The following is a 57,671-nucleotide window of genomic DNA, read 5'->3' as shown; positions in this document are numbered from 1 at the left end:
CCGTCCCCGGCAGCAGGACCTGCCCGTGGATCGCGTGGCCGGCCAGCCAGGCGTGCGTCGCCAGCGACAACCTGCCGGTCAGCACCGCTCCGCCGTCACCGGCCAGCACCACCGCCGCGCCCAACAGCGGATGCCCGGAAGCGGCGAGGCCCACCGCGCCCACGTCTCCGGCGCCGACGGCGGGCTCCACCCAGTAGCGCTCCCGCTGGAAGGCGTAGCTCGGCAGCCGCACCCGGCGGCCGTCGTGGACGGCCGCCCAGTCCACTTCGGCGCCGTCGGTCCACAGGCGGCCCAGGGCTCCCAGGGCCGTCTCGGCCTCGTCGCGGTCGCGGCGCATCAGCGGGGCGAAGACCCCGTCGACCGACTGCTGGGCCAGCCCGGACAGCACGCCGTCGGGGCCCAGCTCCACGAACCGGGACACGCCCTGGTCGCGGAGGAAGGTGACGCCGTCGGCGAACCGGACCATCTCCCGCACCTGGCGGATCCAGTAGCCGGGTTCGTCGATCTTGCCGGGCCGGCCGGTGAGGTTGGAGATCACCGGGATCCGGGGTTCGGCGAAGGTGAGCGTGTCCAGTACCTGGGCGAACTCGGCGAGCATCGGTTCCATGAGCCGGGAGTGGAAGGCGTGGGAGACCGTCAACCGGCTCGTCTTACGTCCGTGCACCGCCCACCGGGCGGCGAGTTCGTCGATCACCTGGGCGTCGCCGGAGACGACGACCGACGTCGGCCCGTTGACGGCCGCGATGTCGACCAGGCCCGCGACGGTCTCCCGGACCTCGGCCTCGTCGGCCTGGACGGCCAGCATCGCGCCGCCCGCCGGGAGCCGCTGCATCAACCGGCCCCGGGCCGCGACCAGCGTGCACGCGTCCTCCAGGGACAGGACCCCGGCGCAGTGCGCGGCGGCGATCTCACCGATCGAGTGCCCGAGCAGGTAGTCGGGAGTCACCCGAAGCGACTCCAGCAGCCGGAACGCGGCCACCTCCACGGCGAACAGCCCCGCCTGCGCGTGGACCGTCTGATCCAGGTCGACGCCGTCGAGTTCCAGGCCCAGTCCGTCCCGCACCGCGTCGTAGGCCTGGGCGAACACGGGGAACCGGGCGTAGAGCCCGCGTCCCATCCCGGCCCGCTGCGACCCCTGGCCGGTGAACAGGAACGCGGTCCTGCCCTCACCGGCGACGCCCGACACCACTCCGGCGGAGGGGTCGCCCGCCGCGAGCGCGTCGAGCCCGCGGAGCAGCACGGCGCGGTCGGCGCCGACGATCACCGCCCGGTGGGCCAGCGCCGCCCTGGTCGTGGCGAGCGACCAGGCGACGTCGTTCACGTCCACATCGGAAGCGGTGAACTCACTCAAGCGCCGCGCCTGAGCGCGCAGCCCGTCGGCGGTCTTGGCCGAGACGACCCATCCCGAGGCCGCCGGTTCGGCGGGGACCGAGGCCGCAGCCGGGTCGACGCCTTCGAGGATGACGTGGGCGTTGGTGCCGCTGATCCCGAACGACGACACGCCCGCTCGGCGGGGGCGGCCGGTCGCGGGCCACGGCTGGGCCTCGGTCAGCAGTTCCACGCCGCCGGTCGACCAGTCGACGTGCGGGGTCGGCTCGTCCGCGTGCAGGGTCGCGGGCAGCACGCCGTGGCGCATCGCCTGCACCATCTTGATGACTCCGGCGACACCGGCGGCGGCCTGGGTGTGGCCGATGTTCGATTTGATCGACCCCAGCCACAGGGGCTGTTCCCGCTCTTGTCCGTACGTCGCCAGCAGGGCCTGCGCCTCGATCGGGTCACCGAGCTTCGTCCCGGTGCCGTGTGCCTCCACCGCGTCCACCTCGGAAGAGGTGAGACCCGCGTTGGCCAGCGCCTGCCGGATCACCCGCTGCTGAGAAGGCCCGTTGGGGGCCGTCAGGCCGTTGGACGCGCCGTCCTGGTTGACCGCGCTGCCCCTGATCACCGCCAGCACTTCGTGGCCGTTGCGGCGGGCGTCCGACAGCCGCTCCAGCACCAGTACGCCGACGCCCTCCGACCAGACCGTGCCGTCGGCTCCGGCGCCGAACGCCTTGCAGCGGCCGTCCGAGGCGAGACCGTCCTGCTTGTCGAACTCGGCGAACAGGCTCGGGCTGCCCAGCACCGCGACGCCGCCGGCCAGCGCCAGCTCGCACTCACCGCGTTCGAGGGCCTGCCCGGCGAGGTGCATGGCCACGAGCGAGGCGGAGCAGGCGGTGTCGACCGTGACCGCCGGGCCCTCCAGCCCGAAGGTGTAGGCGACCCGGCCGGAGACCACGCTCATCGCCGTCCCGGTCAGCAGGTGCCCCTCGGTGCCGGCCGGCATCTGGGCGCCCATGCCGTAGTTCGACGGGTAGGCCCCGATGAACACCCCGGTCGGGGTGCCCCGCAGGTCCGCCGCCACCACACCGGCGGATTCGAAGGCCTCCCAGGCCGCTTCGAGCAGCAGCCGCTGCTGCGGGTCCATCGCGAGGGCCTCGCGGGGCGAGATGCCGAACAGGTCCGCGTCGAAGTCGGGGGCGTCGTGCAGGAATCCGCCTCGGGGGGTGTACGTCGCGTCCGCGATCTGCCAGCCGCGGTCGGCGGGGAAGTCGGTGACGCCGTCGAAGCCGTCGGCCAGCAGTCGCCACAGCCGCTCGGGGTCGTCGGCGCCGCCGGGGTAGCGGCAGCTCATCCCCACGATGACGATCGGATCGCTGGTGTCCCGGGCGGCGGCCACCGGCTTCGGCGCCGGCGCCGCCCGCTCGAACAGCTCCTCCACGAGATATTCGGCGAGCACCGCCGGGGTGGGGTAGTCGAAGATCAATGTGACCGGCAGGCGCAGCCCGGTCGCGGCGTTCAGCCCGTTGCGCAGTTCGACCGCCGTCAGCGAGTCGAAGCCCAGCTCCCGGAACGCCTCTCTCGCCCCGACCGCGTCGGCTCCGGCGTGGCCCAGCACGGTCGCGGCCTGAGCCCGGACCACTTCCAGAAGGTGCGCCCGCCGCTCCTCGACGCCCAGGCCTGCCAGCCTGGCGGGCAGGGCCGACACCGTCTTGGCGGTTCTGCGCACCCGCGAGCGCACCAGTGCCCGCAGCAACGGCGGCACCTCACCGCGCACCGCACCGAGGTCGAGCCTCGTCGGCAGCAGATGCGGGGCCGGCGATGCCAGCGCGCGGTCGAACAGTTCCAGCGCCACCGAGGTCGGCAGCGCGGTTCCGGCCCGCGCCGTGCCCAGGTGCTCGGTCAGCGCGCTGGCCTGCTCCCACAGGCCCCATGCCAGCGACAGTCCGGGGAGACCCTGCGCGCGGCGGTTGACGGCCAGCGCGTCCATGAAGGCGTTCGCCGCCGCGTAGTTGGCCTGGCCGCCGGTGCCGAAGGTCGCCGACACCGACGAGTAGAGCACGAACATCGACAGGTCCAGGTGGGCGGTCAGTTCGTGCAGATGCGTCGCCGCGTCCACCTTCGGCCGCAGCACTCCGCTCAGCCTCTGCGCGTCGAGGGCGGTGAAGACGCCGTCGTCCAGGACGCCCGCCGTGTGCACCACACCGGTCAGCCGGGCGCCGACGCGCTCGATCACCCCGGCCAGCGCCTCGCGATCGGCCGCGTCACAGGCCACGACCTCGGCGACCGCGCCCAAGGCGGCCAGGTCGGCCACCAGTTCCACCGCGTCCGGGGCATCCGGTCCCCGGCGGCTGAGGAGCAGCAGGTGCCGCACGCCATACCCGGTCACCAGGTGCCGGGCGAGCAGACCACCCAGCGTCCCCGTTCCACCGGTGATCAGCACCGTGCCGTCGAGCGTCACCGGCGGCTCGGACGACGACGCTCGAACCAGCCTCGGCACCCACACTCCACCATCCCGGACCGCGACCTGCGGCTCGTCCCCATCGAGAACCGCCGGCCACGCGTCACCGTCGGAGTCCACCAGCACGATCCGGCCGGGATTCTCGGTCTGTGCCGACCGCACCAGTCCCCAGACCGCCGCGTGCGCGGGGTCGACCTCACCCGCGCCCACCGGCATCGCACCTCGGGTCAGCACCACCAGCCGGGAGTCGGCGAACCGCTCTTCGGCCAGCCATTCCTGCACCGCTTCCAGCACCCACGCGGTCAGCCCATGCACTTCGCCCGGCCCGCCGGACACCGGCAACACCATCACCGGCCCGACCGCGCCGTCCCCGACGACCACCCAGTCCGACGTGTCCACGACCGCGGCGCCCATGGCCAGCGGCATCCACTCGACCGCGAACAGCGCGTCCTCCGCGAGCCGCAGCGCCTCGGCGGAGACCACGCGCATCACCAGGGAGTCGACCGACGCGACCGGCGCACCCGTCGCGTCGGCGGTCTGGATCGCGACTCCGTCACCGACGGGCGTCATGGCCACGCGCAGCGTCGAGGCCCCGGTGGCGTGCAGCCGCACTCCCGTCCACGCGAACGGCAGCCGCGTCCCCTCGCCACCGGTGACGAGCCCGCTGACGTGCAGGGCCGCGTCCAGCAGGGCCGGGTGCACCCCGAACCCGCCGGTCTCCGCTTCCTCGGGCAGCGCCACCTCGGCGTAGACCCGCTCGCCGTCGCGCCAGGCCGCCTTCAGCCCCTGGAACGTCGGCCCGTAGCCGTAGCCGCTCTCCTCCAGTGCCTCGTAGAACCCGTCGAGTGGCACCGCCGTCGCGTCCTGCGGCGGCCACGCGGTCAGATCCCACGCTGTCTGTACGTCATCAGGCGCCAGCCCACCGGCCGCATGGCAGACCCAGGGGGCGTCGTCGCCCGCGTCCGGCCTGGAGTGGATCTCCACCCGGCGCTCGCCGTCGTCGCCCGGGGCGGCCACGTGCACCTGGACCTGGACACCACCGAGCGGCGGGAGCACCAGGGGCGCCTGCACCACGAGCTCCCGCAGCGTCAGGCAGCCGACCTCTTCGCCGGCCCGCAACGCCATCTCGACGAACGCCGTCCCGGGCACCAGGACCTGCCCGAGCACCACGTGATCGGCCAGCCAGGGCTGGGTCGCCAGCGACAGCCTGCCGGTCAGCACGACTCCGCCGTCACCGGCCAGCGCCACCGTCGCGCCCAGCAGCGGATGCCCGGCCGCGGCCAGGCCCGCCGTGCCCACGTCACCCATCGCCGCCGCGGGGGCCGGCCAGTAGCGTTCCCGCTGGAAGGCGTAGGTCGGCAGTTCGACGCGACGACCGCCCGGCAGGACCGACGTCCAGTCGATCTCGGCTCCCGCCGTCCAGAGCCTGGCCAGCGCGGTGAGGGCCGCTTCGGCGTCGTCGCGGCGCATCAACGGCGCGAACACGCCGTCGTCGATGGACTGCTGGGCCAGCGCGCACAGCACGCCGTCCGGACCGAGTTCCACGAACCGGGACACGCCCTGGTCGCGGAGGTGGGTGACGCCGTCGGCGAACCGGACCGTTTCCCGCACCTGGCGCACCCAGTAGCCCGGGGTGGTCATCGCGCTACCCACGATGGGGATCTGCGGTTCTGCGAAGGTCAGGGTGGCCAGGACCTGCGCGAATTCGTCCAGCATCGGTTCCATGAGCCGGGAGTGGAAGGCGTGGGAGACCTTCAGCCGGTTGTGCTTGAAATCACGCGTGGTCCACTCGTCGATGACGTCGGCGTCGCCGGAGATCACGATCGAGTGGGGGCCGTTGACGGCGGCGATGTCGATCCGGTCGTCGTCGATGTCGGCCTCGGTGGCCTGGAGGGCGAGCATCGCGCCGCCCGCCGGGAGTGCCTGCATCAGGCGGCCTCGCGCGGCGACCAGCGTGCACGCGTCTTCGAGGGACAGGATCCCGGCGCAGTGCGCGGCCGCGATCTCGCCGATCGAGTGCCCCAGCAGGAAGTCCGGGGTCACGCCCCACGATTCGAGGAGCCGGTAGGCGGCCACCTCCACCGCGAACAGGGCGGCCTGGGCGTGCACCGTCTGGTCCAGATCGACCGCGTCGACGTCCAGGCTCAGCAGCCCGCACACCTCGTCGAAGACCTGGGCGTACACCGGGAACCGGGCATACAGCTCACGTCCCATTCCGGCGCGCTGCGAGCCCTGGCCGGTGAACAGGAACGCGGTCCTGCCCTCAGCGGCCACGCCCGTGACCACGCTCGTGGCGGGCTCACCCGCGGCCAGTGCGGTCAGCCCCGTGCGGTCGCCGCCGACGACCACCGCCCGGTGAGCCAGTTCCGCGCGGGTCGTGGCCAGCGACCAGGCCGGGTCGTCGCCGGGCCGCGTGTCCAGGTGGTCGGCCAGCCGGAGGGCCTGCGCCCGCAATGCGGCGGGGGTCTTGGCGGACAGCGGCCAGAGCACCGGCCCGGCTCCGCCGTCGGAGACCGCCGGCACTGGGTCGCCCTGTTCGAGGATGATGTGGGCGTTGGTGCCGCTGATCCCGAACGACGACACCCCCGCCCTGCGCGGCCTCTCCGTGAGAGGCCAGGGGCGGGCCTCGGTCAGCAGCTCCACCGAGCCCGCCGACCAGTCGACCTGCGGCGTCGGCTCGTCCACGTGCAGTGTCGCGGGGAGCACGCCGTGGCGCATCGCCTGCACCATTTTGATCACCCCGGCGACACCGGCCGCCGACTGGGTGTGCCCGATGTTCGACTTGATCGAGCCCAGCCAGAGGGGCCGGTCGCGTTCCTGTCCGTAGGTGGCCAGCAGGGCCTGGGCCTCGATGGGGTCGCCGAGCCGGGTGCCCGTGCCGTGCGCCTCGACGACGTCCACCTCGGTGGGCTGAAGACGGGCGTTGGCGAGGGCCTGGCGGATGACGCGCTGCTGGGAGGGGCCGTTGGGGGCGGTCAGGCCGTTGGACGCGCCGTCCTGGTTGACCGCGCTGCCCCTGATCACCGCGAGCACCTGGTGGCCCTTGCGCCGGGCGTCCGACAACCGCTCCAGCACGAGCAGGCCGACGCCTTCGGACCAGACGGTGCCATCGGCTCCGGCGCCGAAGGCCTTGCAGCGGCCGTCCGAGGCGAGGCCGTCCTGCCGGTCGAACTCGGCGAACACCCCGGGCGTGGACATCACGGTCACGCCGCCGCTCAGCGCCAGTTCGCACTCGCCCCGCTGGAGCGCCTGGATCGCCCAGTGCATCGCCACCAGCGACGACGAACACGCGGTGTCGACCGTGACCGCCGGGCCTTCCAGCCCGAACACGTAGGAGACGCGTCCGGACAGGATGCTGATCGCGGCACCGGTCATCAGGTGCCCCTCCGCGCTGGCGGGCAGGTCCATCCCGGCGCCGTAACCGAAGGCCGAGGCCCCGACCAGCACGCCGGTCGCCGAGCGGCTCAGCGACAGCGGGTCGATGCCGGCGGACTCGAAGGCCTCCCACGCCGCTTCCAGCAGCAGCCGCTGCTGCGGGTCCATCGCGAGGGCCTCGCGCGGTGAGATGCCGAACAGCCCGGCGTCGAAATCGGGGGCGTCGTGCAGGAAACCACCACGGGGCGAATACGTCGCATCGGCGATCCGCCAGCCGCGGTCGGCGGGGAAGTCGGTGACGCCGTCGAACCCGTCGGCCAGCAGTTGCCACAGCCGCTCGGGGCTGTCGGCGCCGCCGGGGAACCGGCAGCTCATCCCCACGATCGCGATCGGGTCGGCCCCGTCGACGGCGGCCGCGACCACCGGCGCCGGCGCGGCCGTCTCGAAGAGCGCCTCGGTCAGGTGCTCGGCGAGCACCGCCGGAGTGGGGTAGTCGAAGATCAACGTGACCGGCAGCCGCAGCCCGGTCGCGGCGCTCAGCCCGTTGCGCAACTCGACCGCCGTCAGCGAGTCGAAGCCGAGCTCCCGGAACGCCTCCCTGGCCCCGACCGCATCAGCGGCGGCATGGCCCAGCACGGTCGCGGCCTGGGTGCGGACCACGTCCAGCAGGTGCGCCCGCCGCTCTTCGGCGCTCAGCCCGGCCAGCCTCGCCGGAAGCGCGGACGACGTTCCGGCGGCCCTGCGCAGCTGGGGACGCACGAGCGCCCGCAGCAGCGGCGGCACCTCAGCCCGCGCCGTGCCGAGATCGAGCACGGTCAGCAGCAGATGCGCGGCGGACGATGCCAGCGCACGGTCGAACAGTTCCAGCGCGACCACTGTCGGCAACGCGTTCCGGACCGTGCCCAGGTGTTCGGTCAGCGCACTCGCCTGCTCCCACAGGCCCCAACCCAGCGACAGCCCGACCCGCCCCTGCGCGCGGCGGTTGGTCGCCAGAGCGTCCAGGAACGCGTTGGCCGCCGCGTAGTTCGCCTGGCCACCGGTGCCGAACGTCGCCGACACCGACGAATAGAGCACGAACATCGACAGGTCCAGGTGAGCGGTCAGTTCGTGCAGGTTGACCGCAGCGTCCGCCTTGGGCCGCAGCACCGCGCTAAGGCGGTGCGCGTCCAGCGAGGTGAAGACTCCGTCGTCCAGCACTCCCGCCGCGTGCACCACACCGGTCAGCCGGGTGCCGACGCGGTCGATCACCTCGGCCAGGGCGTCCCGATCGGCCGCGTCGCAGGCCACGACCTCGGCGACCGCGCCCAAAGCGGCCAGATCGACCACCAGGTCCGCCGCGCCCGCGCTGTCCTGGCCCTGCCGGCTGAGGAGCACGAGGTTCGTGACCCCATGCCGGACCACGAGATGCCGGGCGAGCAGACCGCCGAGCGTCCCGGTGCCACCGGTGATCAGCACGGTGCCGTCCAGCGTCACGGGGGTCTCGGGGAAAGCCGCCCGCACCAGCCTCGGCGCCCACACGCCACCGTCCCGCACCGCGACCTGCGGCTCGTCAATGCCGAGAACGGCCGACCACGCGGCCCACGCATCGCCGTCGGAGTCCACCAGCACGATCCGGCCGGGGTGCTCCGTCTGCGCCGACCGCAGCAGACCCCACACCGCCGCCTGCGCGGGATCGACCGCGCCCTCGCCCACCGGCATCGCGTTCCGCGTCACCACAACCAGCCGGGAGTCGGCGAACCGCTCCTCGGCCAGCCACTCCTGCACTTCACCCAGCACCCACGCGGTCAGGCCGTGCACGTCACCCGGCCGGCCGGTCACCGGCAGCACCATCACCGGGCCGGCCACGCCGTCCCCGGCGACGACCCAGTCCGAGGTGTCGGTAACCGCGGGACCCGTCGCCAGCGGCACCCACTCGACCGCGAACAGCGGCGCGTCGGGAGCCGCTGCGCCGAGCGCCTCCGGTGAGATCTCCCGCATCACCAGGGATTCGACCGACGCGACCGGCGCACCCGTCGCGTCGGCGGTCTGGATCGCGAACCCGTCGCCCACCGGGGTGACGGCCACGCGCAGCATCGAGGCCCCGGCGGCGTGCAGGCGCACGCCGGTCCACGCGAACGGCAACCTCGTCCCGTGGCCGTCGGCGGCCATGAGGCCGTTGACGTGCAGGGCGGCGTCCAGCAGGGCCGGATGCACGCCGAACTCGGCCGCCTCCGCGTCCTGCGGCAGCGCCACCTCGGCGAACATCCGCTCGCCGTCGCGCCAGGCCGCCCGCAGCCCCTGGAACGTCGGCCCGTAGCCGTAGCCGCCCTCTTCGAGCGCCTCGTAGAACCCGTCCAGCGGGACCGCGACCGCACCCGGCGGGGGCCACGCCGTCAGATCGACGCCGTTCGGTATGACATCGTCGGCCAGCAGCCCCGCCGCATGGCAGACCCACGACGCGTCGTCCCGGCCCTCGGGCCGGGCGTACACCTCGACGGGACGTTCGCCGTCGTCGGCCGCGCCCACGCTCACCTGGACCTGGACCGCGCCGTGCTCCGGCAGCACCAGCGGAGCCCGCAGCACGAGCTCACGCACCACCGGGCAGCCGATCCGCCCGCCGGCGGCCCACACCATCTCCACCAGCGCGGTTCCCGGCACCACGACCTGGCCGAGGATCAGGTGATCGGCCAGCCACGGATGCGTGGCCACCGACAGGCGACCGGTCATCAGGACGGCGCCGTCACCGGCCCCGGTGATCGCGGCCCCGAGCAGCGGGTGCCCCACCGGTTCCATCCCGGCCGCGCCCAGGTCTCCCGGCGCCGCCACGCCCGGTCCGGGCCAGTAGCGCTCCCGCTGGAAGGCGTAAGTCGGCAGTTCCACCCGGCGGCCACCCGGCAGGACCGAGGGCCAGTCGACGTCGGCGCCGGCCGTCCAGAGCCGGGCGAGCGCGGTGAACGCCGTTTCGGCGTCGTCGCGGTCGCGGCGCATCAGCGGCGCGAACACCGCGTCGTCGACCGACTGCTGGGCCAGCGCGCACAGCACGCCGTCAGGGCCCAGCTCCACGAACCGGGACACGCCCTGCTCGGTTAGGCTCCTGACCCCGTCGGCGAACTGGACCGTCTCGCGCACCTGCCGGACCCAGTAGTCCCGCGAGTTCATCGCGCCGGGCACGTTGGAGATCACCGGAATGCGCGGCTCGGCGAAGGTCAGCGTCGCCAGGACCTGAGCGAATTCGTCCAGCATCGGTTCCATGAGCCGCGAGTGGAACGCGTGCGAGACGTTCAACCGGCGGGTCTTGAGGTCGCTCGCGGCCCACTCCTCGATCACCTCGGCGTCGCCGGAGATCACGATCGACTGAGGGCCGTTGATCGCGGCGATGTCCACGCGGTCGTCGGAGAAGTCGGCGGTCTGGACGGCCAGCATCGCGCCACCGGGCGGAAGCGCCTGCATCAGCCGGCCCCGCGCCGCCACCAAAGCGCACGCGTCGTCGAGGGACAGGATCCCGGCGCAGTGCGCGGCGGCGATCTCACCGATCGAGTGGCCGAGCAGGAAGTCCGGAACCACGCCGAACGACTCCAGCAGCCGGAAGGACGCCACCTCAACGGCGAACAGCCCGGCCTGGGCCCACATGGTCTGGTCGAGGTCGATCCCGTCGAACACCACATCGCGCACCGGCCGGTCCAGCCGCAGGTCCAGCTCCGCGCAGACCGCGTCGAAGGCGTCGGCGAACACCGGGAACGCCTCGTAGAGACCGCGTCCCATCCCGGCCCGCTGGGCGCCCTGGCCGGTGAACAGGAACGCGGTCCTGCCCGCGTCGGCGACGCCCGAGATCACCTCGCCCGTGGTGAGAGCGTTCAGGAGGGCGTCCCGATCGGCGCCCAGCGCGACCGCGCGGTGCGGCAGCGCGGCCCTGGCGAACAGGGAGTGGCCGACGTCCACCGGGGACTCGGCGCCCACGAACCCGGCCAGCCGCTCCGCCTGGGCCCGCAGCCCCGGCTCGCTCCGGGCCGAGACCAGCCACGGAGTCAGCGGCGAGGTGGAAACGCCCCGCTCGACCGGTGCCGCCGGTGCGGGTGCCTCGATGATGACGTGGGCGTTGGTGCCGCTGATCCCGAACGAGGACACGCCCGCGCGATGGGGCCGCTCCACGTCAGGCCACGGCCTGGCCTCGGTCAAGAGTTCCACCGCGCCGACCGACCAGTCGACCTGCCGGGACGGCTCGTCCACGTGCAACGTCGCGGGCACCACGCCGTGCCGCATCGCCATGACCATCTTGATCACACCGGCCACACCGGCCGCCGCCTGCGTGTGCCCGATGTTCGACTTGATCGAGCCCAGCCACAGGGGCCGCTCTCGTTCTTGTCCGTACGTCGCCAGCAGGGCCTGCGCCTCGATCGGGTCACCCAGGCGGGTGCCGGTGCCGTGCGCCTCCACCACGTCGACGTCGGCCGCGGTCAGCCGCGCGTTCGCCAGCGCCTGCCGGATCACTCGCTGCTGCGAGGGCCCGTTGGGCGCGGTGAGCCCGTTGGACGCGCCGTCCTGGTTGACCGAGCTCCCCCGGACCACCGCGAGGATCTCGTGCCCGAGCCGCTCGGCGTCGGAGAGCCGCTCCACCAGCAGGACACCGACGCCCTCGCCCCACCCGGTGCCGTCGGCGGCGTCGGCGAACGCCTTGCACCGCCCGTTGGACGACAGGCCGCCCTGCCGGTCGAACTCGCCGAAGGTCGCCGGTGACACCATCACCGTCACACCGCCGGCCAGCGCCAGCTCACACTCGCCCCGCTGCAGCGCCTGCACGGCCAGGTGCAGCGCCACCAGCGACGACGAACACGCCGTGTCGACGGTGACCGCGGGTCCTTCCAGGCCGAACGAGTACGCGACCCGCCCGGAGATCACGCTGTTGGCGGTGCCGGAGAGCAGATGGCCCTCGACACCCTCGAACCCACGGCCGCCCCCGCCTCCGTAGCCGGAGGACGACGCGCCGGCGAACACGCCGATCTGGGCGCCGCGTACCGAACGGGGGTCGATCCCGGCCGACTCGAAGGCCTCCCATGAGGCCTCCAGCAGCAGACGCTGCTGCGGGTCCATCGCCAGCGCCTCGCGCGGCGAGATCCCGAACAGACCCGCGTCGAACTCGGTCGCGCCGTCGACGAACCCGCCCAGCCGGGCGTAGTCGCCGCCTTCCGGCCAGCCGCGATCGGCCGGGAAGACGCCGATCCCGTCGCCGCCGGAGACGACCAGCTCCCACAGTTCGCGCGGGGAGGTGATGCCGCCGGGGTAGCGGCAGCTCATGCCCACGATCACGATCGGCTCGTCGACGCCGCCGCCAGTGGCGACCACGGTTCCGGCGACCGGCGCGAGGTCGTCGAGCAGTTCGCCGAGCAGGTGCTCGGCCAGCGCCGTGGGGGTCGGGTGGTCGAAGACCAATGTCGCCGGGAGGAGCAGGCCGGTCTCGCCGTTGAGCAGGTTGCGCAGTTCCACGGCGGTCAGCGAGTCGAAGCCGATCTCGCGGAACGCGCGCTCCGGCTCGACGGCGTCCGCGGAGCCGTGCCCCAGCACGGTGGCCGCCCGCTCCCTGATCACGTCCACCAGCAGGCGGATCCGCTGCGCGGCCGGTGCCGCCGCGAGCCGCCGCCGCAGCGGCGTGCCCAGGTCGACGGTGTCCTCGGCCTCGATCGCCTGAGCCGCTTCCGGCAGTTCGGCCAGCAGCGGGCTGGGCCGCCCGGAGGTGAACGCGGGCGCGAACCGCGCCCAGTCGACGTCGGCCACGGTCACACACGTCTCGCCCCGGTCCACGGCCTGCGCCAGGGCGGCGACGGCCAGCCGGGGATCCATCGGGGCGAGTCCGCGACGGCGGAGGAAGTCTTCGGCCTCGCCGTCGACGACCATGCCCACTTCGGCCCACGGACCCCACGCCACGGAGAGCCCGGCCAGGCCACGGGCGTGCCGCCGCTGGACGAGCGCGTCGAGATAGGCGTTGGCGGCGGCGTAGAGCCCCTGGTTGCCGCTGCCCCAGACGCCCGCGATGGACGCGAAGGCGACGAACAGCTCCAGTCCCGCGTCCTCGGTCAGCGCGTCGAGGTGCGCCGCGCCGGACACCTTGCCGTCGATGGAGGGCGCGATCTCTGCGGGGTCGACCCAGTCGAGCGGGCCCGACGGCGCGACTCCGGCGGCGTGCACGACACCGGTCAGCGGCAGTTCGGCGGGGATCGCGGCCAGCACTCCGGCCAGCGCCTCGCGGTCCGCCACGTCGCAGGCCTCGACCGTCACCCGGGTGCCGAGTGCGGTGAGTTCCTCGACGAGTTCGCCGACGCCCGGGGCGTCGGTGCCCCGGCGGCTGGTCAGCACCAGGTGGGGAACGCCCCGCCCGGCCAGCCAGCGGGCCACGGCCGCGCCCAGCCCGCCCGTGCCGCCGGTGATCAGGATCGTGCCCGACGGCGTCCAGGAAGGAGCCGGGTCCGGCGACAGCGGCGCGTGCGCCAGCCGCCTGCCGTAGACCCCGGCGGCGCGGATCGCGACCTGGTCCTCACCCGTGGCACCTGACAGGACGGCCGCCAGCCGGGCTCCGGCCCGGTGGTCGACGACGGCCGGGACGTCGATCAGACCGCCCCAGCGCTCGGGGTGCTCCAGGGCCGCGACCCGACCCAGGCCCCAGACCTGCGCCTGGTCCGGTGTGCGCAGCGGATCGGAGCCGCCGACCGACACGGCGCCGTTGGTGATGACCCACAGCGGCGCTTCGATCCCCGCGTCGCCCAGGGCTTGGAGCAGCGTCAGCGACGCGGTCAGCCCGTCCGGGCCCGCGACGACGCCGGTGAAGCCGGTGCCGAGATCCTGCAGACGCCCGGCCAGCGCCGACCTGCTCTCGCCTGCCGGGCCATCCGCGATCTCGACGACCTCGGCCCCTGCCGTCTGAAGGGCGGTGGCCAGGTCGGGGTCGGGTGCGACGAGGAGCCATCGGCCGGTGAGGGCGCCGGTGACAGCGACGGGCTTCCAGGTGACCTGGTAGCGCCACGAGTTGAGGACGGAGTCCTGCCGGCGCCGCCTGCGCCACGACGACAGCACGGGCAGCAGCGGTTCCAGCTCCTGTGCCGCCTCGATCTCCAGGGTGCCGGCCAGCGCGTCCAGGTCGGCCCGCTCGACGGCGTCCCAGAACCGGGCGTCCTCGGAGTCGCCGGGAACCGGTGCCGCGACGTCCACCTTGGGCCAGTAGCGCTCGCGCTGGAAGGCGTAGGTCGGCAGGTCGACGCGTCTGCCGCCGCCGATGACGGCGGGCCAGTCGAGGGTGAGCCCGGCGACCCAGAGCCGGGCGACGGCGGCGGTGACCGTCTCGGTGTCGTCGCGTCCCCTGCGCTGCATCGGGACGAAGACCCCGTCGGTGACGGTCTGCTGGGCGAGGCCGCAGAGGACACCGTCCGGGCCGAGCTCCACGAAGGTCCTGATGCCCCGGTCCCGCAGGTGGGCGACCCCGTCGGCGAACCGGACCGCCTCGCGCACCTGGCGGACCCAGTAGTCGGGTGAGTTCATCGCGCCGGTCGTGGTGGAGACCACCGGGATGCGCGGTTCGGTGAAGGTCAGCGTGGTCAGCACCTGGGCGAACTCGGCCAGCATCGGCTCCATGAGCCGGGAGTGGAAGGCGTGGGAGACCTTGAGGCGGTTGCTCTTGAAGCCGCGCGCGGCCCACTCGTCGATCACCTGAGCGTCGCCGGAGATCACGATCGACTGAGGGCCGTTGACGGCGGCGATGTCGACGCGGTCGTCGTCGATGTCGGCCTCGGTGGCCTGGAGGGCGAGCATCGCGCCACCCGAGGGCAGCGCCTGCATCAGGCGGCCTCGGGCGGCGACCAACGTACAGGCGTCTTCGAGAGAGAACACACCCGCGCAGTGCGCGGCCGCGATCTCACCGATCGAGTGCCCCAGCAGGTAGTCCGGGGTCACGCCCCACGATTCGAGGAGCCGGAACAGCGCCACCTCGACGGCGAACAGGCCCGCCTGGGCGTAGACCGTCTGGTCCAGGTCGGCTCCGTCGGCGACGACCTCCTTGAGCGGCCGGTCCAGCCGCAGGTCCAGCTCGGCGCAGACCGCGTCGAACGCGTCCGCGAACGCGGGGAAGGAGGCGTGGAGCGCCTGGCCCATTCCGGCGCGCTGCGAGCCCTGGCCGGTGAACAGGAAGGCGGTGCCGCCGGTGCCCGCGACCCCGGAGACGACGGTGGCGTGGGGGGTTCCGGCGCTGAGGGCGGCGAGCCCGTCGAGCAGGTCCGTGCCGTTGTCCGCGACGACCGCGGCCCGGTGGTCCAGGGCGGCGCGGGTGGTGGCGAGCGCGAGCGCGACGTCGTGGACGTCGGCGTCGAGGGCCCGCAGCCGGTCGGCCTGGTCGCGCAGGGCGGCGGGGGTGTGCCCGGAGAGCGGCCACAGCAGGAGCCCCGGCGCCGGGACGTCGTCTTCGGGGAGGCCTTCCGGCGCTTCGATGATGACGTGGGCGTTGGTGCCGCTGATCCCGAACGAGGAGACACCCGCACGGTGCGGGCGGTCCACGTCAGGCCACGGCTGGGCCTCGGTCAGCAGCTCCACCGCGCCGGCCGACCAGTCGACCTGGCTGGTGGGCTCGTCCACGTGCAGCGTCGCGGGCACCATCCCGTGCCGCATCGCCATGACCATCTTGATCACACCGGCCACCCCGGCGGCGGCCTGGGTGTGCCCGATGTTCGATTTGATCGAGCCGAGCCACAGGGGCCGCTCTCGTTCCTGTCCGTACGTCGCCAGCAGTGCCTGCGCCTCGATCGGGTCGCCCAGCGTCGTGCCGGTGCCGTGCCCCTCGACGACGTCCACGTCGGCCGCCGTCAGCCCGCCGTTGGCCAGCGCCTGGCGGATCACCCGCTGCTGCGACGGCCCGTTGGGCGCGGTGAGCCCGTTGGACGCGCCGTCCTGGTTGACCGCGCTGCCCCTGATCACCGCGAGGACCCGGTGTCCCCGGCGGCGTGCCTCGGACAGCCGCTCGACCAGCAGCAGGCCGACCCCCTCACCCCAGCCGGTGCCGTCCGCGCCGTCGGCGTAGGCCTTGCAGCGCCCGTTGGACGACAGGCCGCCCTGCCGGTCGAACTCGCCGAAGGCGGCCGGTGACACCATCACCGTCACACCGCCGGCCAGCGCGAGGTCGCATTCGCCCCGCTGGAGCGCCTGCACCGCCAGATGCAGCGCCACCAGCGACGACGAACACGCGGTGTCCACCGTCACGGCCGGGCCCTCCAGCCCGAAGGTGTAGGCGACCCGGCCGGAGATCACGCTGTTGGCCGTACCGGAGAGCAGGTGGCCCTCGACGCCCTCCAGGCCGTAACCGCCGGAGCCGTAGCCGGACGACGACGCGCCGGCGAAGACGCCGATCTGGGTGCCGCGCACCGAACGGGGGTCGATCCCGGCCGACTCGAAGGCCTCCCATGAGGCCTCCAGCAGCAGACGCTGCTGCGGATCCATCGCCAGCGCCTCGCGCGGCGAGATCCCGAACAGACCCGCGTCGAACTCGGTCGCGCTGTCGACGAACCCGCCCAGCCGGGTGTATCCGGCGCTCTCCGGCCAGCCGCGATCGGCCGGGAAGGCGGTGATCCCGTCGGCGCCGGTGGACACCAGCCGCCACAGGTCGTCGGGTGAGGCGATGCCGCCGGGGTAGCGGCAGCTCATCCCCACGAGCACGATCGGCTCGTCGTCGGCCGCCACCCGGTTCGCCGCCGGTGCCGCCTCGGGGGCGTCGAACATCTCTCCCAGCAGGTGGGCGGCCAGCACGGTCGGCGTCGGGTGGTCGAAGACCAGCGTGGCCGGCAGCAGCAGGCCGGTCTCCGCGTTGAGCACGTTGCGCAGTTCGACGGCGGTCAGCGAGTCGAACCCGAGGTCGCGGAAGGCCCGGCCGGGCTCGATGGCGTCCGCGCCGCGATGTCCCAGCACGGCCGCCGCGCGGTCTCTGATCAGGTCCAGCAGGACGTGGTGGCGCTGGCTCGCGGGCACCGCGGCGATGCGCTGCCGCAGCACCGCGCCCAGTTCGAAGCCCGCCGGTTCGCCCGCGACCGCCTGGGCCGCTTCGGGCAGTTCGGCCAGCAGCGGGCTGGGCCGGCCGGAGGTGAACGCGGGGGCGAACAGGCCCCAGTCGACGTCGGCCACGGTCACGCAGGTCTCGCCGCCGTCCACCGCCCTGGCCATGGCCAGCATGGCGGGTTCGGTGTCCAGGGCGTTCAGCCCGCGCCGCCGCAGGAACTCCGCGGCCTCCCCCTGGACGGCCATGCCCGCCTCGGCCCACGGGCCCCAGGCGATGGAGGTGCCGGCCAGTCCCTGGTCGCGGCGCAGTTCCACCAGGGCGTCGAGGAACGCGTTGCCCGCCGCATAAAGGCTCTGGCCGCCGCTGCCCCAGGTCGCGGCGATCGAGGAGAACGTGAGGAACAGGTCCAGCCGCAGGTGGCGGGTCAGTTCGTGCAGGTGGGCCGCGCCGACCGCCTTGCCGTTGAGCACGGCGGCCGTCTCGGCGGGGCCGATGTCGGCCAGTGCGCCGGTCGCGGAGATTCCGGCGGCGTGCACGACACCGGTCAGCGGCAGGTCGGCGGGGATCGCCGCCAGCACCCCGGCCAGCGCCTCGCGGTCGGCGGCGTCGCAGGCTTCGACCGTCACCCGCGTGCCGAGCGCGGTGAGTTCCTCGACCAGTTCATCGACGCCCGGGGCGTCGATGCCCCGACGGCTGGTCAGCACCAGGTGCGGGGCACCGCGTCCGGCCAGCCAGCGGGCGGTCTCCGCGCCCAGTGCGCCGGTCCCTCCGGTGATCAGCACCGTGCCCGACGGCGTCCAGGGCTCGCCGCCGGTCTCTCCGGCCGCGGCCCGCACGAGCCGCCTGCCGTAGACGCCCGCGCCTCGGACCGCCACCTGGTCTTCACCCGTGGCACCCGCCAGGACCGCGGCCAGCCGGGCACCCGCGCGCTCGTCCATCCGCGCCGGGACGTCGACCAGACCGCCCCAGCGGTCCGGGTGCTCCAGGGCGGCGACCCGGCCCAATCCCCACGCCCGCGCCTGGTCCGGCGCGCGCAGCGGGTCGGAGCGGCCCACCGAGACCGCGCCTGACGTGATCAGCCACAGCGGTGCGGTGATCTCGGCCTCGCCCAGGCTCCGGATCGTCGTCACGGCGTCGTCGAGGTCGCCGTCGAGCACGGCGACCACGCCCGCCACCTGGTACTCCTGAGGCCATCGGCCGGTGGTGCAGCGGACGACAGTGGCGCCCGCGTCGTTCAAGGCCCTCTCGACGGCTACGGCACGATCGTCTTCGCCGGTCAGCAGCCAGATTCCGGTGAGTGCGGCGGCGTCGCGCAGGCCGGGGAGCGGCTTCCACTCGACCCGGTAACGCCAGGAGCCGACGATCGACGCCTGCTGCCTCGACCGTCGCCACGACGACAGCGCGGGCACGACATCGCTCAGCACGCCGGGCGCGTCCTCCAGCCCGAGGGTGGCGGCCAGCTCCGCGAGGTCCGCGCGTTCCACGGCGGCCCAGAACCGTTCGTCCTCGTCGTTCGGCGTCCCGTTGACCGGCGCCTCGTCGATCGGCGCCACGGTCTCCGGCCAGAAGCGCTCGCGCTGGAACGCGTAGGGGGGCAGCTCGACCCGGCGTCCGCCCGGCAGGACCGACGACCAGTCGAGGTCGACGCCGGCCGTCCACAGGCGGGCCAGCGCGGTCTGCGCGGTCTCCGCCTCGTCGCGGTCGCGGCGCATCAGCGGTGCGAAGACCCCGTCGGCGGACTGCTGCGCGAGGCCGGACAGGACTCCGTCCGGGCCCAGTTCCACGAACCGGCGCACGCCCTGGTCGCGGAGGTAGGTGACGCCGTCGGCGAACCGGACCGCCTCGCGCACCTGCCGCACCCAGTAGTCCGGGTCGGTCATCTCGCCGGGGCGGCCGGTCAGGTTGGAGATCACCGGGATGCGGGGCGGGTTGAAGGTCAGTGTGGCCAGGACCTCGGCGAACTCGGCCAGCATCGGCTCCATGAGCCGGGAGTGGAAGGCGTGGGAGACCTTGAGACGGTTGCTCTTGAAGCCCCGCGTGGCCCACTCGTCGATGACAGCGGCGGAGCCGGAGATCACCACAGACTGAGGGCCGTTGACGGCCGCGATGTCGACGCGGTCGTCGTCGATGTCTGCCTCGGTAGCGCGCAGAGCGAGCATCGCGCCCCCGGCCGGGAGCGCCTGCATCAGGCGGCCTCGCGCGGCGACCAACGTACAGGCGTCTTCGAGGGACAGGACGCCCGCGCAGTGCGCGGCCGCGATCTCACCGATCGAGTGCCCGAGCAGGAAGTCCGGGGTCACCTGGAGCGACTCCAGCAGCCGGAACGACGCGACCTCCACGGCGAAGAGGGCAGCCTGAGCGTGCACCGTCTGGTCCAGGTCGACGGCGTCGATGTCCAGTCCGAGCCGCGCGCACACCTCGTCGTAGGCCGCGGCGAACACGGGGAACCGGGCGTGGAGTCCGCGCCCCATCCCGGCCCGCTGCGATCCCTGGCCGGTGAACAGGAAGGCCGTCCGGCCCTCGCCGGTCGCGCCCGACACCACCTGGGCGGAGGACTCGCCGGAGGCCAGCGCGTCGAGCCCGGCGAGCAGGTCCGCGCCCAGCACGACGGCGCGGTGGTCGAGCGACGCCCGGGTCGTGGCGAGCGACCAGGCGACGTCGCGGGGGTCCGGGCCGGGCTCGGCGACGAACCCGCGCAGCCGCTCGGCCTGGGCCCGCAGGCCGTCGGCCGTCTTGGCGGAGACCACCCACGACAGGGGGCCCGCGTCACCCGGCTCGGCAGGTTCCGCCGGAGCCGGTTCCACGCTCTCGAGGATGATGTGCGCGTTGGTGCCGCTCATCCCGAACGACGACACGCCCGCCCGGCGCGGCCTCTCCGTGAGAGGCCACTCCCGGGACTCGGTCAGCAGCTCCAGCGAGCCCGCCGACCAGTCGACGTGAGGGGTGGGCTCGTCGACGTGCAGCGTCGGCGGGAGCACGCCGTGCCGCAGCGCCTCGACCATCTTGATCACACCGGCCACCCCGGCGGCGGCCTGCGTGTGGCCGAAGTTCGACTTGACCGAGCCCAGCCACAGGGGCTGTTCCCGCTCCTGCCCGTACGTCGCCAGCAACGCCTGCGCCTCGATCGGGTCACCCAGCCGGGTGCCCGTGCCGTGCGCCTCCACGACGTCGACCTCGGACGGCTCAAGCCGCGCGTTGGCCAGCGCCTGGCGGATCACCCGCTCCTGCGAGGGCCCGTTCGGCGCGGTGAGGCCGTTGGACGCGCCGTCCTGGTTGACCGCGCTCCCCCGCACCACCGCGAGCACGTCGTGCCCGAGCCGCTGCGCGTCCGACAGCCGCTCCACCAGCAGCAGCCCGACGCCCTCGCCCCAGCCGGTGCCGTCGGCCGCCGCCGCGAACGCCTTGCAGCGCCCGTCGGTGGAGAGCCCGTCGAGGCGGTTGAACTCGGTGTAGACAGTCGGCGTGGACGTCACCGCGACGCCGCCGGCCAGCGCCAGGTCACACTCGCCCGCGCGCAGGGCGTGCACCGCCAGGTGCAGCGCCACCAGCGACGACGAGCAGGCCGTGTCCACGGTGATCGCCGGACCTTCCAGGCCCAGCACATAGGCGACCCGGCCGGAGACGATGCTCGGCGCGGTGCCGGTGGCCAGATGGGCGGAGGCGGCTTCGGGGAAGTACTGCCCGGCCGCCCCGTACGCCGACGGGGACGAGCCGATGAACACGCCGGTCTGGCTGCCGCCGAGCGAGCGCGGGTCGATGCCCGCCCGCTCCAGCACCTCCCACGCGGCCTCCAGCAGGATGCGCTGCTGGGGGTCCATCGCCAGCGCCTCACGCGGCGAGATCCCGAACAGCCCGGCGTCGAAGTCGGTTGCGTCCGGCACGAACCCGCCCTCGCGCGCGATGCCGGACCCGAGTTCCTCCGGCCAGCCGCGATCGTTGGGGAACGGGGTCATCGCGTCGCGGCCGTCGGCCACGAGTTCCCACAGGTCGGCGGACGAATTCACGCCGCCCGGATATCGGCAGCTCATCGCGACGATGGCAATGGGCTCGCGTTCGCGTAATTCGGCGGCCTGAAGCTGTCGGCGGGTACGCCGCAGATCAGCCGTCACTCGCTTCAGGTATTCGAGATATTTCTGCTCATCTCCCACGCGAATTCACCCCATGCCCATTCAGCGAATAACGGCAGCTGACACCGAAAGCAGAGAGATCAGCTCATGGCATCGTAAAGAGATGGAGCCCATGGGCGACAACCCCTAACCTGGCCCCGGACCTGCACATTCATTGCGCTTTAGTAGGGGGGACGGAGCGCTTCGCGCTGCGCGGCGCCGAGGCGGTCGGGCCTCGGGGCGACGGCGTAGGCACCGTTCTCCAGTCGCTCGACGGCGAGCGGGTCGGCGAGGATCGGGCGGCGGCCGATCGCGTCGAGGGCGGCGGCCGCCCGCCGGGCCGGCCAGTCCAGCGCCGTGGCGAGGGCGCCCTCGGTGAGGGGGCGGGCGGCGTGCACCAGCGCGGCCACGACCGTCAGCGCGTCGCGCGCGGCGGCGTCGGTGAGGCCGCTGTCTTTCATCTGGTCGCTGATCCAGGAGAAGAACTGAGCCATCCGGCCCAGCCGGGTGCCCGCGGGCGTGCCGGCGCCGAAGATCTCGATCCCGTCCCGCGCCGCCGCCGCGACCTCGGCGTGGGCCCCGGTGTCGGATTCGAAGGCGCGGAGCCAGACGTCGTCGTCGATCACGTAGCGCTCGCGGCGGCCCTCTTGGGTGCGCCTGACCAGCTCGGTCGCCTCCAGGTAGCCGATGGCCTTGGACACCGACGCCGGACTGACCCGTAGCGCCCGGACCAGTTCGGCGGACGTCAGGCTCCCGGACTCGGCGGTGAGCAGGCCGACGAACACGTGCGCGGGCATCCTCGGAAAGCCGGTCGCGACCAGCAGCGTCGCGAACCGCTCGACGAACCCTGGCACGGCCCCGTCTACCGGTGGCTCCGTGGCCTGAACCGGTCTGCGGCGGCGGGCGCGCTGCCCGGCGGTCTGCTGGGCACGGTCGGCCAGGTAGCCGCCGTGGACGCTGTTGCGCGCCACCTCGCGGCTGATCGTGGACGTGGGCCGGCCCAGCCGCCGGGCGATCTCGGCGTATCCCAGCCCCTCGTCCAGCCAGACCGCGATCTGCCGGCGGTTCTCATGGGTCAGCCTGCCTCCGGGCATCGGCGCGCCCTCCTTCCCGGGGTGCGTTCACCGGCACCACATCGCAACGGCGGTCAACCTGCAATTGCATTCATCACCAATGTTGTTGCAACGATTGACGAGAAAGCCCAGTATTTCCGGTTTTCATCGTTGATGATACGCGAAACGCAACGTAGCCTTCACTCGCCCCGAAAGGATGAGAATGGATGTGAACCGGATTCGAGCACGCGTCGCCGAGCTGCTCGCGGACTACCGGATCCCGAGCGCCGCGATCGGCGTGCTCCACGACGGAGAGATCACCGACTTCGCCGTCGGCGTCAAGAACATCGCCACGCGGGACCCCGCGATGCCCGGCACCGTCTACCAGTGCGGCTCCGTCTCCAAGACCTGGACCGCCCTGGCCTTCATGCGGTTGGTGGACGAAGGGAAGGTCGCCTTGGACGAGCCGGTGCGGACCTACCTCCCCGATTTCCGGGTCGCCGACCCGAACGTCGGCGCCAGGGTCACGCCCCGCCACCTCCTCAACCACACCAGCGGCATCGAGGAGGACTTCGGAGATCCGGGCGAGGGCGACGACGTCTACGAACGCATGGTGGCGAACATCGCCGACGCCCGCCAGGTCCACCCCTTGGGCCACACCCACGGCTACAGCACGGCCCTCGGCTACGCGATCCTCGCCCGCGTCATGGAGGTGATCGACGGCAGGCGGTGGGACGACATCGTCAAGGACCGCCTGTTCGACCCGTTGGGGCTGACCTCGACGACCAGCAGGCGCGAGCACGTCGACCCGGATCGGGCCGCGACCGGCTACCTGATCCGATCCCTCGAAGAGGGCCCCTTCCTCTCCCCGCTGGATCACCTGCCGCGTTCCTTCGGCCCGGCGGGCAACGTCAACACGACGGCCCGCGACCTGCTCACCATGGCGTCCGTCTTCCTCAACGAGGGAACGGCGCCCAACGGGACCAGGATCGTCTCCCCCGGCATCATCCGCGAGATGACGCGGTCGCGGGTCCCGATTCCCGACCCGTACATGTTCGGCGCGGAATGGGCGCTCGGCCTCATCGTGGGCGACTGGCACGGCCAGACCGTCTACGCCCACGACGGCAGCGCGATCAGCCAGAGCGCCCGCCTGCGGATCCTGCCGGAATCGAACATCGCCGTCGCGATGCTGGCCAACGCCGGTCCACGCGACAGCTTCTACCGCGAGGTGTTCAACGAGATCCTGACCGACCTCGGCGCGCCCACGATCCCCGGCCTGCCGGCGCCCGACCCGGCCCTGGCCCTCGATTTATCCAGGTACGAGGGCTCCTACGAGCGCCCCGGCACCCGCTACGACGTGACGGCCGAACACGGGAAACTGCGCCTGCGATTCACCCTGAACCCCATGGAGGCGCAGCTCCTCGACAAACCGGAACAGCTCGACTACGAACTACTCCCGATCAGCGAGACCCATTTCCTGATGCCCTCGGACGATCCGCTGGAAGACCCTCAGACCGTCGCGATCTACGACTTCAAGAATGGCGCCGCGCAGTATCTCCACATCAATTGCCGGGTGAATCCCAGAGCCGATGAGAAGGATGCCACGATGCACGTGATGGCCGTTTCCACGATTTCCGAGAACGACGCTTTCTGGGATTCCCTGAAGCAGGCGTACGGCCGGCTTCCGAAGGGCGCCACCTGGACGATGGCGGTGGCGAGCACCGACGGGACCAAGGCGGTGAACGTGATCGTCCACGACTCGGTCGACGGCGTGCGGACCTTCTTCGAGGGCCACGTCGGCCCCTTCGCCACGACGGAGTACTTCGAGGCCGACGCGGCCAACGCCGTCGGCCTCCCCCAGAAATAGGGCGCGTCTCAGGCGGCGTAGGGGCGGGCGGTCCTGCCCTCGCGCAGGGTCCTGGCCCACCAGGTGAGCTGGTCGAGCATGGTCTTGGCGGCGCCGTTGCAGCCCTCGGGGCTGATCGGGACGCCGTCGCCGTCGAACTGGCGCCAGGCGCCGTGGAAGCTGACAGTGTCGCGGATGCCGACCGCGTGGAGTTCGGCGAAGACCAGGCGCAGGTGCTCGACCGCCCGCAGGCCGCCGGACAGGCCGCCGTAGGAGACGAAGCCGACGGGTTTGACGTGCCACTGCGGGCCGTGCCAGTCGATGACGTTCTTCAGGGCCGCCGGGAAGCTGTGGTTGTACTCCGGGGTCACGATGACGAACGCGTCGGCCGCGTCCAGCCGGGGGGTCAGCGACGCCAGCGCCCGCGCCGCCTCCGGGGCCGGCGCGGTCCCGAACGCCGGCATCACCATCGGCAGGTGGACCTCGGCCAGGTCGATGACGTCGACGTCCAGGTCCTCGCGCGGGCGGGCCTGGTCGGCGAACCATCGGGCGACGGTCGGGCCGAAACGGCCCTCCCGGACGCTGCCGACGATGACTGCGAGCCGGATCGGTTCCGCGGGCATGATGAAGCCTCCATGAGTGTCAGGGTTCCGGTGCTGGTCGCGCCGTGTGCCCAGCCTCATACCTCAACCGAGGTTCATGTCAAGCTAGGGTCGTCCCATGCCGGAACCCGCGAAGATCGCCAAGGAACTGACCATCGGCGAACTGTCCGAGCGCAGCGGGGTGCCCGCCTCGGCGCTGCGCTTCTACGAGCGGCAGGGGCTCATCGCCAGCCGCCGGACGACCGGCAACCAGCGCCGCTACCACCGCACCACGCTGCGCCGGGTGGCGTTCATCCGCGCCTCGCAGAGCGTCGGCATGCCGCTGTCGGTGATCGGCGGAGTGCTGGGATTCCTGCCGGAGGGTGTCCCGCCCACCCGGGAGTTCTGGGTCAGGGCGTCGGCGTGCTGGAGCGAGGAGATCGACGCCCGCATTGAGAAGATGGAGCGCATGCGCGACCGCTTCACCGAGTGCATCGGCTGCGGCTGCCTGTCGTTCGAGCAGTGCGCGCTGGTCAACCCCGGAGACACCCTGGCGGAACGGGGGCCGGGCCCCCGCCGCCTGCTGGAACCGTGACCGTCAGAGGTTGCGCAGGACCGACACCACGATGCCCAGCACCGCGGCGTCGTCGCCGTCGATGACCTCGAAGGCGGGGTTGCGCGGCTCCAGGAACACGTGCCCGTCGCGCCGCCGGAACACCTTGACGGTCGCCTCACCGTCGATCATCGCGGCGACGATCTGACCCGAGTGCGCCTCGGGCTGCTGCCGGACCACGACGATGTCACCGTCGCAGATCGCCGCGTCGACCATCGAGTCGCCCCGCACCCGCAGCCCGAACACGGTCCCCCGGCCGGTGAGGTCGCGCGGCAGGGTCAGCGAGTCGTCCATGTATTGCTCGGCCGGGATGGGGACGCCCGCCGCGATGTCGCCGACCATGGGCACGCTCACCATGTCGGCGACGGGCCGCGGCGCGGGCTCGCGCAGGAACTCCCGCACGTCGATCGGCCTGGTCATCGCCGTGCCCCGGCGGAGGAAGCCCTGATCCTCCAGGACCTTCAGGTGCCTCGACACCGACGAGGACGACCGCAGCCCGACCGCGTCACCGATCTCCCGGGTGCTCGGCGAGTATCCGTGCCTGACCACCCAGTCTCGGATCGTGACGAGGATCCGCTGCTGCCGCGGCGACAGAGCCGAGGAATCGAGGTATTCGTACACGTCAGCGTCGTCGTAGGCGGTCACCTGCGTCATGCTAGAGGTCACCACCGACAGTTCCGCCCCCGGCCGAGGAAGATCCTTCCTCAAGGAAAACTCGCGGCACCCAAGGTGAGCGCCACCGTCGTGCCGGACGAGGCGCTCATGAACAGGTCCAGTGTGCCGCCCGCCTCGGCGACGTTGCGGCGCAGTGACGGGAGCCCGTGGCCGGACGAGCCGAAGTCGCGATGGGCGCGCGCGTCGAGCCCGACGCCGTCGTCGGTCACCTGGAGGCGGATGAGGCCGGGTTCCGGGGCGTCGAGCAGGACCTCGATCGTGCACGGGCCGGCGTGTTTGGCCGCGTTGACGACCAGTTCCCTGGTCGCGGCCACGAGCAGGTCCTGGGTCTCGGCGGTGGCGACGGAGTCGACGGCGTCCGTGCGGACGGTGGAGCGGATGTCGGCGCGGAAGGCGCGGCGGACCTCCTCCAGGACCGCCTCGATGCGGTTGGCCAGGAGCTGGCTGGACTGCTGCGGGAGTTCGGAGATGACCCGGCGCAGCGTGGCGTCGCCTCTGGCCAGCAGGGAACTGGCCAGGCCCAGGCGGTCGACGGCCTCGTCGGGGATCTCGTCGAGTTCGAGGACCTCGTCGAGCTGGATCTGGGCGGCGAACATGAACTGGGCCACCTCGTCGTGGAGCTGGCCGGCGAAGCGGTGGCGTTCCTCCAGACGGGCCAGGGCCGTGCGCTGGCGGAGGAAGGCGGCGCTGGCGATCGACAGCGCGATCACGTGGGCCAGGCGGGCGAAGCCGCGGCGTTCCGGACGGCCGACGGTCCCGGCCGACAGCCAGACCGCGACGAGGGTGCCGACCCGCTGGTCGCCGATGGTCACCGGGGTGACCAGGACACCGCGCGGTGTTCCCGGGTGCTCGGCCAGGGCGCAGACGCGCCGTCTGGACGTCTCGTCGAGGTCGTCGCGCCAGGCGTTCTGGCGGAGGGCCGACTCGGGGGTGTAGGCGACGAGGTCGGCGTCGATGGCCTTGCGCATCGCGGCCAGGACCCCCGGGAGCTGGGCGGCGAAGTCGTCGCCGTCGCGCATGTCGGCGGCGGCGTCGGACAGGACGGCCTCGATCTCGCTGCGGACGCGCAGGCGGCGCACGTTGGCGGTCAGCTCGACGGAGACCGCGATGGGGCGGGCCAGGAGCTGGGCGTCGTGCAGGTCGGTCATGGTGAAGCCGCGCGGCTTGTCGACGATCTCCAGGACGCCGGTCGCCCGGCCCGAGACGAACATCGGCGTGGTGAGCAGCGAGGACGCCGGGGCGTTCGTCAGGTCGGCCCGTCCGGTCGCGAAGACGCGGGCCACCCGGTGGCGCATGTCGTGGGGGTCGACCGGTTCGGCTCCGGGCGGGAACGTGCCGTCGGGTTCCGGCAGGGGTTCCAGCAGGCCCGAGTCCTCGTTGAACAGGTAGACGCGGACGCGGACCAGGCCGATGACGTTGCGGACCGCCGCCGCCACCCGGCCGACCAGGTTCTCGAAGCCGACCCAGGAGATCGCCGCCGCCAGGTCCAGGATCGCCTCCGACTGGGCGATGCGGCGTTCGACCTGCATGCCGCTGCCCCGGCGCAGGCGGCGGCTGGCCATGGCCATGGCGGCGTGGCCACCGAAATCCGCCGCCAGGGTCTCGGCGTGCGGCGTGCCGGTGGCGCACACCAGGTGGAGGCCGCCCATCCGCTTGCCGCTCACGAACAGGGCCAGGCGGCGGATCTGCTCGCCCTCGTTCAGCGGGACGGCGGGCAGGGAGTGGACGTGCGGCATCCCGGGGTGCGGGGGCAGCCAGTCGTCGTCGGCGCGGTCGGCGCGCAGGAACGCGGGCCAGTCGCGCTGGACGTCGTCGGGGGTCAGGCCCGACATGCCGACGATGGTGGTCCTGCCGCCGGAGTCGCGGCCGGTGATCAGGACGGCGCGGCAGCCCAGGGCGTCCCTGGCCCGGTCGGCCAGGACGGTCAGGTCCTCTGAGTCGAGGCGTGCGGTCGCTACCGGTGGGGTGGTGCCATGTTCCATCTAGCCCGCCTGCGCCGCGATCTCTCCGTCTTCGGGCGCCGGCGGGATCGTCCCGTCCTGCATCGCCTTCACGACCAGCGCGGTGCGGCTGGAGACCGCCAGTGTGCGCTTGAGCTTCTGGATGTGGAAGCGGACCGTCGACTCGGAGATGCAGAGCCGGTCGCCGATCTGGCCGTTGGTCAGCCCGGCGGCGACCAGCTCCAGGACTCTGCGCTGGTGGGGGGTGACGACCTGGTGTTCGGTACGGCGGTTCATCACGCCGTCGAGGCGGTGCACGATCGAGGAGGCGCTCTGGTCGGCCAGGCGGATGCGCCGGTCGGCGGCGACCTGGAGCAGCGTCTCCTTGAGACGGGCGATGCCGGCGGCCTTGGTGACGTAGGCCGCCGCGCCCGCCGCCTGCGCCGAGCGGACGGTGTCGTCGCTGAGATAGGTGGTCAGCATCACGACGGCGATCTCAGGGGAGTCCTCGATGAGTCTGCGGCACACGGTCTGGCCGGTCATGTCGGGGAGCCGCAGGTCGACGATCGCCGCGTCGGGGTGGGTGCGGCGGCCCAGGGCGATCGCGTCCTCCCCCGTTCCGGCCACGCCGACCACACGGAACTGGGTCATCGCGGAGAGCGAGGCGACGACACCGTTCCGCACCACTTCGTGGTCGTCGACTACCAATATCCTCATTGATCCTCCCATCGAGCTGCCACCGTCCTACATCCCGGGCCGGGGACCGGTCCACTATCTGGCTGAAGATTGCTGCCAGGCCTCACGCAGCCTGCGGGCGTGCCGGTCGATCGCGGAGATGACCGTCGCCAGGTTCCCCTCCCGGTAGCCGGCGACGATGGCGGCGTGGTCGCCGTCGTCGTGCGCCTCCTCGATGCCGGGGCCCGCGCCGGCCGCCACCGTGGACAGCTCGCGGTAGTGGTTGAGCAGCCGGGCGTTGCCCGCCAGCGCGACCAGGCGTTCGTGGAAGTCGGGGCCGTCGCCCGCGTCCGGGCCGCCGGCCGGCCGGGGGTAGGCCTGGCAGGGCCGGCCGACCAGGCGGGCCAGTCCCTCGACGTCGGAGTCGTCGACCCAGCCGACGGTCAGTTCGGCCACGCCGACCTCGATCGTGCGGGAGGCGGAGATCATGTCGAGGGCGGTGCGCAGGTCGAGGCCGCCCACGACGTAGCCGCCCTCCGGGTCGCGGGCGACCCGCTTCTCGGCGCCGAGCCGCTTGAGCGCCGCGAGCACCGCCGACGGCTCGGCCGACAGGGTCTCGGCCAGGTCGCGCACCGACAGGGGGCTGCCGGGCGGCAGGCCGTCGACCAGGATCATCGCCCGGATCGCGCCGTAGACGGCGGCGTCGTCGCCGACCAGGAAGTGGCCGAAGTTCCCGGCGAAGTAGGCCAGCGGCCTGCCGTCGTAGCGGACCGCGCTGTGCACGCTTCCCAGGAACACGGTGTGGGTGCCGCCCTTGACCGCCTCCGACACCCGGCACTCGACGTGGGCCAGGGCGTTCTCGATCAGCGGTACACCGATCTCGCCGTACCGGAAGTCGACAGTCGCGAAGCGGTTGGGATGGCGGGAGGCGAAGCACTCGGCGACCGCGCCCTGGTCGTCGCGCAGGATGCTGATGCCGAACCGGCCGGTGCGGCGGATCGCCTCCTCGGTGGCCGCGCCGCGGAACAGGCAGGCCAGCACCATCGGCGGGTCGAGCGACAGCGACGTGAACGCGCTGGCGGTGGCGCCGAAGTCGCGGCCTCCGTCACGGGTGGAGACGATCGTCACGCCGCTGGCGAACTGGCCCATGACGCGGCGGAAGTCGTTGGCGACCAGACGGGCGCGGGGACCGCCCGACAGTGAATCCGACAGTGAATCCGACAGTGACTCGGTCATCGCGTTCATCCCATGATCTCCGGTGGTCTGGTCGTCACCTTTGTGCTGTTCACGGATCCCCTCCACTTGGCGTGAACTTTGTCACTATCCGTTGACATTTGTCTATTTGACTTCGTGAGCCGAGTCACGTCATCGCGGGCCGGACTGTCGCTGACGCCAGCGGTGACGGCCACCTCCTGACGGCACGGTGGCGGCTGCTGTTGATTGGTCACCATGACCGTTCACACCATGCGGCACTCGATCGTGCCCTTCGCGGAGGCGGTGCGGCGGCCGCGGCGGCTCGCGCTCGGGGTCTTCGACGGCGTCCACCTCGGGCACGCCGAGGTGATCCGGGGGGCCGACAGCGTCGTGACGTTCGACCCGCCGCCCGCGCTGCTGTTCGGGCGGGCCGATCCGTGCCACCTGCTCACCACGCTCGACCAGCGCGCCCGCGCGGTGGCCGCGCTGGGGATGGCCGAGCTGATCGTGGTGGACTTCACCCGGGAGGTGGCCGCCATCGGGGCGGCCGAGTTCATCGACCGGTGGCTGGTGGAGCGGCTCGGCGCGGAGCGCGTCTCCGTCGGCGCGAGCTTCCGGTTCGGCCACCGCGCGCAGGGCACGCCCGAGCGGCTGGCCGCCTGCCCCGCCTTCGAGACCCGGGTGGTGCCGCCGATCTCCCGGGACGGGACCACGATCTCCTCCTCGTGGATCCGGGACCTGGTCCGGGCCGGTGACCTGCCGGGGGCCGCGTCGCTGCTCGGCCGGGACTTCGCGCTGGCCGGGACGCTCGACGCGTCGGTGTTCACGCCCGACCCCTGCCAGGTGCGGCCGGCGCCGGGGTCGTACACGGGATTTCTGCAGGTCAGGGATGAGGCGGTCCCGGTGGAGGCGGTCTCCGGTCCGGCCGGGTGGCTCGTCGGGCGCTCCCTGCCGGGAGCGCCCGCCACCTTGCGCCTCGTCCGCCGGACCGGCCCCTGATCAGAGCTCGCGGGACAGGCGGGCGACGTCGTCGGGATTGGTGAAGTTGGGGATCTTCCAGCCGTCGAGGTCGTATTCGGCCATGGCCGACTCGGCGTAGCCGGTGAGGGACTCGCCCAGGCCGGTCGCCTCGGCCATCCAGATCGTCTGCACGCGGGCGTCCTCCTCGCTGCCGGTGTAGCTGCGCTCGTAGAGCTCGTTGCGGCCGGCGAACTCGCTGCCGACGATCTCCCAGAGCATCTTGAGCGTCTTGACCCGGGTCTCCGCGTCGTTGCCGTTGGAGCCGCGCAGGTAGCGGTCGAGCAGCGGGCGCAGTTCGGGCGTCTTGAAGTCCTTGGCGTGGCCGTTGAGGTAGATCAGCGCGCTGCCGAGGGAGGCTTCGACCAGGTTGCGGATCTGCGGCATCGCCTGGGAGGAGAAGATGCGGTAGGCGACGGAGGCCTGGAAGTCGGGCAGCACGTGGCCGTCGAGCCAGGGGTTGGGCTTGCGGGCCATGGCGTCCGACAGGCCCCAGAACAGGTTGCGCCAGCCGATGATCTCGCCGACCCGGGCCTGGACGCCCCGGAAGTTGTCGGTGCCGTTGATCCTGATGGCCTTCATCATCAGCCCGGCGATGAGGTCGATCTTGACGGCGAGGCGGGTCGCGCCGTGGAACCAGATGCGGTTGGCCTGGCCGGAGTTGCCGCCGGCCCACTGGCCCGCCTTCTCGGTGTCGCCGTAGACCAGGACGTTCTCCCACGGGATCACGGCGTGGTCGAGGATGAAGATCGCGTCGTTCTCGTCGAGGCGGCTGGCCAGCGGGTAGTCGAACGGGCTGCCGTGGCTGGCGGCGGCCTGCTCGTAGGAGGCCCGCGCGATCACCTTCACGCCCGGGGCGTCCATCGGCACCGTGAAGACGACCGCGAACTCGCGCTTCTTCAGCGGGGCCCCGACATAGCCGACGAAGCAGTAGTTGGTCAGCGGGACGTTGGTGGCCACCACCTTCGCGCCGGACACCACCAGGCCGTTGTCGGTCTCGTTCTCGACGTGGACGAACACGTCGCCGACCTCGTCGGCGGGCAGGTTGCGGTCGACCGGCGGGTTGACGATCGCGTGGGCGACGTAGGGGATGCGTTCCTGCATCAGGCGGTGCCAGGCGCGGGCGTTGTCCTCGAAGGGGGCGAAGAAGTCGGCGTTGATCTCCATGCCGCCGTACAGACCGGCCTTGTAGTCGGGGGTGCGGCCCATGAAACCGTGCATCATCCTGGCCCAGTGGGCGATCGCCTTCTGGTCGGCGATCATGTCGTCCACGCTTCTGGCGGGGCGGAAGAAGGGGTGGGTGAAGCCGCCGTTTCCGGTCGTGGTCGGCACCCGGAGCACGTCGGCGTTGGCGTCGTCCCACAGGGCGTCGTACAGGCGGGCGATGGAGCGCGCGGAGTTGCGGAACGCGGGATGCAGCGTGACGTCCTTGACGCGCTCGCCGTTGAGCCACACCTCCCGCCCGTCCCGCAGGCTCTCCAGATACTCGTCGCCCTTCATCGGCCGGCGCGAGTTCGGCGCCGTCGGGGTCACCGGACCGGCCGGGTTCTCATTGGTGGTCACTGCGATCTCGCTCCTCACACGACGTTCCTGTATGGGGTGACACAACCACCCAGGCCAGCGCGGCCGGAGCGGCTTTCGCCGACAACTAGCGACTACGTCAGTCGGGTCTTCTCAGGGCGCGCCGAAGCGGCTCACCGGCGCGGATGAGCCGTTCGGCGGACTTTCCGTCAGTGCGCCAGCAGCCACGCGGTGATCCGGTCGAGCTCGGGAGCCGCGCCGGGGATCACGCCGGGGATGTTGAGGAACACGTGGTCGGCCCCGGCGACGACGGAGGCCGTGACCTCCGCGCCCGCCGAGGCCAGCGCCCCGGTCATGGCCAGGGTGAGGCCGAGCGCCTGGTCCTGCGCGCCGCAGGAGAGATAGGTGGGCGGGAAGTCCTTCAGGGCGGCCTGCAGCGGGCTCACCCTCGGGTCGGCCACCTTGTCGCGCCAGTCGTCACCCAGGTAGGCCTCGAAGACGGGGTTCGGGCCGGGGAAGGCCGCGATGGGACCTAGATCGTAGATGCCGTACAAGAGCACCAGCGCGCTGACCTGCGGATGGCCGGGTTCTGAGCACAGCACGCCGGCCGCCGCCGCCGCGAGGTTGGCCCCGGCCGAAGCCCCGGCCAGCGCGAGACGGCCGGGCTCGCCGCCGTAACGGGCGACGTTGGCGGCGATCCAGTGCGCGGCCTGGACGACGTCGTCCAGGCCCGCGGGGAAGGGGTGCTCCGGGGCGAGCGCGTAGTCGAGGTTCACCACGACCAGGCCCTTCTCGGCGATCTGCATGCCGAGTTTGCGTTCGTCCTCGGCGCTGCCCTTGAACCAGGCGCCGCCGTGGTTGAACAGCACGACGGGCAGGCCCGTGGCGCCTCGGGGCGCGTAGATCTCGGCGGTCGCTCCCCCGACCTGCACGCCGACGTGCAGGTCGACGGACTCGGGCAGGTCGACGTTGAGGTGCAGGAAGCGGTTCCGGCCACGGTCGTGGAGCAGGTCTTCGGTGGACGTCGGGAAGGGCACGTCCACGGGGTGGCCCATGACCTGGGAGACCCATACCGACATGGGGTTGTTCACGATGCGGTCTCCTTCTCGGAAGGCTTCCTGGGCGGGCTGAACAGGCCGTCGGCCAGGCCGAGCCGGACCAGGCTCATCCGCGACCAGTAGCTCTCCCGTTGCGACGACTGGTGGCCCCGGTACATGGCGGTGTCGCGGAAGTAGCGGGCCAGTCTGCTGGCGGGGACCGACGCGGAGGTGCCCGCGCCCCGGTACATGATCTCCACGGCCTCGGCCGCGAGGGCGCCGGCCTGCTGGGCCATCGCGTACAGGGCGATGGCTTTGGGCATGTCGAAGGGCTCGCCGGTGGCGGCCCACCGTTCGGCGTGCTCGTGGTAGCGGTCGCAGACGGCGTGGATGACCGCCTCGGCGGAGTCGACCATGGCCGCCGCCTGGCCGTGGATCCGCTGGGCGGCCGGGTCCTCGTACCGGAACAGGGGTGAGGGCACCACGGTGCGGCGCGAGAGCATCTGCTCCTCGAACTCGTCCAGGGCCGCCTTCGCGGCTCCGACCTGCACCGACGCGATGGAGGTGTGGTAGGTCGCGTGGGCGCGGCCCAGGTACATCGGGTTGCCGTGCAGGGTCGCCCCGGGGGTGGGGACGGCCGGGTCCCAGCCCTCGTGCCAGGTGCCGGCCACGACGTGGCGGGCGGGCAGGAACACCTCGTCCAGGACGAAGCCGTTGGAGCCGCTGGCGCGCATGCCGAGTGTGCGGTCGCCGCCCCAGTTGGGCAGCACGGTCACCCGGTCGCGCGGCACCGCGAAGTTGATCATCTCGGGTGGCTGGTCGGCGCCCCTGTCGATCAGGCCCATGGCCAGCACCCAGTTCGAATACGGGATGCCCGAGCCGTACTCCAGCCGCCCGGACGCTCGGTATCCCTCTTCCACCTCCCGCAGCCGGATGCCCGGCCCGACCCCGGTGTGCGGGGCGCAGAACGTGCCGTCGGCGAACAGCTCCGCCTGGGCCTCCTCGGCGAAGAAGCTCCCGGCCACCAGGGAATGGCTGGAACCCAGCGTCAGGCACCAGCCGGTGCCCGGGTCGCCCCGGGACACCTCGATCATGACCCGGTAGTAGGTCGTCAGGTCCAGTTCGAGCCCGCCGTAGCGGCGGGGCACGAGGATCGAGTAGAAGCCCGCCCGGGTGAACAGCTCGTGCACCTCGGGCGAGTAGGTGCCGCGTTTCTCCGCGTCCTCCTGCTGCTCGCGCAACAGCGGCCGCATCGCCGCCGCGCGCGCGACGAGTTCGCCGGCGGTGACGGCCGGCTGACTGATGACCTCTGACATGACAGTTGACCTCTTGATCGCTCTAGAACCGCTCGCCCGGACGTTAACCCTGGGTGGACGCGACCGTCCGGTGGATCGCGCGCGGGCTGTCGACCCCGCCAGTCACCGCTTGCGGGGGATGAAGACCCCGATCGCGATGGCCAGGACCCCGGACAGGGCGGCGACGAGGAAGGCGGTGGAGAAGCCGCTCTCGGACGGCAGCCCGCCCGCCGGGGTCCGCGCCGCGAGGATGGTGCCGGCCACCGCGCTGCCCGCCGCGGCCCCCGCGTTGCGCATGATCGTGTTGACGCCGCTCGCCTCGCTGGTCTCGTGTTTCGCGACGGCGTCGAGGATGAGGTTGGGCATGGCCGGATAGCTCAGCCCGACCCCGACGGCCAGCACGCAGCTCCACGCCACCAGCTGCCACGCGCCGCCGTGGGCCACGCTGAGCAGCACGAACGCGACCACCGCGATGGCGCAGCCGACCAGCAGCGGGGCGCGGGCCCCCCACCGGCCGATGACCTGACCGGACATCGCGGAGGTGGCCGCGTTCACCACGGCGTTCGGCACGAACAGCAGGCCTGCCGTGGACGCGGCCAGGCCCAGGCCGTATCCGGAACTCACCGGGATCTGGGCGAGCTGGGGCAGCAGGAAGAAGGTCCCGAACAGGCCGAAGCCCGCGACGGCCGTGGTCAGGTTGGTGAGCAGCACCGGACGCCGCACGAAGGTGTGGATGTTGACCAGCGGGTCGGTGGTGCGCAGTTCCAGCCAGGCCCACCCGGCCAGCAGCGCCGCGCCCGCCACGAGACAACTCAGGGTGACGGGTGAGCCCCAGCCCCAGGTGCCGCCCCGGGAGACCGCCAGCAGCGGCAGCCCGAACCCGGCGGTGAACACCACCGCGCCGACCACGTCGACCCGGCCGGGAGAGCGATCCCCCGGCGCGGGCAGCGTCAGCCAGGCCGCGACGAGAGCGCCGGCCGCCAGCGCGCTCTGCACCACGAAGATGATCGCGACCGGCGCGTGCTCGGCGATGAACCCGCCCAGCGGCAGGCCGAGCGCGCCGCCCACGGCGGGCGTGGCGGCCAGGAACCCGATCGCGTTGGGCACCCGCTCCCTGGGGAACTCGTCGCGCACCACGCCGTACGCGAGGGGGAACACCGCCCCGCCGAAGCCCTGGAGCGCCCGCCCGGCGATCTGCAGCGGCAGGTTCGGCGCGACCGCGCAGAGCAGCGAACCGGCCAGGAACAGCCCGAGCGTGCCGATCAGCACCGGGCGTTTGCCCCGCATGTCGCCCAGCCGCCCGAGGATCGGCGTGGCCGTCGAGGCGACCAGGAAATAGGCGGTGACCAGCCAGGCGGTGTCCCCCGCGGTCACCCCGAACTGTCTCTGGAGGACGGCCAGCACCGGCACGACCGTGGTCGCCGCGATCGAGACGGTGAACGTGCCGAGCCCGAGGGTCAGCAGCAGCGGGCGGGGAGCGCGGGTGTCCATTGTCGGAATTGTCGGCGTCAGCACTCACAAGCGCGGGTTCCGGCGGGTGCAACCGTCGAGATCGACAGTTCTCGTTCTGGAAACAACCGATCCGTCCCGGATTGATGGATGGTCGCGTTCACGGGGGGTCGCAACGCAGTCAGGTCACCATCTCCGCTCCTCACCGGCGCGGCACAACCCTGCATTTCGAACTCGCGAGAGGAGCGAGGATGGATTCCACCAGTTCCCCGAGGCTCAACGACGAAGGTCTCGAGGAGATCATCGACCCGTCGACCCGGGTCGACCAGGTCACCGTCGACCCGGTCCAGCAGGCCAGGATCGCCGAGCTGCAGGGCAGGAAGAGCGGCTTCTGGATCGCCGTGGTCCTGTCGCTGGTGCTGCTCAGCGAGCAGTCGGCGCTGTCCATCACGGTCTTCGCGCCGATCCTCCCCCAGTTCGCGGGCGAGTACCAGACGGCGCAGATCGTGTGGATCCTGTCGGTCTTCACACTCTCCGGGGCGGTGCTCACCCCGCTGCTGGCGAAGGCCGGCGACATCTACGGCAAGAAGCGCGCGCTGATGATCACCGGTGTGATCGCCACGATCGGCGCGGTCATCGGCATCCTCGCCACCGACTTCGTCGTGCTGCTGATCGGGCGGGCGTTCATGGGCGCCGCCATCGCGTTCGCGCCGCTCACGTTCGCCCTGATGCGGGACACCTTCCCGCCGAGGTGGCGGTCGCTGGGCATCTCCATCGCGACCAACGGCATCGGCGTGGTCGTCATCGCCGGGCCGCTGCTGGCCTCGGTCATCGTGGACTCCTTCGGCAGCACCCGGGCCGTGTTCGTGCTGATGGCGGCCATCTCCGTGATCGGGCTGGTGCTCGTCGCGATGCTCGTGCCGGAGTCGCCGCTGCGGTCGAAGGGCTCCATCGACTACGTCGGCGGCGTCGTGCTCGCGATCGGTGTGCTCTCGGTGCAGCTGGCCCTCACCCAGGCCAGGGGCTGGGGGTACGGCGACGCCCGCACGCTGGGCCTGTTCTTCGGCGGCCTGATCGTGCTGGCCCTGTGGATCCGCCAGCAGAGGGCGGCCAAGGAACCGCTCATCAACATCAAGCTGCTGACCCGCCGGCCGATCTGGGCGCCGATGCTCTCGTGTGGGCTCGTCACCTCGGCGACGGCCATGGGCAGCTATGTGGTGCCGCAGATGCTCGCCACCCCGGCCGAGGCCGCCCCCGGCTACGGCCAGGGCCTGACCTCGACGGCCATCGCGCTGGTGTTCGCGCCGGCCGGTCTCCTGGTCATCGTCGGCGGCGTGTTCGTCGGCCTGACCGCCAGGTCGATCGGGTTCCGCACGCACGTCTTCATCGGCGCGACGCTGGTGACGGCCCACGTCATCCTGCTCGTGTTCCTGCACACCGAGATCTGGCACTACGTGCTCGGCTACGGACTGGGCGGGGCCGGCCTGCTGGTGCTGGCGGCCCGGCCCAACCTGATCCTGCTCGCGGTTCCCGAGGACCAGCGGGCGGTCGCCAACGGCATCGTCGGCACGGGTGACGGCATCCTGTCGGGGCTGATGCAGCAGATCTCCTACGTCGTGCTCGCGGGAGCCGTGGCGATGGAGCTCGCACCGGGCGTCAACCTCTACCAGGAGAGCGGCTTCGTCACCGCGCTGCTGGTCGGGGCCGGTGTCTCGGCCGTGGGCGGCCTGATCGCCCTGGCCATCCCGCAGGGCCGTCCCGTGCGCCAGACCGTCTCGTCGTGACCCGGACCCGGATGCTGATCGGCGGCCTCGACGTCGAGGCCGCCGATGGGCGATGGCTTCCCGTGTACGCGCCCGCCACCGGTGAGCTCCTCGCGGAGGTCCCCCGCGCCGGCCGGGCCGACGTCGCGGCGGCGGCTGAGGCGGCGGCAGCGGCCTTCGACGGCTGGCGCCGCACCCCTCCGGCGGCACGCGGCGGCCTGCTGACCCGCGTCGGCGACGACCTGGCCGCCTGCCGTGAGGAGATCGCGGTCCTGCTGGCGAGGGAGACCGGCAACGCGATCCGGCTGCAGTCGCGGCCGGAGGTGCGGAGCGCGATCGACCTGCTGCGTTACTTCGGCGGCACCGCGACGGAGCTGAAGGGCGAGACCGTCCCGCTGGGGGACGGCCTGCTCAACTTCACCACCCGCGAACCCCTCGGGGTGGTGGGCGCGATGACCCCGTGGAACGCCCCGGTCCAGCTGTCGACGGTCAAGGTGGCGGCGGCGCTGGCGACCGGGAACACCGTCGTCATCAAGGTCTCCGAGGAGGCCCCGCTGGCCGTGCTCGCGGTCGCCGCGATCTTCAACCGGCATCTCCCGCCGGGCGTGCTCAACGTCGTCACCGGCCTGGGCGGCGAGGCCGGGGCGGCGCTCCTGGCCGAACCCCGCATCGCCAAGCTGTCGTTCACCGGGTCCACCGTGATCGGCCGGATGGTGATGGCGGCCGCGGCCGACCGGGTGGTGCCGGTGTCGCTGGAACTCGGTGGCAAGAGCCCGTCGATCGTCTTCCCGGACGCCGACGACGACGTGACCGCCGACGGCGTGATCGCGAGCATGCGCTTCCCCCGCCAGGGCCAGTCGTGCACGGCGGGGTCGCGCCTGTTCGTCCACGAATCGATCTTCGAGTCCTTCCTCGCCCGGGTGGCGGAGAAGGCCGGCCGCCTGGTCGTCGGCGACCCCCTCGACGAGAGGACCGACATCGGGTCGATCATCAACGAACGCCAGTTCGGCCGGGTCGACCGCTACGTGCGGGAAGCTGTGGACCTGGGCGCGGAGGCGCTGACCGGCGGAGGCCGCTGGACCGGCTCTGACCAGGGCTTCTTCTACACCCCCACAGTCCTCACCGGCGTTCGCCACGACTGGGCCGCCGCCCGCGAGGAGATCTTCGGCCCGGTCCAGGTCGCCATCCCCTGGCGCACCGAGGACGAAGTCGTCGCGATGGCCAACGACTCCGACTACGGCCTGGCCGGGTACGTCTGGAGCCACGACATCGACGCCGCCCTGCGCACCGCCGCCCGCCTCGACGCCGGCTGGGTGCAGGTCAACCGGGGTCTGGGCCAGCTCCCCGGCCTCAGTTACGGCGGCGTCAAGGCCAGCGGCATCGGCCGCGAGTTCTCCATCGAGGGCGCGATCGACGCCTTCACCCACCGCAAGACCACCACGATCGCTCTTAGAGAGAGGAACCTCCATGTCGGATGACATCCCGGCAGGCCCCGTCGACATCTCGGGCATGACCGATGAGGAGGTCGCGGCGCTCAACCTCAAAGTGGTCGAGGCGCACTTCCACAACGAGACCCCCGACTCGATCGACAAGGCCATCGCGCTCTACACCGACGACGTCGTCTGGGAGGCCCCCAACCGCGGCCTGGTCTACACCGACGCCGAGGAGGTCAAGAAGGGCTATCTGGGCATCTTCGAGACCGTCCACTTCAACCGCACCCTGTCGCTGCGCCGCTACGCCACCCGCGACTACGTCTTCGACGACCAGATCGCCGACCTGTCGGTCGTCGGCGACAAGATGCCGAACCTGGGCTTCAAGGTCGGCGACCGCATCAGCATGCGCCTGATCCACATCTTCGAGATGCGTAACGGCCAGATCGCCCGCGAGATCGCCTACGAGATGTCCCGGCCCTGGGGCGGCCCGACCGACCACGACTGGATCCGCCCGGACGCCTTCGTCGTCGACTACCCGGACGGACCGCACTTCGGACAGTGGGAGAGGTAGATCCATGAAACTCACCGGATTCGTGCTCGACGGCGTGCGCCACATCGGCCGCGTCGAGGGTGACGCCGTCGTCGACCTCGGCACCGCCGACGCCTTCTACGCCGGTTCACCCCGTGAGGACGGCGAGCGCCTGGCCCTGGCCGAGGTGACGCAGGCCCCGCCGGTGCCGCTCACCTCGCGCGTCTTCTGCGTCGGCATCAACTACCGCAGCCACGCCGGGGAGGCCAAGGACCTGGCCGGCCTGAACGAGCCGAAACTCCCGATGATCTTCGGCCGCTGGCAGCAGACCCTGATCGCCGACGGCGAGTGGGCGCCGGTCCCGCCGAACGAGAAGGGCCTGGACTGGGAGGTGGAACTGGCCGTCGTGATCGGCTCGCAGGTGTGGGGCGCGACCCGCGAGAACGCCCTGGACCACGTGCTCGGCTATGCCGCCTTCAACGACCTCAGCGCCCGCGCCAAGCAACTGGCCACCCCGCAGTTCACCCTGGGCAAGAACGCCGACCGGTCGGGCCCGATCAGCCCCATCGTGACCAAGGACGAGGTCGGCGACCCGGCCGACGGCCTCCAGGTCCGCACCTGGGTCAACGGCGACCTGATGCAGGACGGCGACACCCGGGACCTGATCCACGACGTCCCGGCGATCATCGCCTACATCACCGACACCATCACCCTGCTCCCCGGCGACATCATCGCCACCGGCACCCCCGGCGGAGTGGGCGCGGGCCGCACTCCCCCGGTCTTCCTCACCCCCGGCGACGAGGTGACCATCGAGGTGGAGAAGGTCGGCCGGGTGACCACCCCGATCGTCGCCCATGGCTGACAGGCCGCCTAGGATCCGCCTATGTTCTCGACGGCGGGACGAGTCGGCGGGGCCGGGGCTGCTCGGCGGTGTCCTGGGCGTCGCCACCTCCCTGATCATGGACGCGGCGGCGAACGCCGGGCAGCGCGAGTGCCGGGGCACGGGAACCCTCTGCATCGGCATGGGGCCCGTGGTCGGGCTGGTGGCGGGTGTGGTGGTCGTCATCGCAGGCTGTCTGGCCGGGTTCGCGGTGCTCCGCATGCGTCCCCTGCGGGTGATGGTTCCGGTCGGGACCGTGGCCATGGTCATGACGGTGTACGTCTACCTGGCGGCGGTCCCCGGCGGCCGATTGCACCCGCTGCCCGTCTTCGCACTGGTCGCCGCGATCGTTTTCGCGCTGCTGGCGATGACCGCGCTACCGCCGACGCGGGTCGCGGGTTCGCTCGGCCTGCTGGGGGTCCTCCTGGCTTCCTTCCTTTTCGGCGGGTTCGTCCATCAGGCCGTCCAACGACACCGGGATGTGGCCGCGCTGGCCGGGCTGCCGGTGCCGTTGCTGATCCCCGACCTGTCGCGATACGGGCTGCAGTCGGCATACCCGGGACCCCGCAGCCTCTCGCTGAGCCTGATCGCCCTCTCCGGCTCCACCCCGCGAATCGAGGTTCTCATCACCCCCGTCCCTCAGGGGTTCGATCCGCCGGAGCGCTGCCTCGACGTCCAGCCGTCACCGACCATCCAGGGCTTCGACGGCGACGCCGCCTGCCGCCCCGCCGGGCCCGGCCGCTGGCAGCGCGCCGACCCTGACACCGTCCAGCTCGTCGAACGCCGGAACGACGCCCTGGTGATCCTCGCGGGTTCGACTCCCGACATCGACCTGGCCGACCTGGGTGCCGCAGCCGACTCGCTGCGGCCGACGACCGCCGAAGATCTCCGCGCGGAGGTAGAACATCGGGCGTGACGCGATATGTGGCGCTGCTGCGCGCGGTGAACCTCGGCAGCCATAAGAAGATCTCCATGCCCGACCTGCGTGCGGTGTGCACCGACCTGGGGCACACCGACGTCCAGACCTACCTGCAGAGCGGCAACATCGTCTTCACCGCCGAGGAGCCGCGCGCCGGTGCCGTCGCGGCGCGGCTTGAGGAACGGATCGCCGGTGAGCTCGGGCTGACGACGGAGGTCATCCTGCGGACCGCCGACGAACTGCGGGCCGTGGTCGGCGACAGCCCGATGAGCGCCGCCGATCCGACCAGGCATTCGGTGCTGTTCCTGCTCGATCCCCTGGAGGCGGACTGGCTCGACGGCTTCGACGCCGGGTCGTTCGCGCCAGAAGAGATGTGGACGGCAAGTCGCGAGATCTATCTCAGCCTGCCGAACGGCACCGGCCGCGCGAAGCTTCCACCCGCGCTCGGCCGGCGTCTGAGCACCCCGGCCACGATGCGCAACTGGAGAACCGTCACCAACCTCGTGGAACTGGCCGAAGGCTGAGCCGACGTGGTCAGCAGTCGCAGAGGAAGGTGGTGGCGATGGAGACGATGACGGAGACCGCCGCGGAGAGCTCGGGGCTTTCGACGTCGGACGCGGCGGCGACCTCGGCGAGCGAGGTGTAGGCGTCGGCGCCTTCCATCAGGAGTTCAGAGGACATGTGGTTTTCCCTTCGGATTTCATGGTGAGCGATCTTCGGATCCCGCTGTGCGGCGATCGCCGTCCTTGATGAGGATCTTTCCGCGGCGACCTTGGGCCCTACTTGTGGAGTAGTGCCGACGCGTTGGCAGCCCACTGTCATGTCACTGGCAGAACACCCGGCCGCGGCCTCTCCTCTGGACGATCGTCGACGAGTCCGTCTGCCGCGCCGGCTGGGGTGCCGTCGTCGGCGCGGAGCCCACCGGCTTCCTGCTGGGCGGCGTCGTCGCGCCGGCGCGGTCCCTGGCATGCGGGGCTGCGGCTCAGGTAGCGGGGCATTGTGGCCCGATGGTGGGGCTTGGGTGTCCGGGAGGGCAGGGGATCATCGATAGACACTCTCAGTAGTTATTCGGATACTGAAAGTGACATCGTCTCTCGGTGAAAGGATCCTCCTCCATGCCGACCGCACGCATCGCAGCAGGTAACACCGTCTCCGGGCAGGGCTGGCAGGCCTACGGGCCCAACGGCATCTACATCGACGTCGACACCACCTCGGGCCGCTTCACCGGCACGCCCGTCTACGTCACCTCCATCACCGGGCCGGGCGGCAACCAGTGGTCACTGGTCGGGCCCAGCGCGATCTACTCCCCCACCGCCACCGGCTTCCGCGTCTATGTGCAGTGGCGCGACGCCTCCGCGCTGACCCCCGCCCAGGCACAGGGCTACGGCTGGCAGATCAACTGGATCGGCTACGACAACCCCTGACAACCGCCCCGACCGGGATGAATGACAGGGAGCCCGCGGCGCGGACCGCTCGCCGGGGGCACTGAGAACAACGAGGGCGAGGGCCATCCGGTGGCCCCCGCCCTCACCTATGCTCCGCCCCGGTCCGCACGTCGAAACGTTCGATGATTGACAGTTAGAACGCAAACAGTTAGCTTTCTTAGCATGGACGCACCGAACCTCACCAGCAGCCTCGACCTGGTCCGATGGATCATGTGGGCGCAGCGGAAGGCCGCCGAAGACTGGATCCGGGCCCGCGAGCTCAGCCACGAGCAGAGCTTCGCGCTCGGCTACCTCGTGCAGAACCCCGGTGCGATCCAGCGCGACATCGCGCAGATCACCCGCACGAGCGCCGCCAGCGTGTCGAGCCTGCTGCAGGGACTCGAACGACGCGGGCTCGTCGAGCGCCGCACCGAACCCGGTGACGAGCGCAGCAAGCGCGTCTACGCGACCCCCGCGGGCAGCGAGCTCATCGCCGGGTTCGAAACCGCGATGACCGACGCCAACGAGACGATCCTCGCTCCGCTGGACGAGACCGAGCGGGCTACCCTCCACACCCTGCTCGCGAAGATCACCGCAGAACTGCCACAACCCACGCGGTAGCACCCCCGCACATCCCTCGCCGTGCCGGCGTTCGCCGGTGCGCGCTTCAACCTGCCCGGAAAGAGGCGGTCATGACCACTCACAGTCTCGAATCCCCGGAGGCCGCCGGCTCCAACCGCTGGTACCTCGCGTCCGCACCCATCGTCACCGCCCTCCTGCACCTGTGTGTGCCGATGGCCGCCGCGATGATCGTCGGCGCCGTCTACAACCTCATCAACGCCGGCTTCATCGGCTCGCTGCACGACACCGCGCTGCTCGCCGCCATCACCTTCGGCGCGCCGGTACTCGGACTGGTCATGGCCGTCGGCGGCGTGTTCGGCGTCGGCGGCGGCGCGCTGATCTCGCGACTGCTCGGCGCGGCCGAACACGCGCCCGCCAAGGCCGCCGAGATCAAACACGTCTCGTCGTTCGCCGTCTGGGGCTCGGTCATCGCCGGTGCCGTGTTCGGCGGCGCCGGACTGCTCCTGCTGGATCCACTCGTGACCCTGCTCGGCGCCGACGCCGCCGCCGTGCCCGCCACCAGCGCCTTCGTCGGCGTCATGCTCGCGTTCGTACCGGTGCTCGCCGCCGCGTTCTGCCTGGAGCAGCTGGTACGAGCCGAGGGCGCCGCCCGCCAGGTGATGATCGGGATCATCGCGTCCACGGTCGCGAACGTCGTGTTCGACGTCCTGTTCATCCTGGTGCTCCACTGGGGCGTCGCCGGTGCGGCACTGGCGATGGGCCTGTCCAATCTGGGCATCGTCGCCTACTTCGCCCTCTGGCTGCGGCGGCACAGCGAACACGTGAGCCTCGCGCCACGCTGGTTCACCCTCTCCCCCACCGTGCTGAAGCCGGTCTTCGGCGTGGGCGTCGGCGAACTGTTCCAGGCCGGCTTCCTGATCGTCACCACCCTGGTGCTCAACAACCTCGCGGTCGTGTACGGCGACCACGCGCTGGCCGCCATGGGTGTCGCGGTCCGCATCGCGCAGGTGCCGGAGTTCCTGGTCATGGGGGTCACACTCGGGGTGCTGCCGCTCCTCGCCTACTCGTACGGCAAGGGCGACCGGAACCGCCTCATGTCGGCGCTACGCGCCTCCGCGCTCACGGTGGGCGGCGTCGTGCTGCTCTTCTCGACGGCGGTGTTCGTCTTCCGCGAGCAGGTCTTCGGCGCGTTCTCAGCCGACCGCTCGGTCCTCGCGATCGGCGTCACGATCCTCACAGCACAGCTCGTCGCGATGATCGTGAACGGCTTCGCCGGACTCATCACGTCCCTGTTCCAGGCGACGGGACGGGCGTCGGCGGCGATCGCCATGTCGGTGTCGCACGGCGTGCTGTTCATCCCGATCGTGCTCCTCGGCAACCTCTGGTTCGGGCTGGCCGGCATCATCTGGGCCCTGACGGTCACCGAGGGCATCGTGTTCCTCGTCGGCGCCGCGCTGTGGCTCGCCTCCCGCCACGCGATCGATCGCGGCCTCACCGAAGGCACCCCGGAGCGCGCCGAGCAGGTGCTGGCCGAGGCCTGATCGTTTCCATCGCCTGGACGTGATGGCGAGACGGGTAACCGTTTTTCGCCGGGTGACTTGCACGGGCCGGCCTTTGGTCAGCACGCCCAGCGTCACCCCTGTTCCCGCCAGCTGGTTCACCACCGTGGTGGCGTCGTAGAAGGCCGTCCACGCCTGACACTGAACCCCCGTCCGCTCCTGATACAGGATCGCGTTCACGATCTCCCGCATCGGATACCGGCCCTGATGGCCCGAAACCGAGGGATGCCGCGCCTTCCACGCCGAGATGAACGGCTCGATCAACGCCCACCGCTCATCCGACAGATCCGACGAGACCACCGTTTTGGCGTCCCTGTGTGCCTCACCACCGCGCTCGCCCAGGGCATCAGTAAGTGCAGCTGATGTGGAAGTCGTCGACGAAGCCGAGCGCCAAATAACTCGGGCCGAGCAGGGACACACGGACGAAGACCCTCGCCGTCGAGGGGATGAACGTGTCCGTGCTCATCCGCCCCCAGGTCCAGTTCCCGCCGCGGACCTTCTTGACGGCGACGTACGTCCATGTCGAGGGGTCGATGACCTCGATGTTGAAGTACTGGGAGCCCGAGTAGGTATAGGCCGAGAACCGGCACACCGGCCGGTTCGCGACCAGCGCGGAGATCGTCACGGTCCGGCCCACCGAGGACCACGTCCCATAGAAACCGCCCGAGGAAAGGTCGGCATAGTACGTGGGGCTGTGCGCCTTGGAGGGCGTCTCCGGCGTCGCGACCGAGGAGACGAAATTCCCGCCGCCGCCATCACTGGCGAAGGTGAAGCGCGATTGGGGCGGTACGCCGCCGGAGATCTCCATGTAGTCGGAGAAGCTCCACGTGGCCGCCTGCGCCACCCCCGGCAGCCCCACGATCGCGGATGCGACCACGGCGACCACGGCGACCACGGCACGGGCCAGACGATGTGCTGCGCTTCTCATGCCCAATGCCTTCCGACGGCTATGTGACGACGTCGGCAATATCGGCACACATCCGGGGCCGCTGTCAATCCCGCAAAGGCCTGGGCCGGAAACGCCCAGGCCCGCCTAAACGAAGCTTCGAATGTTTCACGGGACGCGGCCCGCGCTCCAATGTTCGGCGCACCTCCCGGAGGCGAGGCCAAACGGCGTTTCCCCAGCTCAGATGGCCGAAGTCTTATTTGTGCTTGCAATAGACGAATAGGTAGCCGTGGTTCTTGGAGTTCTTGTCGATGCGGTGATCTCCGGATCGATCAGTGTGAACGCCCCGACGCCCCAGCGGACCAGGTCGTCGGCGATGAGGCTGCCGACCGAACTGAGGCCCGCCGCCACCACATGGCGTCTCCCCAAATCGCCTACCAGTGGCTCGCTGAACGCTACCTGCCAATGTCATCTTCTATGACCGGCATCTACCTGGTTTGGTAATTGCCGCTATACAACAGGTGATCAAGAGCATCAGCGACGCGTGATGATTGCCGGCGATAAGCCTAACCGTGAGCCCTGTCCTGCACGAAATGAGGATTCGGGCTTGAGCTGGGGGTTCTTCGAGTATCAGGCGGCGTTGCCGTACTGGTTGATCAAGCCGCTGAGGACCGGGGTCCACCATACTCGCCATACATCCAGGTGGCCGGCAACCGGTGGCGTGTCCGGCGGGCCGTCTGGGGGCATTGCCGCCCTGAAGAAGACCGTCGAAAGCGTCCGCGCCAAGCTCAAACGCCTCGTCAGCCGAGACCTCGCCACCGACCCCAAACCGAGACTCTTCCTCCGGCGTCAACAATTACCTGCGGACAATGGGCTTCCACGTCGTTGAGTTGGTGTTCAGATTTGTGATGAAAGGCTACTAATGACCCGATGCCTTTACAAAGTAGATTCATAAGGACGACCTCGACGACTCGGCTACCAGCAGGACTCCAGCACAGTCCCTGACGTGGGCGACGGCGCACCCCCGGCCCTGAGCAGGCCCTCCCCCGTGAAGGGCTGGGCGCGGCCCGTCGGGAAGAAGTTCAATCCCCTGCGTCCACCGGTCATTGGTCCGGCCCGGGTAGCGGCCTTCCGGATAGCTCCCGCATCGGGGCCTTCCAGGTCGTACCGACCGAATGATCGTCTACGGCCGCGTGGACGTCCACCGTTGAATTCCGCAGAGGGATGAACGCCGGCCATCCCTCTCTGGACCGATCGACGTCTGCCGATCAGCGCTTGACGTCCTTTTCGTCGACCACCGCGTCGGCCGGGGGCGGCGAAACGGCGACCTTGGCGCCCCAGTTGTAGAGACGGGTCTCGGAGGTGTAGTCGACGATGGTTCCGCCGCTGACGGGCATCCGCATCTTGACGCTGAGGCGGGTGACCAACCCTGCGATGTCGAGCGAGAACACGTAGGTGATCTTGGAGATCTGGCCGCTCTCGCTCTTGCCGCTGGGGCCGAACTGCTTGCGGAACACCGGTGAGAGCGCCGCCATCTTCGCGCTCGTGGTGGATCCCTTCACCACGCCGCCGCGGACGGGGGCCGCCTGGGCGATCAGGGTTTTGACCGTGTTCGGTTCGAAGACGCTGATGATGATCCCGCTGGGAGCCGGGGGCATCGGCCGCTTCCGCACCCAGTACTTGCCCTCCGGCAGTCCTTCTCCAGCCCGGGGTCCCTGCACGTAAGTCACCTTCGGCAGGGAGATCACCCTCCCGGGGCCCTCCAGGCTCTTCTTCGCGTCGCGCTCATCCTTGGTCGACTCGTTGAAAAAGCCCTTGTCGTAGCGGGTCTTTTCGTTGAGATCCGAAGCGACCGCTCCCTTCGGGCCGAACTGGATCACTCCCATCTCCTGGGTGACGGTCCCCTTGCCGCCTTTGGCCCGCACCTGCAGCACGGTCTTGAGCTTGACGCCCCGCCCCACGACGAACTGCGCCTTGAGCGCCTTGATCGGATCAACCTTGGCTTGCGCCGGTCCCGCGGGCACCAATAAGGCACCAAAGATCAACATCGCCCCGGCAATAGCTCGCTTCACGCGCTTTTCCTCTCTCATATTCGCGCGCGAAAGTCTCACAATGCCAGGTCACAGCGTGATCACAAACCCCACGAGGCGACTTCACCTCCACACGCCCCACACCGTCAATGTCGACGGCGGCGCCCAGCGCGGCGGTCAGTTTGCCGGTACCGGCGCCCAGATCCAGACGCGGGCCCCGTAGCCGGGCGCAACCCCGACCTCGGGCACAGCCACCGATTCCCGGCACCTTGGCCGACCGCTCCCCCCTTCCTCGCCGCCCGGATCGCCTTACACTCCCCGTGTTGATACTCTCCGTAACCGCCTGACGGATCAAATTAACGGAGAGTGACCAAGCGAAGAAGACTTTCGTAGCGGCTCTACTCGCACTGGGCGCGGTTGGTATCGCCGCTCCCGCTCACGCCACCGACTACCCCGGACCGGGGCTCCTTTTCGACGACGTCATCTCCATTCCGGGGAATCTCCTGCAGGTCAACGTCCTGCCGATCTTCCCTGCCGGAAGCTGACCCCTCGGTGACGGCGGTACGTAACCTGTCCGCCTGACCCCCGGCCATCGGTCGAAAGGGCTGCCGTTCCGAGCCTCATCGCAGCGGCCGCCGAAGCGTGAGGAATGGGGCCCGCACCATGTGGCGCGGGCTCCTTGTGCGCCGGAAAGGGCTCCCAGCTGAACGGCCCCGTCAGCGGGCGATCAGGTTGCCCTTCAAGGAGTACGCGGCGGTCTTGGTGGCCTTGCGCCCGGTGAACCAGGTGACGCCGGTACGGTCCCCCGATGTGGTGGCCAGTTCGGGACGACCGTCGCCGTCGACGTCCAGGAGCGCGACGTTCATGCCGCCGCCCGGCACCCAGACCGGCGGCTGGGGTCCGGTGGCCGAGCCGTACAGGATGGCCACCTTCCCGGTGGAGCGGGAGCCGACGGCGAGGTCGGAGTAGCCGTCCTTGTCGATGTCGCCGGCCGCCATCTGCCCGGCGGAGTCCCCCGCGACCGCGCTCGTGCCCGTGACGCCGGGTACGGCGATGATCCGGTGGCCCTTCGCGTCGACACCGTTGGCATTGCCTCGCAGGAGCAGGACCTTGCCCGACCCGATGCCGACCAGGACGTCGGCGTAGCGGTCGTTCGTGAAGCGCCCGGTGCGCACCGACCATCCGAACGCCTGCCGGGTGCACCGCGCGACGTTGTCCTTGTTCGTCGGCCCGTCGGGCCCGCCGGAGCAGGCGTCGGCGTCGAAGACCCGTCCGTCGATCGCCCCGCTGGACACCAGGGAGTCGCCCTTCAGGCTGACGCCCTTCGCCGAGCCCCGGAAGACGTGGATCGCGGCCGCGATGTCGTGACCGGGCCGCCCCGACGGCGCGGTGACGACGAGGTCGGGGTAACCGTCACCGGTGACGTCGCCCGCCGCCAGGGCCGCGCCGAACAGGCGGTAGTGCTGGCTGAACCCGAGCACCCCCGGCACGTCCTCGCCCAGGAGCAGCGCCTTCTTGTCGGTGAGCCCCGAGCGGGAGCCGTACATGACGACGACCACGCCCGCGTTGACCTGGCCCCGATCGGTCTCCGGCGCCCCCACGGCGAGGTCGGTGTAGCCGTCGCGGTTGAAGTCGGCCGTGGTGAGGGCGTTGCCGAAGCCGTGCCCGGCGGCCAGCCAGCCGATGCCGCGCCCCCGGTTGCCCGGTTTGCGCGGGTCGAACTTCGGGGCGGTGGCGCTCGGGCGGAAGGTGCGGGCGGGGCCGAGCCCGGAGCGGGAGCCGTACCTGACCTGGATGCCGCCGTTGCCGCCGACGACGAGGTCGGACAGCCCGTCCTTGTCGAAGTCTCCGGTGGACAGCGCCACCGCTTTGCCGGGCAGCCGCTGCGCGCCGACCGTGACCCCCGCGACCCCGCCGACGACGAGGTCGGCCTTGCGGTCTCCGTTCACGTCACCGCGGACGGGCGAGGCGAGGGCGAGTGTCACCAGCATGATCGCTAATCCCGAAGCCATGACGGCGACACTAGCCCTCCTTCTCCCGATCAGGCGGTCATAGTTCGTACGAAAAACACCCGTTAAACCAGCGGGTTCGACGAGGCGTCGAGTTCGTTGAGCACGATCTGGTGCACCACCGGGTCGAGGTTGACCGCCACGTGACCGCTGAAGTCGAGCGGGGCGCGGTCCTGGAGCAGGATGTTGTTGACCGAGTCGCCGGTGAGGAAACTCGATGTGTACGGCGTGACCACCGTGTCGTACTTCGTGGCGATCACCGTGTACCGCACTCCGGGCACCGTGTCGCCCCCGTCGTTCAGCTGCTTCATGAAGTCGGAGTCGACCATCTGCTGCTGGCAGGCCTGGCATACCAGCGCGACCGCAGGACTGAACCCGAGCATCCTGACGAGGTTGACCAGTCCGAGGGAGCTGGTGCCGTGGTTGGACGGGGTGATGCCGATCAGCCGGTGGACCTTCTCCGCGCCGTTCAGGAACTTCAGGTAGTGGCGCGGCATCATTCCGCCCTGCGAATGACCGACGATGTCCACCTTCGACGCCCCGGTCGCCGTCAGCACCAGGTCGACGAAGTCGGACAGCTGCTGTGCCGACTGGGTGATGTCCCCCATGGCCTGGAGCAGTCCCGCGCCCCGTACGCGCCCGTAGTTGAGCGCGAAGACGCAGTGACCCGCCGCCTTCAGCTTCGGTGACAGCGTCACCCAGTTGCCGGCCATGTCCTCGAACGTGCCGTGGACCAGGACCACCGGACGCGGGCGGAGCGGTGACGGCTTACAGGTCCAGATGTTGGCCCCCAGAGGCGAGATGTCGGCGGCGGCGGGTACGGCGGTCAGACCGACACCGGCGGCCAGCGCCACGGCCAGCGCGGCGGCCTGCACCGCGACACGGCGGGACATCACACGGAGACGGGCACCCTGATTGATCCTCATCCCCCCATTGCGGCGCTCGACCGGGAGGAAGCCGGGCAGCACCCGCCGACCCGGAAGATCATTTGCAGTGATCATTACTTGGGGCGGCGCGTTCGACAGGTCGATGGAAGGTATTTGAGCCGTCCCGGGGCTCGTATTTCGCCACAGACCGGAGCGGGGCGAGGCGCTTTCCTTGGGTCATCGGCCCGACGGGGGCCGGGATCACCGAATCGAAGGACTGAATGACATGCGTCGTCACATCGCCGCCCTGGCCCTCGCCATCGCCGCTTCAGCCGGCCTGGCGTCCCTGTCGGCTCCCGCCCAGGCGGCCTCACCGATCACCGTGACCGTGAGCATCGGCGGCCTGTCGGTCACCGGCACGACCGGATCCGACCTGATCACCCTGGCCGAGGGCACCGGAGGCGCCATCAAGGTGACCGGGGCGGGCGTCACCTCCAGCGACACCGACTGCCAGCCGATCTCCGGTGGGGTCAGCTGCAAGAACGCCAGTACGATCATGGTCAACATGCGCCAGGGCGACGACATCGTCAACAACGACACCGTCAACCGGTTCACCGAGATCTTCGGCTCGGCCGGCCGCGACACTCTCTGGGGCGGCAGCGGCCGCGACATCCTCGCCGGCGGCACCGGCGACGACTTCCTGAACGGCCGTGGCGGCAACGACACGACCGACGGCGGCGCCAACAGCGACACCTGCACCGGCGAGACCGAGCAGAACTGCGAGTTCTGAGCGACCGGCCTCACGGGAGAGGGCCGGTGGCGGGCCGGGCGTCCCATGGGACGCCCGGCCTTTTCGCATCCACGGCTGCCGGGCGTCTCAGCTCGTGCCGATGGATTTCGCCAGGTGGCGGAGGGTCTCCGGCAGTTCGGTCCGGCCGGTCAGGTGGCGGTCGCCCCTGAGCTGGAGGATGCCGCGCTCCTCCGCGTCGTACAGGCCCACCAGTTCCTCCGCGAGCTGCGGCGGGAGACCGCCGTCCACCATCGCGGCGGCCCAGCCCGGCTTGGGGATGGTGATCACCTGGAGCGGCCGGCCGAGGATCGACGACAGTTCCTCGGCCACTTGGCGCTCGGTGTAGCTCGGGCCGTCCAGGTCGACGACCTCGGAGGCCTGAGCGGGGGCGACGAGGAGGTCGGCGACCGCACCGCCGATGTCCCGGGTCGCGATCATCGGCGTGGGCACGTCGGCCGACTCGGCGAAGACCGGATAGACGCCCGCGTCGAGCACGGCGCCGAGGAGCAGTTCGACCTTCTCCTGGAAGTGGCCGGAACGGACCGCGGTGACCTGGGCGCCCGTCGCGCGCAGCACGTTCTCCAGGTGGTGCAGCCAGCGGATGGGACCGGTGCCGTCGGCCAGTTCGCCGCCGACCGAGGACAGCACCACCACGTGGGGCACCCCGCTCTCCCGCACCGCGTCGGCGATCGTGTCGGCCGTCGCGCGGTGGGCGGCGTCCGGGTCGGCCGCGGCCACGTCGGTCGGCAGCATGACGAACGCCCCCGCGCAGCCGCGCAACGCCTCCGCCAGCGTCTCCCGATTGCCGAAGTCGGCCACGGCCACCCGCGCCCCCTCGGCCGTCCAGTCGGCGCCCTTGGCCGGGTCTCGGACCACCGCGCGCACCTGCTCCCCTCGGCGCAGCAGCTCACGCGCCGCCGCGCCGCCCACGTGACCGGTCACTCCCGTGATCGCGTACATCGGAACCTCCGTCAGGTCGTCTTTGTTTCGGTACGACCAGTACACGCGGATCAGCTGAGACGATCCATGTTCATCACGCTTGAATCCATGTCTGTACGTCTAACCTGAAGACATGGATCCGCTCGCCGACCTCCTCCAAGGCGTCCGCGCCCACAGCGCGGCCTTCTGCCAGGCGATCCTGCAGCCGCCGTGGGCACTGCGCATCGCCGACGGCGCCAGGCTCGCCCTGGCCTCCGCCCTGCGCGGGCACACCTGGATCGTGCCCGACCACGGGGAACCGGTGCTGCTGGGCACCGGTGACGTCGCCATCATCAAAGGCCCCGCCCCCTACACCGTCGCCGACGACCCGGCCACCGTGCCCGACATCGTCGTCAACCCCGGCAACCGGCTGACGACGCCCGAGGGCGTCGACATCACCGACCGGCTGCGCCTGGCACCGCGCACCAGCGGGCACTCCCCCGACGGGTCGACGACCCTGGCGAGCGGCACCTACCAGGTCGACGGCGAGGTCAGCGACCGGCTGCTCAACGCCCTGCCGGACATCGTGCTGGTACGCCGATCCGACGCACCGTCACCGATCATGGAACTGCTCGCGCAGGAGGTCAGCGGCGAGGGACCCGGCCAGCAGATCGTCCTGGACCGGCTCCTGGACCTGGCGCTGATCGCGACCCTGCGCACCTGGTTCGCCCGCCCCGAGGCGCGGGCGCCCGGCTGGTACCGGGCGCAGAGCGACCCGCTGATCGGCCCGGCGCTGCGACTGATCCACGACGCGCCGTCTCATCCGTGGACGGTCGCCTCGATGGCCGGGAAGGTGGGCGCCTCCCGGGCGACCTTCGCCCGCCGCTTCGCCGACCTCGTGGGCGAGCCGCCGCTGACATACCTGACCGGCTGGCGGATCGCCCTGGCCGCCGACCTGCTGCGCCACTCCGACATCACGATCGACTCGGTCGCCCGGCAGGTCGGCTACGCCAACGCGTTCGCGCTGAGCGTCGCCTTCAAACGGGTCCGCGGCGTGACCCCCAGCCACCACCGCGCCGCCTGACAACTCCACCGGCAACGGGCGTCGAATCTCATGCCGCGTACCGCACCGCCCGGCCTGGTGGTTCAAGGCGTGTCAGGTGACAGGACGCGCTGGACGTGCGCCAGGATTTCCAGTGACTCGGCAAGGGCGGCCTGGAACTCCGGTGGATGGTCACGGGCCAGCTCGCGGCGCAACCGGATCGCCTCGTCGAGGCTGGTGCACGCCCGCTGCCAGTGTCCCAGGCCCATGAGCCAGACGCCGAGAAGGTGCAGCGCTCTGGCCAGGTGGGGCTCATATACCGCCGGGTCCGCCTGGGCCAGGGACCGGTAGAGGCGTACCGCCTCCTCCGAGGCCGTCCGCGTCTCCTCCAACCGGCCGAAGGGCACCAGCCAGAGACCCAGATCGCTCAGCTGCCTGGCGAGCACGGATCGGTAGGCGTGCGGCTCCGCGTCGGCGAGACGCCGATAGATCTGTACTGTCTCCTGGGCTGCCGACAGGGCTCTCTCCATCTCGCCCAAGGCCCTCAGGCAGACGGCGAGATTGCCCAGCGGTCCAACGAACCCCGTGTCAGCCCCCAGCCTCCGCCCGATCTCCACGGCCTCTTCCAGTTCGGGGAGCGCGGCCTCCCATCGGCCCAAGGCGGTGAAGCGGTTGCCGAGCGAGTTGAGCGACGCGGCGAGTTGGGTCTGGAAAGCCGCCGGGTCGGCGGCGGCCAGCACCCGGTAGAGAGCGACCGCCTCCCGCGCCGCGAACAGCGCCTGGCGGTCCGCGCCCCCCTTGGAAAAGGTGGCCGACAAGCGAACGAGCGCTCCAGCGAGGCCGGGCCGTCCGTCGGCGGACCCGGCGAACTCACGGTGGATCAGGACAGCCTGGCGGGCGACGTCCGTCGCTTGATCGTGGTCACCCAGCAGGGACAGCTCGGCCGCAAGGCAGTCGAGCGACCCGGCCAGTTCCAGAGTGAAGTCCCGGCGCCGGGTCTGGGACAACCCGTGCCGGATCTCCACCGCTTCCCGAATAGCCGCCAGGGCCTGCTCGTGCCGGCCGACCTCCGACAGCAGGTTGCCGAAATTGTGCAGCGCTCTGGCGAGCTCGGGCCGGAAGGCCGCCGGGTTGGCTTCCACCAGAATCCGGTAGCAGGCTGTCGCTTCCCGCGCGGCGTCCACCCCTTCCCCGTGGCGCCTCAGCATGTGCAACGTGCCCCCGAGATTGCTCAGCGCCAAGGCGAGCTCGGGCTGGTAGAGCTGCGGCTGGGACTCCCGCAACTCGCGCCACAGGTGGATCGACTCCCGGGTGGCGGTCAAAGCCCGGTCGTGGTGGCCGAGCTCCGTCAACTGAACGGCGAGATTCTGCAGCGACTGGGCCAAGCCGACCTGATAGGCCCCCAGCTCGGTTCGGGGCAGCCCTCGGTAAAGGAGCACGGCCTGCTCGGTGACGACCAGCGCCTCATGATGCCGGGACGACTTCGACAGCCAGATACCGTGGTGATCAAGCGCCATGGCGAGGCCGGGCTGGAATGCCTCCGGCTGGTCGTCGGCCAGCGCCTGGTAGATCCGTTGGGACTCCCGGGTGGCGACCAGGGCTTGTTCGTACTGACCCAGCCTGCCCAGGCACGCCCCCAGGCCCATCTCCGACCTGGCCAGATCCGGGAGGAAGAGCGGAAAGACCGCCGCCAGTTCGCGGCGGAGCTCGACCGCCTGCCGTGCGGCGGCCAGCGCCTCGGTGTACCGGCCGGCGGCGGTCAGCCGATCGGCCAGCACGGCATACGACCGGGACAGGGACACCGGGCCGATCGCGGTCGCGATCTGGTTCTCCGCCACCCGGGTGGCCAGGGCGGCGATCCCGACGTCCAGATCGATCCGTCCGACGGGCAGCACGTCGTCGATCGCCTGCAATACGTCCGGGTCGAGCTCCGGCACGTCGGCCAGCGCGGCCAGTACGGCTCCACCGGCCTCGACCGCCAACTGCGGACGTTCTCGTAACAGTGGGGCCAGCTGCCGGTGCGCCAGGTGCGGCCAGCGGCGGGCCGCCTCGGTGAGCATGGTGAGGGCAGACCGGACCACGCCGGGCGGGGGCGGCTGCTGATCGTCGGTCAGCAGCCGGGCGGGCATCGTGGCCGCCCAGGCGTCGGGTTCGTAGCCGTCCGTACGGTGGCCGGGGGTGAGGACGGCGACGAAATCCTCGGCGAGCCGGTCGGGATACAGCGGCTCCAGCACGGTGCCCGCGTCGGCCGGCGGGTAGCAGTTGCGGTGATCCTCCAGCACGACGGCGGCCGGTTCGGCGGAGGACGTCACACCGGCTCGATCCAGGATCGAGGTGGCCGTCTGATATCCCAGCGGCCGGGTCAGAATCGCGGTGAACACCGTCCGCCCCATCGTCTCCGGCCGGGTGCGCGCGCGACCGCCGCCGTGCAGACGCTGCCAGTAGGCGTGTTCGCGATCCAGCAGATACGCCGACAACTCAGCCGGGTCCTCCGGTGCCCGTTCTCCTCTGGCGTGGGCGTCCACCGCGGCCAGCGCCGCCATGTGCACGGCCAGCACCAGCCCGAACGCCTCGTCGGCCAGGTCGGCCGGGCCGTGGACGCGCTCCGGGTCGCGCACGCCCAGGACTTCGGCGAACCGGTCCCGCGCCTGCTCGAACAGCGCCCGCCGCTCGGGCGGCGTGGCGGCCAGCGAGCCCAGCCGCATCTCGCCGACCTCGAATCCCAGGTTGGCGAACTCATGCCGGGTTCCCGCCCACCAAGGCGAAGACCTGGCCACCAGGAGCAGTCGCGCACCGGGATGCGGCGACAGATCGGCGGCCAGGCCCAGCAGATCCTCCAGAGGCCAGCGCTCGGCGTAGTCCACCACCGCGAGCACGCCCGCCGACCCCGCGTCCCAGGAGCCGGTCCGGCCCTGACGTGCCTCGCCGACGTGGCGGACCGCCGTCACCCCCCAGCCCGCCCGGCGGCTCTCCGCGGCGAAGCACTCCGCCAGCCGCGTCTTGCCCTGCCCGCCCGGACCGTGCACCAGCAGCGCCGCGAGCCCGGCGCCGTCGTCACGCCACCGCCGCAACCGGGCCCGTTCCGTGTCGCGGCCGGTGAAGTCCACCACGCCGTTCCGCGTCGCCAGCAACTGGCTCAGCGACAGCTCGTTCACCGGCCGGCGCGGCGGCGGCGACATCGGCTCCAGTCGATAGCGCGGTCCCGCGTCGGCCGTGACCTGGTGAATGACCACCCCGCCGTGAATCGTGTGCGCCTGCACGACCGAGCCGGCCACCGTGCCGTTCACTTCGTTGTGTACGTCACTCTCGTTCTCCTCCGGCTCCCGCATCCGCACACAATAGGTCCGCCTCGCCGAACCAGCGGGAGAGATGGTCGTTCAGGTCCTGCTGGTCGTCGCCGATCCAGGCGACGTGGCCGTCGGGGCGGAGCAGGACGCACGGAACGTCCAGTGCCGCAGTGGGATCCGCGACGTGATCGACGCGGTCTGACCAGCCGGCGACGGTCAGGCGTTCGGTGCGGTCCAGCAGCAGGCCACGGCCGTGATGCAGCAGGTCGTAGAGGTGGCCCTGTTTCACGTCGATGTCGGGCATGCGGCGGCCGAGCAGGTCGGGGCCCTCGCCGAAGTCGTAGCGGACGGCGGTCGCGGTGATCTTCTCGATCAGGTGGCGGTTGACCTCGTCGAAGTCCATCAGTTCGGTGAGCAGCCTGCGCACCGCCTGCGGGCCCGGTTCGGCGGACGACAGTTCCATCTGCGCGCGGGTGTTGTCCAGCACGTCAGCGGCGACCGGGTGACGTTCGGCCTGGTAGGTGTCCAGCAGGGTTTCCGGGGCCCAGCCCCGGATCTGCGCGGCCAGTTTCCAGCCGAGGTTGAACGCGTCCTGGACGCCCA

Annotated in this window: 33 protein-coding genes and 1 pseudogene (2 of these 34 cut by a window edge); 14 read left to right on the top strand and 20 right to left on the bottom strand. The window is 71.3% G+C overall.

The features are described from left to right. Together AW272_RS44470 and AW272_RS27375 are read right to left on the bottom strand one after the other, a co-directional pair. A protein-coding gene (locus AW272_RS44470; RefSeq protein WP_066370950.1) for a type I polyketide synthase crosses the window boundary here: on the bottom strand, positions 1-21,298 show its 5' portion. The gene continues 2,474 nt to the left of window position 1, outside the view; only the first 21,298 of its 23,772 coding nucleotides appear in the window; its start codon is at positions 21,296-21,298; its stop codon lies off the left edge, out of view. A gap of 140 nt (positions 21,299-21,438) precedes the next feature. Further along, a complete protein-coding gene (locus AW272_RS27375; RefSeq protein ID WP_066370949.1) occupies positions 21,439-22,350 on the bottom strand; it encodes a helix-turn-helix domain-containing protein in 912 nt (303 codons plus the stop codon). Between the two features lie 181 nt (positions 22,351-22,531). Between AW272_RS27375 and AW272_RS27370 the strand changes: the two genes are divergently transcribed. After that, positions 22,532-24,175 carry a serine hydrolase gene (locus tag AW272_RS27370; RefSeq protein ID WP_066370947.1) on the top strand — a complete coding sequence of 548 codons (1,644 nt, stop codon included), beginning with the start codon at positions 22,532-22,534 and terminating at the stop codon, positions 24,173-24,175. A gap of 8 nt (positions 24,176-24,183) precedes the next feature. Here the strand turns inward: AW272_RS27370 and AW272_RS27365 are convergent, their stop codons facing one another. After that, entirely contained in the window at positions 24,184-24,777 is a 594-nt protein-coding gene (locus tag AW272_RS27365; RefSeq protein WP_066371153.1) for an NADPH-dependent FMN reductase, read from the bottom strand. Positions 24,778-24,874: 97 nt separating this feature from the next. Here AW272_RS27365 and soxR point away from each other — a divergent pair, with 97 nt between their 5' ends. After that, the gene (soxR, locus tag AW272_RS27360; RefSeq protein WP_066370941.1) at positions 24,875-25,330 is read left to right on the top strand and encodes a redox-sensitive transcriptional activator SoxR; all 456 of its coding nucleotides are present in this window, start codon (positions 24,875-24,877) and stop codon (positions 25,328-25,330) included. 3 nt (positions 25,331-25,333) lie between these two features. Here soxR and lexA read toward each other — a convergent pair whose 3' ends face one another. From lexA to AW272_RS27340, 4 genes are read right to left on the bottom strand one after another with little or no spacing between them, the layout of a single operon-like run. After that, positions 25,334-26,002, bottom strand: a complete 669-nt coding sequence (lexA, locus tag AW272_RS27355; protein WP_218011090.1) for a transcriptional repressor LexA — start codon at positions 26,000-26,002, stop codon at positions 25,334-25,336. Positions 26,003-26,052: 50 nt separating this feature from the next. Beyond that, a complete protein-coding gene (locus AW272_RS27350; RefSeq protein ID WP_066370939.1) occupies positions 26,053-28,005 on the bottom strand; it encodes a GAF domain-containing sensor histidine kinase in 1,953 nt (650 codons plus the stop codon). Then, positions 28,006-28,680, bottom strand: a complete 675-nt coding sequence (locus AW272_RS27345; protein ID WP_169807642.1) for a response regulator transcription factor — start codon at positions 28,678-28,680, stop codon at positions 28,006-28,008. It abuts the gene before it with no gap. 54 nt (positions 28,681-28,734) lie between these two features. Continuing rightward, positions 28,735-29,874 carry a flavin reductase gene (locus tag AW272_RS27340; RefSeq protein ID WP_157518816.1) on the bottom strand — a complete coding sequence of 380 codons (1,140 nt, stop codon included), beginning with the start codon at positions 29,872-29,874 and terminating at the stop codon, positions 28,735-28,737. Between the two features lie 213 nt (positions 29,875-30,087). Here AW272_RS27340 and AW272_RS27335 point away from each other — a divergent pair, with 213 nt between their 5' ends. Further along, the gene (locus AW272_RS27335) at positions 30,088-30,831 is read left to right on the top strand and encodes a hypothetical protein (RefSeq protein WP_157518815.1); all 744 of its coding nucleotides are present in this window, start codon (positions 30,088-30,090) and stop codon (positions 30,829-30,831) included. Here the strand turns inward: AW272_RS27335 and AW272_RS27330 are convergent, their stop codons facing one another. The 4 genes from AW272_RS27330 to AW272_RS27315 form a co-directional block, all read right to left on the bottom strand. Further along, positions 30,832-32,412, bottom strand: a complete 1,581-nt coding sequence (locus tag AW272_RS27330; RefSeq protein WP_245657743.1) for a 4-hydroxyphenylacetate 3-hydroxylase N-terminal domain-containing protein — start codon at positions 32,410-32,412, stop codon at positions 30,832-30,834. Between the two features lie 167 nt (positions 32,413-32,579). Further along, positions 32,580-33,461, bottom strand: coding sequence for an alpha/beta hydrolase (locus AW272_RS27325; RefSeq protein ID WP_066370930.1), 882 nt, complete (start codon positions 33,459-33,461; stop codon positions 32,580-32,582). Further along, positions 33,458-34,723 (bottom strand): acyl-CoA dehydrogenase family protein, encoded by a 1,266-nt coding sequence (locus AW272_RS27320; RefSeq protein ID WP_066370928.1) that lies wholly within the window; start codon positions 34,721-34,723, stop codon positions 33,458-33,460. The genes AW272_RS27325 and AW272_RS27320 overlap by 4 nt, the downstream gene beginning before the upstream one ends. A 102-nt stretch (positions 34,724-34,825) precedes the next feature. Continuing rightward, positions 34,826-36,193: an MFS transporter gene (locus tag AW272_RS27315; RefSeq protein ID WP_066370926.1), complete on the bottom strand. Its 1,368-nt coding sequence runs from the start codon at positions 36,191-36,193 to the stop codon at positions 34,826-34,828. A gap of 209 nt (positions 36,194-36,402) precedes the next feature. Here AW272_RS27315 and AW272_RS27310 point away from each other — a divergent pair, with 209 nt between their 5' ends. The 6 genes from AW272_RS27310 (at position 36,403) to AW272_RS27285 (ending at position 42,199) form a co-directional block, all read left to right on the top strand. Next, the gene (locus tag AW272_RS27310; RefSeq protein ID WP_169807641.1) at positions 36,403-37,935 is read left to right on the top strand and encodes an MFS transporter; all 1,533 of its coding nucleotides are present in this window, start codon (positions 36,403-36,405) and stop codon (positions 37,933-37,935) included. Beyond that, a complete protein-coding gene (locus AW272_RS27305) occupies positions 37,932-39,392 on the top strand; it encodes an aldehyde dehydrogenase family protein (RefSeq protein ID WP_218011089.1) in 1,461 nt (486 codons plus the stop codon). Before AW272_RS27310 ends, AW272_RS27305 begins: the two co-directional genes overlap by 4 nt. Then, the gene (locus AW272_RS27300) at positions 39,382-39,918 is read left to right on the top strand and encodes a nuclear transport factor 2 family protein (RefSeq protein WP_066370922.1); all 537 of its coding nucleotides are present in this window, start codon (positions 39,382-39,384) and stop codon (positions 39,916-39,918) included. The genes AW272_RS27305 and AW272_RS27300 overlap by 11 nt, the downstream gene beginning before the upstream one ends. Before the next feature lie 4 nt (positions 39,919-39,922). Next, the gene (locus AW272_RS27295) at positions 39,923-40,738 is read left to right on the top strand and encodes a fumarylacetoacetate hydrolase family protein (RefSeq protein WP_066370920.1); all 816 of its coding nucleotides are present in this window, start codon (positions 39,923-39,925) and stop codon (positions 40,736-40,738) included. Between the two features lie 97 nt (positions 40,739-40,835). Next, the gene (locus tag AW272_RS27290; protein WP_066370917.1) at positions 40,836-41,672 is read left to right on the top strand and encodes a hypothetical protein; all 837 of its coding nucleotides are present in this window, start codon (positions 40,836-40,838) and stop codon (positions 41,670-41,672) included. Further along, positions 41,669-42,199: a DUF1697 domain-containing protein gene (locus tag AW272_RS27285; RefSeq protein WP_066370916.1), complete on the top strand. Its 531-nt coding sequence runs from the start codon at positions 41,669-41,671 to the stop codon at positions 42,197-42,199. Before AW272_RS27290 ends, AW272_RS27285 begins: the two co-directional genes overlap by 4 nt. Before the next feature lie 10 nt (positions 42,200-42,209). On the opposite strand, the gene AW272_RS42475 is transcribed toward AW272_RS27285, so the two are convergent. Further along, positions 42,210-42,356 carry an LxmA leader domain family RiPP gene (locus AW272_RS42475; protein WP_157518814.1) on the bottom strand — a complete coding sequence of 49 codons (147 nt, stop codon included), beginning with the start codon at positions 42,354-42,356 and terminating at the stop codon, positions 42,210-42,212. Between the two features lie 434 nt (positions 42,357-42,790). Between AW272_RS42475 and AW272_RS27280 the strand changes: the two genes are divergently transcribed. From AW272_RS27280 to AW272_RS27270, 3 genes are all read left to right on the top strand, one after another. Then, a complete protein-coding gene (locus tag AW272_RS27280) occupies positions 42,791-43,099 on the top strand; it encodes a hypothetical protein (RefSeq protein ID WP_066370914.1) in 309 nt (102 codons plus the stop codon). 183 nt (positions 43,100-43,282) lie between these two features. Further along, positions 43,283-43,720 carry a MarR family winged helix-turn-helix transcriptional regulator gene (locus AW272_RS27275; protein ID WP_066370913.1) on the top strand — a complete coding sequence of 146 codons (438 nt, stop codon included), beginning with the start codon at positions 43,283-43,285 and terminating at the stop codon, positions 43,718-43,720. Positions 43,721-43,791: 71 nt separating this feature from the next. Further along, positions 43,792-45,222, top strand: a complete 1,431-nt coding sequence (locus tag AW272_RS27270; RefSeq protein WP_066370910.1) for an MATE family efflux transporter — start codon at positions 43,792-43,794, stop codon at positions 45,220-45,222. A gap of 162 nt (positions 45,223-45,384) precedes the next feature. Here AW272_RS27270 and AW272_RS45265 read toward each other — a convergent pair. From AW272_RS45265 to AW272_RS27245, 5 genes and pseudogenes are all read right to left on the bottom strand, one after another. Further along, positions 45,385-45,540 (bottom strand): annotated as a pseudogene (locus tag AW272_RS45265) (transposase); the annotation flags it as partial. A gap of 46 nt (positions 45,541-45,586) precedes the next feature. Further along, complete coding sequence (locus tag AW272_RS27265; protein ID WP_157518813.1) at positions 45,587-46,168, bottom strand: hypothetical protein; 582 nt, start codon at positions 46,166-46,168, stop codon at positions 45,587-45,589. Positions 46,169-47,394: 1,226 nt separating this feature from the next. Next, complete coding sequence (locus AW272_RS27260) at positions 47,395-48,216, bottom strand: hypothetical protein (RefSeq protein ID WP_157518812.1); 822 nt, start codon at positions 48,214-48,216, stop codon at positions 47,395-47,397. 656 nt (positions 48,217-48,872) lie between these two features. Continuing rightward, positions 48,873-50,168 carry an FG-GAP-like repeat-containing protein gene (locus AW272_RS27250; protein WP_066370896.1) on the bottom strand — a complete coding sequence of 432 codons (1,296 nt, stop codon included), beginning with the start codon at positions 50,166-50,168 and terminating at the stop codon, positions 48,873-48,875. A gap of 62 nt (positions 50,169-50,230) precedes the next feature. Continuing rightward, positions 50,231-51,058 (bottom strand): esterase/lipase family protein, encoded by an 828-nt coding sequence (locus tag AW272_RS27245; RefSeq protein ID WP_066370894.1) that lies wholly within the window; start codon positions 51,056-51,058, stop codon positions 50,231-50,233. 259 nt (positions 51,059-51,317) lie between these two features. On the opposite strand from AW272_RS27245, the gene AW272_RS27240 reads away from it, so the two are divergent. Further along, positions 51,318-51,821, top strand: a complete 504-nt coding sequence (locus AW272_RS27240; protein ID WP_066370892.1) for a calcium-binding protein — start codon at positions 51,318-51,320, stop codon at positions 51,819-51,821. A gap of 87 nt (positions 51,822-51,908) precedes the next feature. Here AW272_RS27240 and AW272_RS27235 read toward each other — a convergent pair whose 3' ends face one another. Then, positions 51,909-52,781 carry an NAD(P)H-binding protein gene (locus tag AW272_RS27235; protein WP_066371143.1) on the bottom strand — a complete coding sequence of 291 codons (873 nt, stop codon included), beginning with the start codon at positions 52,779-52,781 and terminating at the stop codon, positions 51,909-51,911. A 112-nt stretch (positions 52,782-52,893) separates the two neighbouring features. On the opposite strand from AW272_RS27235, the gene AW272_RS27230 reads away from it, so the two are divergent. After that, positions 52,894-53,823, top strand: a complete 930-nt coding sequence (locus AW272_RS27230) for an AraC family transcriptional regulator (protein WP_066370891.1) — start codon at positions 52,894-52,896, stop codon at positions 53,821-53,823. A 62-nt stretch (positions 53,824-53,885) separates the two neighbouring features. Here AW272_RS27230 and AW272_RS27225 read toward each other — a convergent pair whose 3' ends face one another. Next, positions 53,886-57,110, bottom strand: a complete 3,225-nt coding sequence (locus AW272_RS27225) for a tetratricopeptide repeat protein (protein ID WP_157518811.1) — start codon at positions 57,108-57,110, stop codon at positions 53,886-53,888. Then, positions 57,082-57,671, bottom strand: partial view of a rifampin monooxygenase gene (rox, locus tag AW272_RS27220; RefSeq protein WP_066370886.1) — the end only. The gene runs 880 nt beyond the window's last position; the window shows 590 of its 1,470 coding nt (coding positions 881-1,470); its start codon lies beyond the right edge, outside the window — the gene reads right to left on this strand; it ends in the stop codon at positions 57,082-57,084. Before rox ends, AW272_RS27225 begins: the two co-directional genes overlap by 29 nt.

This window comes from Herbidospora mongoliensis (assembly GCF_001570545.1).
Lineage (GTDB): Bacteria > Actinomycetota > Actinomycetes > Streptosporangiales > Streptosporangiaceae > Herbidospora > Herbidospora mongoliensis.
The sequence above is the reverse complement of the archived record's forward strand: the minus strand, read 5'-3'. Positions and strand labels throughout refer to the sequence as shown.

What these genes read in the sequence shown, in the direction of transcription:
- AW272_RS27375 (WP_066370949.1), bottom strand. Translation starts at nt 22,350, where the DNA reads ATGCCCGGAGGCAGGCTGACCCATGAGAACCGCCGGCAGATCGCGGTC.
- AW272_RS27370 (WP_066370947.1), top strand. Translation starts at nt 22,532, where the DNA reads ATGGATGTGAACCGGATTCGAGCACGCGTCGCCGAGCTGCTCGCGGAC.
- AW272_RS27365 (WP_066371153.1), bottom strand. Translation starts at nt 24,777, where the DNA reads ATGCCCGCGGAACCGATCCGGCTCGCAGTCATCGTCGGCAGCGTCCGG.
- soxR (WP_066370941.1), top strand. Translation starts at nt 24,875, where the DNA reads ATGCCGGAACCCGCGAAGATCGCCAAGGAACTGACCATCGGCGAACTG.
- lexA (WP_218011090.1), bottom strand. Translation starts at nt 26,002, where the DNA reads ATGACGCAGGTGACCGCCTACGACGACGCTGACGTGTACGAATACCTC.
- AW272_RS27350 (WP_066370939.1), bottom strand. Translation starts at nt 28,005, where the DNA reads ATGGAACATGGCACCACCCCACCGGTAGCGACCGCACGCCTCGACTCA.
- AW272_RS27345 (WP_169807642.1), bottom strand. Translation starts at nt 28,680, where the DNA reads ATGAGGATATTGGTAGTCGACGACCACGAAGTGGTGCGGAACGGTGTC.
- AW272_RS27340 (WP_157518816.1), bottom strand. Translation starts at nt 29,874, where the DNA reads ATGACCGAGTCACTGTCGGATTCACTGTCGGATTCACTGTCGGGCGGT.
- AW272_RS27335 (WP_157518815.1), top strand. Translation starts at nt 30,088, where the DNA reads ATGACCGTTCACACCATGCGGCACTCGATCGTGCCCTTCGCGGAGGCG.
- AW272_RS27320 (WP_066370928.1), bottom strand. Translation starts at nt 34,723, where the DNA reads ATGTCAGAGGTCATCAGTCAGCCGGCCGTCACCGCCGGCGAACTCGTC.
- AW272_RS27315 (WP_066370926.1), bottom strand. Translation starts at nt 36,193, where the DNA reads ATGGACACCCGCGCTCCCCGCCCGCTGCTGCTGACCCTCGGGCTCGGC.
- AW272_RS27310 (WP_169807641.1), top strand. Translation starts at nt 36,403, where the DNA reads ATGGATTCCACCAGTTCCCCGAGGCTCAACGACGAAGGTCTCGAGGAG.
- AW272_RS27300 (WP_066370922.1), top strand. Translation starts at nt 39,382, where the DNA reads ATGTCGGATGACATCCCGGCAGGCCCCGTCGACATCTCGGGCATGACC.
- AW272_RS27295 (WP_066370920.1), top strand. Translation starts at nt 39,923, where the DNA reads ATGAAACTCACCGGATTCGTGCTCGACGGCGTGCGCCACATCGGCCGC.
- AW272_RS27290 (WP_066370917.1), top strand. Translation starts at nt 40,836, where the DNA reads ATGGACGCGGCGGCGAACGCCGGGCAGCGCGAGTGCCGGGGCACGGGA.
- AW272_RS42475 (WP_157518814.1), bottom strand. Translation starts at nt 42,356, where the DNA reads ATGTCCTCTGAACTCCTGATGGAAGGCGCCGACGCCTACACCTCGCTC.
- AW272_RS27280 (WP_066370914.1), top strand. Translation starts at nt 42,791, where the DNA reads ATGCCGACCGCACGCATCGCAGCAGGTAACACCGTCTCCGGGCAGGGC.
- AW272_RS27275 (WP_066370913.1), top strand. Translation starts at nt 43,283, where the DNA reads ATGGACGCACCGAACCTCACCAGCAGCCTCGACCTGGTCCGATGGATC.
- AW272_RS27270 (WP_066370910.1), top strand. Translation starts at nt 43,792, where the DNA reads ATGACCACTCACAGTCTCGAATCCCCGGAGGCCGCCGGCTCCAACCGC.
- AW272_RS27265 (WP_157518813.1), bottom strand. Translation starts at nt 46,168, where the DNA reads ATGAGAAGCGCAGCACATCGTCTGGCCCGTGCCGTGGTCGCCGTGGTC.
- AW272_RS27260 (WP_157518812.1), bottom strand. Translation starts at nt 48,216, where the DNA reads ATGAGAGAGGAAAAGCGCGTGAAGCGAGCTATTGCCGGGGCGATGTTG.
- AW272_RS27250 (WP_066370896.1), bottom strand. Translation starts at nt 50,168, where the DNA reads ATGGCTTCGGGATTAGCGATCATGCTGGTGACACTCGCCCTCGCCTCG.
- AW272_RS27245 (WP_066370894.1), bottom strand. Translation starts at nt 51,058, where the DNA reads ATGTCCCGCCGTGTCGCGGTGCAGGCCGCCGCGCTGGCCGTGGCGCTG.
- AW272_RS27240 (WP_066370892.1), top strand. Translation starts at nt 51,318, where the DNA reads ATGCGTCGTCACATCGCCGCCCTGGCCCTCGCCATCGCCGCTTCAGCC.
- AW272_RS27235 (WP_066371143.1), bottom strand. Translation starts at nt 52,781, where the DNA reads ATGTACGCGATCACGGGAGTGACCGGTCACGTGGGCGGCGCGGCGGCG.
- AW272_RS27230 (WP_066370891.1), top strand. Translation starts at nt 52,894, where the DNA reads ATGGATCCGCTCGCCGACCTCCTCCAAGGCGTCCGCGCCCACAGCGCG.
- AW272_RS27225 (WP_157518811.1), bottom strand. Translation starts at nt 57,110, where the DNA reads ATGCGGGAGCCGGAGGAGAACGAGAGTGACGTACACAACGAAGTGAAC.